The 44,562-nt window shown below is 72.9% G+C and carries 41 protein-coding genes; 24 read left to right on the top strand and 17 right to left on the bottom strand.

Going from position 1 to position 44,562, the window contains the following annotated elements; translation table 11 throughout:
- Positions 1–185: 185 nt before the first annotated feature.
- A complete protein-coding gene (locus tag ACFYM6_RS14530; RefSeq protein ID WP_387275491.1) occupies positions 186–1,031 on the top strand; it encodes a hypothetical protein in 846 nt (281 codons plus the stop codon).
- Between the two features lie 55 nt (positions 1,032–1,086).
- On the opposite strand, the gene ACFYM6_RS14535 is transcribed toward ACFYM6_RS14530, so the two are convergent.
- From ACFYM6_RS14535 to ACFYM6_RS14545, 3 genes are all read right to left on the bottom strand, one after another.
- On the bottom strand, positions 1,087–3,138 hold the full coding sequence (locus ACFYM6_RS14535) for a glycogen debranching N-terminal domain-containing protein (RefSeq protein ID WP_387275493.1): 2,052 nt from the start codon (positions 3,136–3,138) through the stop codon (positions 1,087–1,089).
- Complete coding sequence (locus ACFYM6_RS14540) at positions 3,135–3,527, bottom strand: SCP2 sterol-binding domain-containing protein (RefSeq protein WP_357443461.1); 393 nt, start codon at positions 3,525–3,527, stop codon at positions 3,135–3,137. The genes ACFYM6_RS14535 and ACFYM6_RS14540 overlap by 4 nt, the downstream gene beginning before the upstream one ends.
- Before the next feature lie 89 nt (positions 3,528–3,616).
- Positions 3,617–3,991 (bottom strand): DsrE family protein, encoded by a 375-nt coding sequence (locus tag ACFYM6_RS14545; RefSeq protein WP_073834485.1) that lies wholly within the window; start codon positions 3,989–3,991, stop codon positions 3,617–3,619.
- A gap of 12 nt (positions 3,992–4,003) precedes the next feature.
- Here ACFYM6_RS14545 and mtfM point away from each other — a divergent pair, with 12 nt between their 5' ends.
- Together mtfM and ACFYM6_RS14555 are read left to right on the top strand one after the other, a co-directional pair.
- Complete coding sequence (gene mtfM, locus ACFYM6_RS14550) at positions 4,004–4,108, top strand: small membrane protein MtfM (protein WP_387275496.1); 105 nt, start codon at positions 4,004–4,006, stop codon at positions 4,106–4,108.
- Between the two features lie 114 nt (positions 4,109–4,222).
- Positions 4,223–4,828 (top strand): FABP family protein, encoded by a 606-nt coding sequence (locus tag ACFYM6_RS14555; protein ID WP_387275498.1) that lies wholly within the window; start codon positions 4,223–4,225, stop codon positions 4,826–4,828.
- Positions 4,829–4,908: 80 nt separating this feature from the next.
- On the opposite strand, the gene ACFYM6_RS14560 is transcribed toward ACFYM6_RS14555, so the two are convergent.
- The gene (locus ACFYM6_RS14560) at positions 4,909–5,775 is read right to left on the bottom strand and encodes an aminotransferase class IV (RefSeq protein ID WP_387275500.1); all 867 of its coding nucleotides are present in this window, start codon (positions 5,773–5,775) and stop codon (positions 4,909–4,911) included.
- A 69-nt stretch (positions 5,776–5,844) separates the two neighbouring features.
- On the opposite strand from ACFYM6_RS14560, the gene ACFYM6_RS14565 reads away from it, so the two are divergent.
- The 4 genes from ACFYM6_RS14565 to ACFYM6_RS14580 all read left to right on the top strand — a co-directional run bounded on the left by ACFYM6_RS14565 (position 5,845) and on the right by ACFYM6_RS14580 (position 9,389).
- A complete protein-coding gene (locus tag ACFYM6_RS14565; protein WP_073834482.1) occupies positions 5,845–6,273 on the top strand; it encodes a Fur family transcriptional regulator in 429 nt (142 codons plus the stop codon).
- Positions 6,270–7,382, top strand: coding sequence for a YgfZ/GcvT domain-containing protein (locus ACFYM6_RS14570; protein WP_387275502.1), 1,113 nt, complete (start codon positions 6,270–6,272; stop codon positions 7,380–7,382). The genes ACFYM6_RS14565 and ACFYM6_RS14570 overlap by 4 nt, the downstream gene beginning before the upstream one ends.
- Positions 7,383–7,507: 125 nt before the next feature.
- Positions 7,508–8,335 (top strand): 3-keto-5-aminohexanoate cleavage protein, encoded by an 828-nt coding sequence (locus ACFYM6_RS14575; RefSeq protein WP_387275504.1) that lies wholly within the window; start codon positions 7,508–7,510, stop codon positions 8,333–8,335.
- A gap of 94 nt (positions 8,336–8,429) precedes the next feature.
- The gene (locus tag ACFYM6_RS14580; RefSeq protein ID WP_387275506.1) at positions 8,430–9,389 is read left to right on the top strand and encodes an asparaginase; all 960 of its coding nucleotides are present in this window, start codon (positions 8,430–8,432) and stop codon (positions 9,387–9,389) included.
- A 16-nt stretch (positions 9,390–9,405) separates the two neighbouring features.
- On the opposite strand, the gene ACFYM6_RS14585 is transcribed toward ACFYM6_RS14580, so the two are convergent.
- The gene (locus ACFYM6_RS14585; RefSeq protein ID WP_387275508.1) at positions 9,406–10,203 is read right to left on the bottom strand and encodes an alpha/beta fold hydrolase; all 798 of its coding nucleotides are present in this window, start codon (positions 10,201–10,203) and stop codon (positions 9,406–9,408) included.
- A 111-nt stretch (positions 10,204–10,314) separates the two neighbouring features.
- Between ACFYM6_RS14585 and ACFYM6_RS14590 the strand changes: the two genes are divergently transcribed.
- The 5 genes from ACFYM6_RS14590 (at position 10,315) to ACFYM6_RS14610 (ending at position 13,629) form a co-directional block, all read left to right on the top strand.
- The gene (locus ACFYM6_RS14590) at positions 10,315–10,947 is read left to right on the top strand and encodes a helix-turn-helix domain-containing protein (protein WP_387275510.1); all 633 of its coding nucleotides are present in this window, start codon (positions 10,315–10,317) and stop codon (positions 10,945–10,947) included.
- Complete coding sequence (locus ACFYM6_RS14595; protein WP_387275512.1) at positions 10,944–11,603, top strand: hypothetical protein; 660 nt, start codon at positions 10,944–10,946, stop codon at positions 11,601–11,603. Before ACFYM6_RS14590 ends, ACFYM6_RS14595 begins: the two co-directional genes overlap by 4 nt.
- Positions 11,604–11,676: 73 nt before the next feature.
- Complete coding sequence (locus tag ACFYM6_RS14600) at positions 11,677–11,997, top strand: DUF2516 family protein (RefSeq protein ID WP_073834475.1); 321 nt, start codon at positions 11,677–11,679, stop codon at positions 11,995–11,997.
- Positions 11,994–12,881, top strand: coding sequence for an alpha/beta fold hydrolase (locus tag ACFYM6_RS14605; protein WP_387275514.1), 888 nt, complete (start codon positions 11,994–11,996; stop codon positions 12,879–12,881). The genes ACFYM6_RS14600 and ACFYM6_RS14605 overlap by 4 nt, the downstream gene beginning before the upstream one ends.
- 10 nt (positions 12,882–12,891) lie before the next feature.
- Positions 12,892–13,629, top strand: coding sequence for an alanyl-tRNA editing protein (locus tag ACFYM6_RS14610; protein WP_387275516.1), 738 nt, complete (start codon positions 12,892–12,894; stop codon positions 13,627–13,629).
- Positions 13,630–13,701: 72 nt separating this feature from the next.
- Here the strand turns inward: ACFYM6_RS14610 and ACFYM6_RS14615 are convergent, their stop codons facing one another.
- Entirely contained in the window at positions 13,702–14,388 is a 687-nt protein-coding gene (locus ACFYM6_RS14615) for a DNA polymerase beta superfamily protein (protein WP_387275585.1), read from the bottom strand.
- Positions 14,389–14,465: 77 nt separating this feature from the next.
- On the opposite strand from ACFYM6_RS14615, the gene ACFYM6_RS14620 reads away from it, so the two are divergent.
- On the top strand, positions 14,466–15,380 hold the full coding sequence (locus ACFYM6_RS14620) for an SDR family oxidoreductase (RefSeq protein WP_387275518.1): 915 nt from the start codon (positions 14,466–14,468) through the stop codon (positions 15,378–15,380).
- Here ACFYM6_RS14620 and ACFYM6_RS14625 read toward each other — a convergent pair.
- Complete coding sequence (locus ACFYM6_RS14625) at positions 15,364–16,395, bottom strand: helix-turn-helix transcriptional regulator (RefSeq protein ID WP_387275520.1); 1,032 nt, start codon at positions 16,393–16,395, stop codon at positions 15,364–15,366. The two genes, ACFYM6_RS14620 and ACFYM6_RS14625, sit on opposite strands and share 17 nt — an antisense overlap.
- Before the next feature lie 64 nt (positions 16,396–16,459).
- Here ACFYM6_RS14625 and ACFYM6_RS14630 point away from each other — a divergent pair, with 64 nt between their 5' ends.
- Positions 16,460–17,245, top strand: coding sequence for an EI24 domain-containing protein (locus tag ACFYM6_RS14630; protein WP_387275522.1), 786 nt, complete (start codon positions 16,460–16,462; stop codon positions 17,243–17,245).
- A gap of 44 nt (positions 17,246–17,289) precedes the next feature.
- Here ACFYM6_RS14630 and ACFYM6_RS14635 read toward each other — a convergent pair whose 3' ends face one another.
- Positions 17,290–18,189, bottom strand: a complete 900-nt coding sequence (locus ACFYM6_RS14635; protein ID WP_387275524.1) for a GNAT family N-acetyltransferase — start codon at positions 18,187–18,189, stop codon at positions 17,290–17,292.
- 178 nt (positions 18,190–18,367) lie between these two features.
- Here ACFYM6_RS14635 and ACFYM6_RS14640 point away from each other — a divergent pair, with 178 nt between their 5' ends.
- Complete coding sequence (locus ACFYM6_RS14640; protein ID WP_387275526.1) at positions 18,368–24,019, top strand: ThuA domain-containing protein; 5,652 nt, start codon at positions 18,368–18,370, stop codon at positions 24,017–24,019.
- Positions 24,020–24,085: 66 nt separating this feature from the next.
- On the opposite strand, the gene ACFYM6_RS14645 is transcribed toward ACFYM6_RS14640, so the two are convergent.
- Positions 24,086–25,093 (bottom strand): LacI family DNA-binding transcriptional regulator, encoded by a 1,008-nt coding sequence (locus tag ACFYM6_RS14645; protein WP_387275528.1) that lies wholly within the window; start codon positions 25,091–25,093, stop codon positions 24,086–24,088.
- A 122-nt stretch (positions 25,094–25,215) separates the two neighbouring features.
- Complete coding sequence (locus tag ACFYM6_RS14650; protein WP_073834462.1) at positions 25,216–25,971, bottom strand: maleylpyruvate isomerase family mycothiol-dependent enzyme; 756 nt, start codon at positions 25,969–25,971, stop codon at positions 25,216–25,218.
- Positions 25,972–26,041: 70 nt separating this feature from the next.
- Here ACFYM6_RS14650 and ACFYM6_RS14655 point away from each other — a divergent pair, with 70 nt between their 5' ends.
- Positions 26,042–27,133 (top strand): UDP-N-acetylmuramate dehydrogenase, encoded by a 1,092-nt coding sequence (locus tag ACFYM6_RS14655; protein WP_387275530.1) that lies wholly within the window; start codon positions 26,042–26,044, stop codon positions 27,131–27,133.
- Positions 27,134–27,248: 115 nt separating this feature from the next.
- Here ACFYM6_RS14655 and ACFYM6_RS14660 read toward each other — a convergent pair whose 3' ends face one another.
- Together ACFYM6_RS14660 and ACFYM6_RS14665 are read right to left on the bottom strand one after the other, a co-directional pair.
- Positions 27,249–28,034 (bottom strand): class I SAM-dependent methyltransferase, encoded by a 786-nt coding sequence (locus ACFYM6_RS14660; RefSeq protein ID WP_387275532.1) that lies wholly within the window; start codon positions 28,032–28,034, stop codon positions 27,249–27,251.
- A 42-nt stretch (positions 28,035–28,076) separates the two neighbouring features.
- On the bottom strand, positions 28,077–28,856 hold the full coding sequence (locus tag ACFYM6_RS14665) for an SDR family NAD(P)-dependent oxidoreductase (RefSeq protein WP_387275534.1): 780 nt from the start codon (positions 28,854–28,856) through the stop codon (positions 28,077–28,079).
- 171 nt (positions 28,857–29,027) lie between these two features.
- On the opposite strand from ACFYM6_RS14665, the gene mshA reads away from it, so the two are divergent.
- The 3 genes from mshA to ACFYM6_RS14680 all read left to right on the top strand — a co-directional run bounded on the left by mshA (position 29,028) and on the right by ACFYM6_RS14680 (position 32,050).
- Positions 29,028–30,392 (top strand): D-inositol-3-phosphate glycosyltransferase, encoded by a 1,365-nt coding sequence (mshA, locus tag ACFYM6_RS14670; protein WP_387275536.1) that lies wholly within the window; start codon positions 29,028–29,030, stop codon positions 30,390–30,392.
- Between the two features lie 57 nt (positions 30,393–30,449).
- Positions 30,450–30,983, top strand: a complete 534-nt coding sequence (locus ACFYM6_RS14675) for a YbjN domain-containing protein (protein ID WP_387275537.1) — start codon at positions 30,450–30,452, stop codon at positions 30,981–30,983.
- A gap of 77 nt (positions 30,984–31,060) precedes the next feature.
- Positions 31,061–32,050 carry an SAP domain-containing protein gene (locus ACFYM6_RS14680; protein WP_387275539.1) on the top strand — a complete coding sequence of 330 codons (990 nt, stop codon included), beginning with the start codon at positions 31,061–31,063 and terminating at the stop codon, positions 32,048–32,050.
- Positions 32,051–32,434: 384 nt separating this feature from the next.
- Here the strand turns inward: ACFYM6_RS14680 and ACFYM6_RS14685 are convergent, their stop codons facing one another.
- Both ACFYM6_RS14685 and ACFYM6_RS14690 read right to left on the bottom strand, forming a co-directional pair.
- Complete coding sequence (locus tag ACFYM6_RS14685) at positions 32,435–33,697, bottom strand: MDR family MFS transporter (protein WP_387275541.1); 1,263 nt, start codon at positions 33,695–33,697, stop codon at positions 32,435–32,437.
- Positions 33,698–33,798: 101 nt separating this feature from the next.
- Positions 33,799–35,124, bottom strand: coding sequence for an MDR family MFS transporter (locus ACFYM6_RS14690; RefSeq protein WP_387275543.1), 1,326 nt, complete (start codon positions 35,122–35,124; stop codon positions 33,799–33,801).
- A 151-nt stretch (positions 35,125–35,275) separates the two neighbouring features.
- On the opposite strand from ACFYM6_RS14690, the gene ACFYM6_RS14695 reads away from it, so the two are divergent.
- The gene (locus tag ACFYM6_RS14695) at positions 35,276–36,043 is read left to right on the top strand and encodes a phosphoglyceromutase (RefSeq protein WP_357443514.1); all 768 of its coding nucleotides are present in this window, start codon (positions 35,276–35,278) and stop codon (positions 36,041–36,043) included.
- A gap of 53 nt (positions 36,044–36,096) precedes the next feature.
- Here ACFYM6_RS14695 and phoU read toward each other — a convergent pair whose 3' ends face one another.
- A complete protein-coding gene (phoU, locus tag ACFYM6_RS14700) occupies positions 36,097–36,747 on the bottom strand; it encodes a phosphate signaling complex protein PhoU (RefSeq protein WP_387275545.1) in 651 nt (216 codons plus the stop codon).
- Positions 36,748–36,978: 231 nt separating this feature from the next.
- On the opposite strand from phoU, the gene ACFYM6_RS14705 reads away from it, so the two are divergent.
- The 3 genes from ACFYM6_RS14705 to ACFYM6_RS14715 all read left to right on the top strand — a co-directional run bounded on the left by ACFYM6_RS14705 (position 36,979) and on the right by ACFYM6_RS14715 (position 40,448).
- Complete coding sequence (locus ACFYM6_RS14705; RefSeq protein ID WP_387275587.1) at positions 36,979–38,244, top strand: sensor histidine kinase; 1,266 nt, start codon at positions 36,979–36,981, stop codon at positions 38,242–38,244.
- 29 nt (positions 38,245–38,273) lie between these two features.
- Positions 38,274–38,957 (top strand): response regulator transcription factor, encoded by a 684-nt coding sequence (locus tag ACFYM6_RS14710; RefSeq protein ID WP_073834450.1) that lies wholly within the window; start codon positions 38,274–38,276, stop codon positions 38,955–38,957.
- A gap of 903 nt (positions 38,958–39,860) precedes the next feature.
- Positions 39,861–40,448 (top strand): hypothetical protein, encoded by a 588-nt coding sequence (locus tag ACFYM6_RS14715; protein WP_387275548.1) that lies wholly within the window; start codon positions 39,861–39,863, stop codon positions 40,446–40,448.
- 406 nt (positions 40,449–40,854) lie between these two features.
- On the opposite strand, the gene ACFYM6_RS14720 is transcribed toward ACFYM6_RS14715, so the two are convergent.
- Together ACFYM6_RS14720 and ACFYM6_RS14725 are read right to left on the bottom strand one after the other, a co-directional pair.
- Positions 40,855–41,529 (bottom strand): response regulator, encoded by a 675-nt coding sequence (locus ACFYM6_RS14720; RefSeq protein ID WP_387275550.1) that lies wholly within the window; start codon positions 41,527–41,529, stop codon positions 40,855–40,857.
- Positions 41,526–43,217, bottom strand: coding sequence for an ATP-binding protein (locus tag ACFYM6_RS14725; protein ID WP_387275552.1), 1,692 nt, complete (start codon positions 43,215–43,217; stop codon positions 41,526–41,528). The genes ACFYM6_RS14720 and ACFYM6_RS14725 overlap by 4 nt, the downstream gene beginning before the upstream one ends.
- Positions 43,218–43,289: 72 nt before the next feature.
- Between ACFYM6_RS14725 and ACFYM6_RS14730 the strand changes: the two genes are divergently transcribed.
- Positions 43,290–44,297, top strand: a complete 1,008-nt coding sequence (locus ACFYM6_RS14730) for a Bug family tripartite tricarboxylate transporter substrate binding protein (protein WP_387275554.1) — start codon at positions 43,290–43,292, stop codon at positions 44,295–44,297.
- The last annotated feature ends 265 nt before the right edge of the window (positions 44,298–44,562 follow it).

The following is a 44,562-nucleotide window of genomic DNA, read 5'->3' on the forward strand; positions in this document are numbered from 1 at the left end:
GCTCCTGCCCGGCCTGGCCCGCTCGGGTCGGGACTGATCGACTGCGGGTCGGCGCTGTGGTGGGGTCCGCGGCCGTGGGACACCACCAGATCGGCGATCTGGCCCCGCCAGCCCGGCCGTGCTGGGCACGTGGGAGAGCGCACGCGGGTGGCGGTGCGGTCGCCGCCGCATGACACGATGGCCCGGTGAGTGGTGCTGTCCAGGCGGGCTACGCCCCGCCGACCCGTCCCGACCAGCCGGCCCCCGGCCGGCGTCGGCTGCGTTGGCTGGTGGCCGTGGCGGTGGCGTGGGCGGTGCTGCTCGCGGGGCTGACCTGGTGGTCGGTGCGCCATGACCCGCCGACCGTGAAGGAGCAGCGCAGCCTGGGCCAGGCGATTCCGGTGGTGGCCGGCGCGGTGGGGCGCCTGGTGGCCGCCGTGGACGGCGAGGCCTGGGAGTTGACCCCGGCCCAGGTGCGCCGGGGTTGCCGGGTCACCCCGCTGGCCGACGGGACGGCACTGACCCGGGGCCTGGACGTGCTGGTCGCCGCCGGCGCCGAGCAGGCCCTGCTGGAGCGGGTGGCGCAGCGGCTGCCGGCCGACTGGCGGGCCGGGGTCCACGTCGAATCGGGCCGTCCCCGGTTGCGCGCCGACGCGGGGGAGTTCGTGGCGGTCGACGGGCGGGTGGTGGCCGACGGGCGGGTCCGGCTCTCCGCCGCGACCGGCTGCCGGCCAGCCGACACCGAGTACGCCGAACTGCTGCCTGGACAGGCCGTCGGGCCGGAGCTGACAGCGGCACTGCGGGCGCTGGGGCGCGCCGAGCCGCCGGTCCCCGAGGTGGTCATGGTGCCATGCCCCGGGGGCAAGGCCGCCCAGACGATCAGCGTGGTGGCCGGAGCCACGCCGGGGTCGCTGGCGCCGCTGCGCCCGCTCGGCGCCGCCGTGGTCGACCGTCCCGACGGGTACGCGTACCGGACCGGGCGGGTCGTCGTGCTGGCCGACGCCACCGGTGACCGGCTCCGGCTGGCCGCCTCGACCGGCTGCGCCGGCTGACCCGTCCTGTTGCGGGCCGCCCCGACCGGAGCGGGCCGCCCTGACCGCGTGGCCGTCAGTGGCCGCGGCTCTCGTCGTGCGGGCTGCGGCTGCGGCCCAGGGCGTCCACCCGGCCCCACCGGCCGGGGATGTCGAGCACCTCCACCCGGCCCATCCCCTCGGGGAGGGCGGGGTCGATGATCAGGTGCTCACCCTGCGGCTCCAGGCCGAGCATCACCCGGAGCAGCAGCAGCGGAGTACCGGAAGACCAGGCCTGCGGGCTGCACGCGGTGGGGTACTGCACCGGGTAGTCGGTGAGGTCCCGCTCGTAGCCGGCGAACGCCTCCGGGAGCCGCCCGTCGAAGTAGCGGGACGCGCTGAGCATGGCGTCGCAGATCCGGCCGGCCTCCTCCCGGAAGCCGTACCTCATCAGGCCCCACGCGATGAACGAGTTGTCGAACGGCCAGACCGTGCCGACGTGGTACCCGATCGGGTTGTACCGGCCCTGGTCGTCCGCGAGGGTACGCACCCCCCACCCGGAGAAGAGGCGCGGCCCGAGCAGGTGCCGGGCCACGGCGGCCGCCCGTGACTCGTCCACGATGCCGCTCCACAGCAGGTGGCCGATGTTGGAGGAGAGGGCGTCGACGTGCCGCCCCTCCGGGTCCAGGGCCAGCGCGTAGTACTCCTTCTCGGGGATCCAGAAGTCCCGGTTGAACCGCTCCTTGAGCGCCGCCGCCTCGCGTTCCAGCTGGTCGGCGTACGCGGGGTCGTTCCAGAACGTCCGGGCCAGCCGGGCGCCGCGCAGCTTGGCGTCGTACGCGTACCCCTGGAGTTCGCAGGTGGCCCGGGGGAACGCGGGCAGCCGGCCGTCGGCGTAGGAGACGGAGTTCCAGGAGTCCTTCCAGCACTGGTTCTGCAGGCCGGTCTCCGGGTTGCGGGTCATGTACCAGACGTATCCGGTGCCGAGCAGGTCGCCGTACGTGTCGATCCAGCTCAGCGCCGCCCGGGTCTCGTGCTCCAGTTGCCGGATCAGCGTGGTGTCCCCGGTCCACCGCTCGTACTCGTCGAGCAGGATCACGAAGAGCGCGGTGGAGTCGGCCGAGCCGTAGTACGGGGAGTGCGGCTGCTCGAGGAAGCCGGCGGTCTCCCCGTACCGCAGCTCGTGCAGGATCTTGCCGGGCTCCTCGTCCCGGAAGTCGTCCAGCCGGCTGCCCTGCAGGCCGGCCAGCATGAGGATGGTCGGTGGGACCAGCTCGGGCAGGAAGGGCAGCACCTGCAGCGAGGTGAAGATGCTGTCCCGGCCGAACAGGGTCATGAACCAGGGCAGGCCGGCGGCGAGCAGCCGTACCCCCAGCGCGATCGACTCGTACCGGAGGGCGGCCAGGTCGTTGAGGCTGCGCCGGTACGCCCCGGCCAGCGGCTGGCAGTCGCAGCCGAGTTTCGGGGCCTGCTCGATCAGCTCGTTCTGCTCGGCATGGATCGCCGCGGCGGTGCGGTGCCCGCCCAGCGGCAGGGTGGTCCGGATGTCCTCACCCCGGGCGCCGTAGATGATCGTGGTGACCTGCAGCCGGGTGGTCCACTCGCCGTGCGGACCGACCCGGATCCGGAAGGTCATGCCGCCCTCGTCGATGTCGCCCGGCGCGCTCGTGCTGATCACGGTCTCCCGGTGCAGATTCTCCCGCCGGTAGACGAGCCGAAGCTCGTTCGTCCCGGCGCCCGGGGTGGTGCGGCCCTTCTTCTGCCGCTGGTGCTTGATCTCGAAAACGTCCGCGAAGTCGGCGCCGACGTCGAGCCGGAGATTGAACTCCTGCTCCTGCCCGGCGTGGTTGAGCACGGTCAGCTCCTCCCCGAAGCTGCCGCCGATCGACCGGCTGCGGAGCACCGAGACCTTGGCGTCGAGGTAGTGCGTCGGCTCGCCGGGGACCAGGAAGAACCGGGTCCCGTACGACTGGGAGTCGTCGATGGAGAGCGGATGCAGCCGCTGGCCGTCGAGGGTGAGTACCCAGGTCGAGACGAACCGGGTGTCGAAGGAGAACAGCCCGGTGGGGAAGTCGAAGGACGGCTCGATGTCGCCGCGCTCGTCGCTGACCAGGAAGGTGTTGCCGTCCAGGATGCTGACCCGCGTCATTCCGACCGTCCGGCCTGCTCACGGACGACCTCGCGGGCCACCTCGCGGGGGTCCCGGGTGCCGGGCGGGTCGGGGAAGAACCGGCGGAAGAGGAGGAACAGCAGCACGTTGCCGCTGAGCGTGGCCTCGTTGCGGAACACCGCCGCGAGGGCCGACTCGCGTCCGTCGGCCAGTTCCTCGAACAGGTCGGCGCCGACCGTGAAGGTGGCCTCGGCCGGTCGCTGCTCCCGGCTCACCTGGGCCGATCCGGGCGCCAGCTCCACGTACCAGTGCTCGGTGCGGTTGCCGGTGGTCAGGTCGATCTGGAGAGTGCCGGCGGTGGGGCCACGCAGCACCGCCGGGGCACGCCTCGGCAGCGCCGCGAAGAACTGCTCGGTCGCCTGGCCCACATCCGAATCGTAGGCAGCAGCCGGACATGTCGGGCCAGTATCGGCTCTCCACCCAAGACGGACATTCTCCCGGGTCGGCCGGGAGGCCGTCAGTAGACCAGCGCCTGCGCGCCCTCGGCCATCGTCTCCTCGACGAAGACGGCCGCGCCGGCGATGCGTACGCCGGGGATGACATCGCCCTGGCCGATGTCCCGCCGGGCGGCGCACTGCGTGCAGGCGGTGACCTTGCCGGTGGCCAGGATCACGTGCAGCAGCTCGGCCAGCGGCGCGGAGTGCGGCAGCTCGAACTCCTGCGCCCGCCCGGGCAGCGCGAACCAGGTCGACTCCCCGGTGAGCCAGAGCGACACGTCGACCCCGGCGGCCGCCGCCGTGGCGGCGACGGTGAAGGCCTGGGCGCAGCGCTCGGGAGCGTCTGCCCCGGCGGTGGCCTTGACGACGAGAGTACGGGCCATGGCGCCCAGCATAGGATGGCCCGGATGGTTACCGAGATCGGGTTCGTCAGCCTGCTGGTCGCCGGCCTGGGCGCGCTCGCCGGGAGCCTGGTCTATCTGGCCGTGAAGATTTCGAGAGGAAAATGGTGAGCGCGAGGAGTGAGCCGGGTTTGCGAGCCCCGCAGTCGCGAACGAAGGTGGCCCCGTGAGCGCGAGGAGTGAGCCGGGTTTGCGAGCCCCGCAGTCGCGAACGGACGTGATCCGGTGAGCGCGAACACGTCGGACGACAACCCGCTTGCGCCGCCGCCGTGGCTGAACGCGCCGCCGGTCGACCCGTACCCGTACGAGGAGAGCCACGACCTGCGCGTCGGCCCGAAGCTGCACCGGAGCCTGGACGGCCTGCTGCCGTACATCGGGGTGTGGCGGGGGCGCGGCCGGGGCGGGTTCCCGACCATCGAGGACTTCGACTTCGCGCAGGAGGTCCGGATCAGCCACGACGGCCGGCCGTTCCTGTTCTACGAGTCCCGCGCCTGGATCCTGGACGAGCAGAGCCGCCCGGTCCGCCCGGCCGGCCGTGAGGTCGGCTGGTGGCGCCCGGTGATGGACGGCGACCGGGTCACCGACGAGCTGGAAGCCCTGATGACCACGCCCACCGGCGTGATGGAGCTGCACATCGGCAAGCGCAAGGGCACCCAGATCGAGTTCGTCACCGACGCGGTGGTCCGGACGGCCACCGCCAAGGAGGTCACCGCCGGTGCCCGCCTCTTCGGCATCGTCGAGGGTGCCCTGCTGTACGCCCAGGAAATGGCCGCCATGGGCCAGCCCCTGAGCCCCCACCTCTCCGCCCGCCTCCTCCGCGTAGCCGGCTGACCCACCGCTCCGTCCCGTTCTCCCGTCGATCATGAGGTTGGCGGCGGTCTCGATCTCCGATCTTGCCGCCAACCTCATGATCAACCCTGTGGATCGGCGGGGGGGAGGGGGAAGCCTAGGAGGGTCTGGAGGGTGGGGGTTGTGGGGGGGTGGGGGAGGGGGGTTTCGTCGAGGGTGCGGATCTCGGCTAGGCCGCGGAGGGACGAGGTGAGCCATACGCCGTCGGCGGTCGCCAGCTCGGCGGGGGTGACCAGGCGTTCCTCGGCGGTCAGGCCCAGTTCGGTGGCGTGGTCGAGGAGCCAGCGGGCGGTCACGCCGGGCAGCACCCCGGTGGCCGACGCCGGCACGGTGCACAGCGTCGTACCGGCCAGCCAGACCACGTTCGCGCTCGGCCCCTCCAGCACGTAGCCGTCGGTGGAGACCCAGAGCACGTCGTCCACGCCGGCCCGGGCCGCCCAGCGGCGCGCCGCGGTGCTCAGGGCGTACGAGGTGGACTTCACACCGACCGGCAGCCAGCCCAACTCGGGGCGGGACCGGGCGGCCACCCCGAGCGGCAGGGTGGCGACGGTCACCCCGTCCCGCCGGGCCCGCCGGGCCTCGGCCGGCACCTCGCCCAGCGTGGCGTACACGGTCGGCGGGCCATCGCCCTCCGGTCCCCGGGTGCAGACCAGCCGCAGCGCCCCCTCCACCTCGGCCGGCCAGCCGGCCCGGATCTCGTCGAGCAACGCGACCAGCGCGTCGGCGGGTGGGAGCGCCAGGGCGATCGCCGCCGCGCCGGCCCGCAGCCGGGCCAGGTGGGCGTCGCGCAGCCAGGGCTCCCCGCCGCGCAGGTGCATGGTCTCGAAGAGGCCGTCCCCGTGCAGCACGCCCCGGTCGTCGCCACGCAGCACCGCCTCCCCGGCCGGTACGACGCCGCGACCCAGCACGGCCACCCGCGATGCTCCCACGAGCGCCGAGGGTAGCCGCGTACCACCGCGGCGGCCGGACCGGCGCGGCGGCCGAACTATGATCGGACGGTGTCCGAATCCTCCCTCGCGGAACTGCTCCGCTCCCGTGGGCTGCGGCTGACGGCGCAGCGGCAGCTCGTCCTGCAAGCGGTCATGGACCTGGGGCACGCCACGCCGGAGCAGGTCCACACGGCGGTCCGGGAGGTGGCCGCCGGGGTCAACATCACCACCATCTATCGGACGCTCGAGCTGCTGGAGCGGCTCGGGCTGGTGACACACACCCACCTGTCCCACGGCTCGCCGACCTACCACGCGGCGGGCGAGCACCAGCACGTCCACCTGGTCTGCCGGGAGTGCGGCGCGATCGACGAGATCGAGCCCGAGCTGCTCCGCCCGCTCGCCGACCAGTTGGCCGCGCAGCGGGGGTTCCAGGTGGACATCGGGCACGTGGCGCTCTTCGGCGTCTGCGGCCAGTGCGAGGACGGGGGACGCAAATGATCGACATCGCGGGAGCGGTGGCCGCCGAGGCGATCGACGAGGAGACCCGGGAGCAGCCGGAGCCGGTGCACCGGGCGGCCGGGGTCGGCCCGGTGGCCGCCCACTACGGCGACCCGCTGCGCGAGCAGCGCACCCTGGCCACCGGCGTCGGCCTGGTCGACCGGTCACACCGGGGCGTGGTGGCGGTGCCGGGCGAGGAGCGGATCGGCTGGCTGCACACCCTGACCAGCCAGCACCTCGCCGGGCTGGGCGCCTGGCAGGGCACCGAACTGCTCGTCCTCTCCCCGCACGGGCACATCGAGCAGCACGCCATGGTCGCCGAGGACGGCGAGACCACCTGGCTGGACACCGAACCGGGGATGGCCAGCGGGCTGCTGTCGTACCTGGAGAAGATGCGGTTCTTCAGCAAGGTCGAGCCGCGCGACGCCACCGCCGACCACGCGCTGCTGTCGCTGGTCGGGCCGGAGGCCACCGGCGCGCTCGAGACCCTCGGCGTCACCGGGCTGGCCGCGCCGGACGTGGTCGCGGTGCCGGGTCCGAAGTTCCGCTCCGGTGATCTGCCAGCGCGGCCCTCCGTGGTGTACGACGTCCGGCCGCTGCCGCTCGGCGGGTGGGCCCGGCGGGTGCCGCTCGGCGTGGACCTGCTGGTGCCCCGCGACGCGATGACCCAGGTGGTGGACGAGCTGCGGGGCGCCGGCGTGCCGGTGGCCGGGCTGTGGGCGCACGAGGCGATCCGGGTGGCCGCCCGGCAGCCCCGGGCCGGGGTGGACACCGACCACCGCACCATCCCGGCCGAGGTCGACCTGATCGCGCCGGCCGTACACCTCGACAAGGGCTGCTACCGGGGGCAGGAGACGGTGGCCCGGGTGCACAACCTGGGTAGGCCGCCGCGCCGGCTCGTCCTGCTGCACCTGGACGGGGTGACCACGGACCAGCTGCCGGCCGCCGGCACTCCGGTGACCCTGGACGGCCGGACGGTCGGTTTCGTCGGCACCGCGGTGCAGCATTACGAGCTGGGCCAGATCGCCCTCGCCGTGGTGAAGCGCAACGTCGCCGACGACGCCCGACTGCTGGTCGGCGAGACGGCCGCCGCCATCGACGCGTCGTAAGCCTGCCTTACTGGGGGTCGCAAGCCGGAAATCCTTCGGTTCTATGGGTCAACAGGCACGATTCTTCCGCCCGGCCGCCTCCCGGCCATCGACCGGAGCCGGGTGGGCCGTCTAGGATCGCCAGCATGACCACTGGGACGTTGATCACGGTTGCCCCCACCGGTGCGGAGTCGGCCAAGGTGGACGTGCCGGCGCTGCCGGTGACTCTCGACGAGCTGCTGTTGACCGCCAAGGAGTGCGAGGCCCTCGGCGCCGCCGTGATCCATGTCCACATCCGCGACGACGAGGCGAAGCCCACCCTCGACCAGGGGCGGCTGCGCGAGACCGTCGGGGCGCTGCGCGAGACCACCGACCTGATCGTGCAACTCTCCTCCGGCGGTGCGGTGACCGACCCGGAGGCCGACCGGCTGGCCGTGCTGGACGCCGGCCCGGACATGGCCTCCTGCACCATGGGCACGGTCAACTTCGGTGATGACGTCTTCCTCAACCGCTGGGAGTTCATCGTCGCCCTGCACACCCGGATGCAGGAGAAGGGCATCGTCCCCGAGTACGAGATCTTCGACCTCGGCCACCTCACCGCCCTCCAGCGCCTGCTCGGCAAGTACGGCCTGCCGCACGGCGGGCACGTGCACGTCGACTTCGTGATGGGCGTGCCGGGCGGCATGCCGGGCACCACCGCGACCCTGGTCGCGGCCCAGCAGATGCTGCGCGACCTGCCGGAGGGCACCACCTTCTCGGCCACCGGGATCGGCCGCAGCACCATCCCGGTGCTGCTCGCCTCCCTCTCGGCCGGCGGTCACCTGCGGGTCGGCATGGAGGACACGGTCACCTACGCCAAGGGCCGGCCGGTCGAGTCCAACATGCAACTGGTCGCCCGGGCAGTCGGCTTCGCCCAGCTCGCCCAGCGCCCGCCGCTGACCACCACCGAGGCCCGGCAGCTCCTCGGCATGTAAGCCGCGGCAAGCCCCACACCCCTGTACGCCCGCGGTCGACGCCGCTGGTCACCCGGGTGACGGGCCCGCCGAACCCGTCGGTACCGTCCACGTCGTGGGAAAGACGTACGAGGGCGGCGTGCCGCTCGCCGAGGTGGTCCGGTCCGGGTTCGTGGAGGGCGTCCACCGTGGTTCCGCGGCGGTGCTCGACGCCGCCGGCGCGCCGGTGGCCGGGGCGGGGGACCCGACCTCGCCGATCTTCCCCCGCTCGTCCAACAAGCCGATGCAGGCGATCGGGATGCTCCGGGCCGGCCTGCCGCTGACCGAACCGGCCGACGTGGCGCTGGTCTCGGCCAGCCACGCCGGCGAGGAGTTCCATGTGGAGCGGGTCACCGCGCTGCTGCGCGGCGGCGGCCTGACCGATGAGGCGCTGCACTGCCCGCCGGACCTGCCGGTCGGCGAGGCCGCGCGGGAGGCGGTGCTGCGGGCCGGGGGCGGGCCGACGCGGACCCGGATGAACTGCTCCGGCAAGCACACCGGGATGCTGCTGACCTGCCTCGCCGCCGGCTGGCCACTGGACGGCTACTGGCGGCCCGAGCACCCGCTCCAGCAGCGGCTGACGGCCGCCGTCGAGGAGTGCACCGGGGAGAGGGTGGCGGCCGTCGGCGTGGACGGCTGCGGCGCGCCGGTGCTCGCCGTCTCGCTGGCCGGGCTGGCCCGGGCGTACCTGCGGCTGGTCTCCGCCGAGCCCGGCACCGCCGAGCGGACCGTGGCCGACGCCATGCGGGCGTACCCGGAACTGGTGGGCGGCACCCAGGCGGACGACACCCGGCTGATGCGCGGCGTACCCGGGCTGCTGGCGAAGGTCGGCGCGGAGGGCGTCATCGCGGCGGCGGTCCCTGGGATCGGCGCGGTGGCTCTCAAGATCGACGATGGCGCCGGGCGGGCCCGGATGCCGGTGCTGGTGAGCGCGCTGCGCCGGCTCGGCGTCGAGGCCCCGGTGCTGGCCGAGTACGCCGAGCTGCCGCTGCTCGGCGGCGGCCTGCCGGTCGGTGCGGTCCGCGCCGTCTGGTGACGCACGCGGCGGCGGCTCAGGGCAGGAAGTCGAGCAGGGCGGCGTTGACCGGTTCGGGGCGTTCGAGCGGCAGCAGGTGGGCGGCGTCCGGGACGTCCGGTAGGCGCACCCCCTGCGGGGCCTCGGCGGCGATCCGGTCGGCGAGCCGGCGGAGGTCCGCGAGGTCGTCCGCGCCGGTGCCGACCAGCACCGGCATGGCCAGCTCACCCAGCCGGTCGATCGCCGGCGGGTCGAGTTCGCTCACCTCGACGGCGCTGAGGGCCAGCTCGGCGGCGAGTGCCCGCCGGTCCATCTCGTCGGCGAACCGGATCAGCTCCGGATCGACGTCCTCCGGGCGGCGGGTCGGGCCGACCACCCAGAACCGCACCTCGCCGGCCGCGGTCGCGGCGAAGTCCTCGGGGTCCGCCTCGCCGACCAGCTCGTCCCAGAGCTGTTCGGTCTCCTCGGACCACTCGGTGCCGGAGACCGGGGCGCCGAACAGGGCCAGCGCGGAGACCCGGTCCGGATAGGCCAACGCGGTGTCCATCGCCACCTTGCCGCCGAACGAGCAGCCCACCAGGGCGGCCCGCGCCACGCCCAGGGCGTCCAGCAGCCCGATCACGTCGTCGTGGTGCGCGAACGGGCTCGGGGGCAGCTCGGATTCGCCGTAGCCGCGCAGGTCGGGGACGATCACCCGATGCCGGGTGGCGAGCGCGGGCAGCTGGCCCCGCCACATCCGCCGGTCGGCGATGCCGGCGTGGATCAGCACCACCGGGCTGCCGCTGCCGGCCTCGTCGTACGCGAGCATCGCATCATTCACGTCGATCTTGGACACGGGGGAACCGTACGGACCCGACAGCCGGGGCGCAACCGGCTATCTGAGACCCTGCTAACTCTGGCTAGCATTCTGCTTGCAGTAGCTAGCACCCCGCGCTAGCGTGGAGTCATGGCCACCGGTAAGGACCTACCCGACGTCGGCGGGTTCATTCGCGATCTGCGCCGCAACGCGAAGATCTCCCTGCGGCAGCTCGCCGAGCAGGCCGGCGTCAGCAATCCGTACCTCAGCCAGATCGAGCGCGGACTGCGCAAGCCGAGCGCCGAGGTGCTCCAGCAGCTCGCCAGCGCGCTGCGCGTCTCGACCCCGGCGATGTATTTGCGCGCCGGGCTGCTGGACGCCAAGGAAGGGCAGGGCGTGCTCGCGGCGATCGCCGTCGACCCCGAGCTGACCATGGCTCAGAAACAGTCCCTCACCCAGATCTATGAGACGTTCCGCCGGGAGAACGCCCGGCTCGCCGAGGCGACCGCCGCGGCGCAGGGCGCCGCCGAGCCGGCCCCGGCCACCGAGCCGACCCCATCGGCCGGCGCGCCGGGCGAGGTGCCGCCGACCGCGGCCACCATCACGCCGGCCACCGCTGGCCCCGCGACGTCGGACGGCACGCCGACCGAGGGCGTCCTCGAGTCGGTCGCCGTCACCGAGGCGGGTCCCGCGCCCGCCCCGACCGCCGCCGATCCCGAGAAGAAGACCGCCCACCGGGTGGTCCGGAAGGCCGCCGGTGCGGCCGAGGAGGAGAAGTCATGACCCAGCCGAAGACCAACCGCATTCCGGCCCCGCTCTACGCCGCCGCCGGCGCCGGCGAGCTGGCCCTCGAGCAGCTCCGCAAGCTGCCCACCGTGGTCAGCGATCTTGGCACCCGGGTCGTCGCCGAATTCGGCGGCAAGGCTGTCGTGACCGGCGTCGAGCTGCGCCAGAAGGCCACCGAGACGCTGAAGAGCGCCAACGAGACGCTGAAGACCGCAACCGCGACCGGGCTGCGGGAGAAGGCCGTCCCGACCGACCTCGACCTGGACAAGTTCCGTGAGGCCGCCGGCCGCAACGCCGCCGCCGTCCTGGCCGGTGCCCAGGAGCGGGCCCAGGCCGCGTCGGCCCGGGCCGTGGCCGCGTACGCCGAGCTGGTCGCCCGCGGTGAGCGGGTCGTCGGTGCGGGCGTGCTGGAGGCCGCGGACACGGTGAACGCCGACATCGAGGCGACCGGGGCCGCCACCACGCCGGCCGCCAAGCCGGCCGAGGTGCCGACCCCGGCCGAGGTGGCCGAGGCCGCCGAGGCCAAGCCGGCCGCCGTGAAGCGCACCCGGGCCACCAAGGCCACCGCCACCAGGGCCACCGCGGCGAAGCCGGCGACCCCGTCGGCGAAGCTGCCGAAGACCACGAAGCGGACCCGCCCCGCGGCCGAGTGAGTCGAACCGGGACCGAGACCCTGGACAGCGTCCTGTAGGACGTTTTCCGGGGTCTCGGCATAAGCTTGCCGGCATGGCCTACGCCGCGCCGATCTTCGCGTTCGAAGTCCGCTACGTGATCGAGCTGATCCTGCTCGTCTTCGCCCTGGTCATCGAGGCTGTCGCCCTGGTCCATGCGATCACCCAGCGCTCCGACGCGTTCGCCGCGATCGGCACCCTGCCCAAGGGCGGCTGGATCGCCATCCTGGCGGTCTGCCTGGTGCTCACCCTGCTCGGGGTCGGGGGTGGGGTGCTGAGCATCTTCACCCTGATCGGCATCGCGGCGGGTCTGATCTATCTGCTGGACGTCCGGGTCGGCTTGCGTGACCTGCACGACGGCCGAGGTTCCTGGTGAGGAGTTTCCGCTGGCCCCCGCCGCCGGACGGCGGTCCCCGCACCTGGGGGCCGGGACCCGGCGGGCCCCGCACCGGCCGGCCGGCGCTGCCCGAACCGGAGACCGAGCTGGTCGCCACCCCCCACGGCGTACGGCTGGAGCGGCTGGTCACCGGCGCTGGTGACCCGGTGACCGTGTTCGCCCACGGGCTCGGCAACGGGATCGCCACCACCCGCCCGTTCGGCAGCGGGGTCACCGGCCGCAAGATCTTCTTCCAGTTCCGCGGGCACGGCCGCTCCGACTCGCCGCCCGGGCCGTGGAACTACCTCGACCTGGCCCGCGACCTGCGGGCGATCGCCGACCTCGGCGGCGCCGCCCGGGCCTTCGGGGCGAGCCTGGGCGCCGGCGCGCTGTGCCGGCTGCTCGCCGAGAGCCCCGAACGCTTCGAGAAGCTGGTCTTCTTCCTCCCCGCCGTGCTGGACAGCCCGCGCGGCGAGGTGGCCCGGGCCCGGCTGACCGACCTGCTCGACGCGGTGGCGGACGGGGACGCCTCCGCCCTGGCCGACGTGGTGTCGCTGGAACTGCCGCCGGCCGTCCGCAACAGCCCGGCCGGCTGGGCGTACCTGCGGCAACGGCTGGACCAGCTGCTCCGGGACGGGCTCGCGCCGGGGCTGGCCAGCCTGCCGGACCAGGCCCCGCTGCGGACCGCCGACGCGCTCGCCGGGGTCACCGCTCCGGCGCTGGTGATCGGCTGCGCCGGCGACGACCTGCACCCGGTGACGGTCGCCGAGCAGTTGGCCGCCGCGCTCCCGCAGGCCACCCTGCACGTGTACGACCGGCCGGGCGTCCTCTGGTCGGAACGCGCCGACCTGCGGGACCGGATCTCGACGTTCCTCAACGGGTAACCTGCCCGGCATGGGCGTCACACACCACGGCCGTACGCATCGCCTCGACCTTGCCGACCCCACCCTGCGGGAGTGGACGTGCACGGTGCTGGCGGCCGATCCCGAGCAGGGCATCGTGCTGGACCGGTCGGCCTTCTATCCGGGCGGCGGTGGGCAGCCGCCGGACCACGGGGTGCTGCTCTGGCAGGGGGTGCAGACCCGGATCGTGGGCACCCGCAAGGGCGACGACCTCTGGCTCATCCCGGCCGAGGGTGACCCGCTGCCGCCGGTCGGCACCGCCGTCACCGGCGCGGTCGAGGACGTCCGGCGGACCATGCTGATGCGTACCCACTCCGGCCTGCACGTGCTCTGCGGGGTGGTCTTCCGGGACTTCGGCGCGCTCGTAACGGGTGGAAATATGGAACCTGGGGAGGCGCGGATGGATTTCAACCTCCCCGAGGTGCCGCCGGACTTCAAGTCGCGGATCGAGGAGCTGGTCAACGCCGAGGTGGCCGCCGACCGGTCGGTCGCCGTGCGGGTGCTGCCCCGGGCGGAGGCGCTGGCCCTGCCGGACATCATCCGTACCCAGTCCAATCTGATCCCGGCGGACGAGCAGGAGGTCCGGATCGTCGACATCGTCGGGCTGGACGTGCAGGCCGACGGGGGCACCCACGTCGCCTCCACCGCCCAGATCGGCAAGGTCCAGGTGGTCAAGGTGGAGAGCAAGGGCCGGGCCAACCGCCGGGTCCGCGTCCGCCTGGTGGACTGACGCGACTCCCGGCGCGTGCTGCCCGCCGGGAGCCGTGGGATCAGACGTTGGGCTGGTTGCCGCACCGCTCCGTCAGCGTGCGAGCAGCTCGGGCGGCAGGTGGGCGGCCCGGACGTCGAGCAGCCAGCGTTCCACGGTCTCCTCGTCGGGCCGATCCGGGAGCGGCGTACGGATCTGTTCGAAGTCCCGCTCGGCCGCCGTGACCAGCGCCTCCGCCTCGTCCAGCGCGCCGCCCGCGACCCGCTCGCCGAACGCCCGGAACCACTCCGGGTCGGCCAGCCGGATCTCCAGCACCCCGGTCGCGTAGAGCACCCGGCCCTGGTGCAGCAGCCGGGCCAGGTGCCGGGCGTGCTTCGCCGACCGCCGCCGGCCACCCGTTGACGAGTTTCGCCCGGCCAGCTTCCGGAACTGTTGGGTGGCGTAACCGAGGTAGGCGTCCCGGACCCGGGGGGCGCTGAGGAAGGCCGAGCGGATGGCGATCAGGCGCTCGCCGAACTCCGTCCGCGTCTCGTAGCAGTCGTCCGGCAGCCACATCAGCTCGGTGGCGGTCGGGTTGCCGCTCAACGCGAGACGACAGTATTTCGCCGCCTCGTGTTGCGTGACGTCCGGCTCGGTGGTGACCACCGATTCCCGGGGCGGGTGCAGACCGTGGAAGGCGACGGTCGGAGCGGCGAACACGCCGATTCGGTCCACGTCCGAGCCTGGTCCGGCCAGCCCGTACGCGACCGAGCCGACGATCCCGGAGAGCAGCAGGTGCATGCCGGTCATGATGGCGGATCCGGTGCACACCGGAAACCGGACTTCCGTTGTCAGGTATCGCTGCCATCGTCGTCGGCATGAGCCAACCGCTGACAGGGAACATCGCACTCGTCGCCGGGGCGACCCGGGGCGCCGGCCGGCAGATCGCCGTCCAGCTCGGTGCCGCCGGGGCGACCGTCTACGCCACCGGCCGCAGCACCCGGGAGCGCCGCTCCGAGATGGACCGGCCGGAGACCATCGAGGAGACGGCCGAGCTGGTCACGGCCGCCGGGGGCACCGGCATCGCGGTCCCCGTCGACCACCTCGACCCCGACCAGGTACGCCGCCTGGTCGACCGGATCGACGCCGAGCAGGGCCGGCTGGACGTGCTGGTCAACGACATCTGGGGCGCCGAGCCGTTCATCGCCTGGGAGACGCCGCTCTGGGAGCAGCCGCTCGATGACGGTCTGCACGCGCTCCGGCTCGCCATCGACACGCACATCATCACCAGTCACTTCGCGCTGAAGCTGCTGGTGCGCAACCCCGGCGGCCTGGTCGTGGAGGTCGGCGACGGCACCACCGAGTACAACGCGTCGAACTACCGGGTCTCGTTCTTCTACGACCTGGCGAAGACCGCGGTGAACCGGCTGGCGTTCGCCCAGGCCCATGAGCTGCGCCAGCACGGCGCAACCGCGGTCGCGCTCACCCCCGGATGGCTGCGTTCCGAGAACATGCTGGAGCTGTTCGGCGTCACCGAGGAGAACTGGCAGGACGCCCTGGAGAAGCAACCGCACTTCGCCATCTCGGAGACGCCCGCGTTCGTCGGACGCGCGGTTGCGGCCCTCGCCGCCGACCAGGACCGGGCCCGGTGGAACGGAAGGTCCGTCTCCAGCGGCGAGCTAGCCCAGGTGTACGGCTTCACCGACCTCGACGGCAGCCGTCCCGATGCCTGGCGCTATCTGGTCGAGGTGCAGGACCGGGGGAAGCCGGCCGACGTCACCGGTTACCGCTGACCGCCGGCGCGGCGGTGCCGAGCCCTGCCGACGCCGCCAGGTCCGGCTCGAGGTAGAGCGCGGCCGCGCGACGGGCCGCTTCGGCGAACCGCTCGCGCAGCTCCGGCGGGTCGAGCACCTCCACCTCTGGGCCGAGCGAGAGCAGTTGGGCGTACGCCACCTCGACGGACTCGACGGGCAGCCGGAGCACCGTCCGACCCTGCCCGTCGGGTCCCTCGGCGGCGCCGACCGCCTCGTCGTACACGAAGGGGGCGTCGGCGAGGTGCCGGAGCGCGCGCAGGCCGGCGGGGCTGAGCCGGACCTTGACCTCGGCGCGGAGCATGTCCCGCAGGAACGCCTCGGCCTGCTCCCGCCAGTACGCCCCCAGGTCGAAGCCCTCGTCCCGGTCGAAGGTCCCCCCGCCCACCTCGACGCCGACCACCCGGTCCACCCGGTACGTCCGGAACCCGTCGCCGACCCGGCCGACCAGATACCAGACCCCGCTCTTCAGCACCAGCCCGTACGGCTGGACGGTGCGGGTCACCTCCCGCTCGCCCCGGCGGTAGCGCAGCTCGACCACCCGGTCCCGCCAGACCGCCCGGGCCAGCTCGGTCAGCCATGGGGGTGGCTCGCTCTGCCGGAACCAGCCCGGCACGTCGAGGTGGAATCGCTGCCCGGTCCGGGCCGGCGCGTCGCGGAGGCTCGGCGGGAGCGCGGCGAGCACTTTCAGCTCGGCGGCGGCGACCGCGTCGGCCAGCCCCATGTCGCCGGCCGGTCCGGGCAGCCCGGCCAGGAAGAGCACCTCCGCCTCGTCCCGGGTCAGCCCGGTCAGCCGGGTCCGGTAGCCGCCCAGCAGGCGGTAGCCGCCGGCCCGGCCCCGGTCCGCGTAGACCGGCACCCCGGCGGCGGAGAGCGCCAGCACGTCCCGGTAGACGGTGCGCTCGGAGACCTCCAGCTCGCGGGCCAGTTCGGCCGCGGTCATCGTCTCCCGCGACTGCAGCAGCAGCACGAGGGAGATCAGCCGGGAGGCACGCATCCGATCATCCTGCCCGAGTTCGCGCGACCAGGGTTGCCGCAGGCGACGACTACGCTGTCCGGTCGTGGACGTACCCCGCCTCGCCGCGCCCGTGACCGGCGCCGCCACCCGCTTCCTCGCCGGCGCCGGCCTGCTGCTGCGCGGCCTCGGCCTCTACGTCCGCAGCCCCGGGCTGATGCTGCTCGGCGTCGTCCCGGCGCTCATCTCCGGCGTGCTCTTCGTCGCCGCCTTCGCCACCCTGCTGTATTTCGTGGACGACCTCGCCGCGCTGGTCACCCCGTTCGCGGACGACTGGTCGGGGGCCTGGCGGGGCCTGGTGCGGGTGATCGCCGGGCTGGCGATCGCGGGCCTCGCCGGCCTGCTCGGGGTGCTCACCTTCACCGCGGTCACCCTGGCCGTCGGCGACCCGTTCTACGAGAAGATCTCCGAGCGGGTCGAGGACCGGCTCGGCGGCACCCCGGGCGCGGTCGAGGTGCCCTTCTGGGCCTCGGTGCGCCGCAGCATCATCGACTCGCTGCGGCTGCTGGCGGTCTCCGTGCTGGTCGGCGTACCGCTCTTCGTGGCCGGCTTCATCCCGGTGGTTGGGCAGACGGTCGTCCCGGTGCTCGGCGCGGCGGTGGGTGGCTGGTTCCTCGCCCTGGAGTTGGTCGGCGCGGCCTTCTACCGCCGGGGGATGGGGTTGCCGGAGCGCCGGTCGCTGCTCAGGGCCGACCGGCCGACCACCCTGGGCTTCGGCGTGGCCGTCTTCGTGTGCTTCCTGATCCCGCTCGGCGCGGTGCTGGTCATGCCGGCCGCCGTCGCCGGCGCCACCCTGCTCGCCCGCCGGTCGCTCGGCCAGTCCGTCGAGTAGCTCTCCCCGGGCCGTGCCAGGGGGCCGTCGGGTCGCCGCCGGCCTCAGGTGAGTTCGCGTAGGCAGGACCACTGGGTGGCCACCGGCCGGTAGCCGAGCCGGGCGTTGACCGCCAGCATCGGTGCGTTCGCCCCGTCGTTCGAGGTGTATGCGACGCGGACGCCCCCGAGCGCGGCCCGGTGCAGCGCGGCCCGCTTGACCAGCCCGGCCAGGCCGCGGCCCCGGTGTCCGGGCACCGTGCCGGTGAATGCCGACCACATCCGGTCGCCGTCCCGCTTGACCAGGCTGACCGTGGCCAGCGTGCCGTCCACCTCGGCCACCGTGCTGGCGGCCAGGTCCAGCCCTGGGTTGTCCCAGACCTCGTGGTGCCAGATGTCGTAGCCCATGGCGTCTGTCGGGACGTCGCCCGGTTCGTCCAGCGACGACTCGGCGTCCACCTGGTGGATCCGGCGCGGGTCCAGTTCGGCGGCCGGGAGCAGCCGTACGCCTGGCGGCGGCTCGGGCATCGGCGGGGCCGGCTGTAGGTCGAGCGCGGAGTAGCGCAGCTCCCGGCTGGGCGTGAAGCCGTGCCGGCGGGCGAACGGCAGGGACTCGGGCTGGGACCAGGTGAGCACCCGCCGTGCGCCGATGACGCGCAGGTGACCGAGCGCGGCCTCCAGGAGCGCGGTGCCGGCACCCTGACCCCGGTGCGCCGGATGTACGTGCAGGGTGGAGATCTCTCCGACGTCCGGCTCCGAGGTCTGGCTGTTCCGGTACGCCGACGCCCAGCCGACCACCTGCCCGTCCGCCTCGGCCACCCAGGCGGTCCAGTCCTCCTCGGGCGGCGGCTGGGCGATCATGCGCCGGGTCGACTCGACGCCGCGGACCAGGTACGGGTGTACGACCGCGCGGAGGGCCACGACGCCTGGCGCGTCGTCGGGGCGGGCGGGACGGATCAAAGGCACGGGCCGACGGTAGCCGCAGCTGCCGGAACGCGCGACGGGTTAATGGCGGCCACTTTCGCCTGTAGATGGAAAAAGTCGTGCACGGTCCAGCAAAACTTTCGTCTCCTGCATCTGTCCTTTGTGTTTCGCGGCCGTTAAGGTCCCGCGTAGAAGCTGGTCGATCGGGTGAGGAGGCGCCGTGTCCCGCAAGCCGTTACGCCGTCTGTTGTCGGCAGCGCTCGGTGCGCTGCTGGCGCTGCCGATAGCCGGGAGCCTCTCGACGCCGGCCTCGGCGGCCGAACCGGGCTTCCGGGCCCTGGTCTTCTCGAAGACCGCTGGATTCCGGCATGACTCGATCCCCGCCGGGATCGCGGCGATCCAGAAGCTCGGGCAGGAGAACAACTTCGCCGTCGACGCGACCGAGGACGCCGGAGCGTTCACCGACGCGAACCTGGCCCAGTACGACGTGGTGGTCTGGCTCTCGACCACCGGCGACGTGCTCAACGCCGACCAGCAGGCGTCCTTCGAGCGGTACATCCGCCAGGGCGGCGGGTACGCCGGCGTGCACGCCGCCTCGGACACCGAGTACGAGTGGCCGTGGTACGGCAAGCTCGTCGGCGCGTACTTCAACAGCCACCCGGCCATCCAGCAGGCCACGGTCAAGGTGGACGACCACGTGCACCCGTCCACCGAGTCGCTGCCGGACCGGTGGGTCCGCACCGACGAGTGGTACAACTACCGCGCCGACCCGCGCGGCGAGGTGCACGTGCTCGCGGCCCTCGACGAGCGGACGTACGGCGCGGGAGCGGGCGCGATGGGCACGAGCCACCCGATCGCCTGGTGCCAGCAGTACGACGGCGGGCGGTCCTGGTACACCGGCGGCGGCCACACCGACGCCTCGTACCGCGAGCCGGAGTTCCTGCGGCACCTGCTCGGCGGGATCAAAACGGCCGCCGGGGCCGTGCCGGCGGACTGCGGGGCGACCGTCGACGCCAACTTCGCGCAGGTGACCCTCGCCAAGGGCGCGGACACCACGGGCGAACCGATGAACCTCGCCGTGCTGCCCGACCGGCGGGTGCTGCACACCTCCCGCGACGGCCGCGTCTTCCTCACCACGCCGCAGGGCGTGACCAGCCTCGCCGGCCGGCTCCCGGTCTACAACCACGACGAGGACGGGTTGCAGGGCATCGGGGTGGACCCCGGCTTCGCCAGCAACGGCTGGATCTACCTCTACTTCGCGCCTCCGTTGGACACCCCGGAGGGGGACGCGCCGAACGACGGCACCAGCGCGGACTTCGCCCGCTTCGACGGGGTGAACCGGCTGTCCCGGTTCAAACTGACCGGCGGCACCCTCGACCTGGCCAGTGAGCAGAAGATCCTCGAGGTGCCGGCCAACCGGGGCATCTGCTGCCACGCCGGCGGCGACATCGCCTTCGACGCGGCGGGCAACCTCTACCTCTCCACCGGCGACGACTCCAACCCGTTCGCCTCCAACGGCTACAGCCCGATCGACGAGCGGGCCAGCCGCAACCCGGCGTACGACGCGCAGCGCTCGTCGGCCAACCCGAACGACCTGCGCGGCAAGGTGCTGCGCATCAAGGTGGCCGCCGACGGCAGCTACCAGTCGCCGGCGGGCAACCTCTTCCCGGCCGGCACCGCCGGCACCCGGCCCGAGATCTACGCGATGGGCTTCCGCAACCCGTTCCGGTTCACCGTCGACCCGGAGACCGGTTGGCTCTACCTCGGCGAGTACGGCCCGGACGCCGGCGCCGCCGACCCGAACCGCGGTCCGGCCGGGATGGTGGAGTTCAACCAGATCCGCGGCCCCGGCAACTTCGGGTGGCCGTACTGCGTCGGCCCGAACGTCGCGTACAACGACTACGACTTCGCCACCGGGACCTCCGGGCCGAAGTTCGACTGCGCTGCCCCCCGCAACACCTCGCCGCACAACACCGGCAAGCAGGACCTGCCCGCCGCGCAGCCGGCGTGGATCACGTACGACGGCGCCTCGGTGCCGGAGTTCGGCGACGGCAGCGAGTCGCCGATGGGCGGCCCGGTCTACCGGTACGACCCCGACCTGAGGTCGGACACCAAGTTCCCCGAGTACTTCGACGGCACGTTCTTCGCGGCCGACTGGGGACGCGGCTGGATCAAGAACGTCGTCCTGGACGACGCCGGCCAGCCGCTCAGCATCAACCCGTTCCCCGAGCAGGTCGTGCGGCCGATGGACATCGAGTTCGGCCCGGACGGCTCCCTCTACGTCCTCGACTACGGCAGCGGCTACTTCGGTGGCGCGCCGGACTCGGCCGTCTACCGGATCGACTACGTCAAGGGCAAGCGCGCCCCGATCCCGGCGGTGAGCGCCAACCCGACCTCCGGGCCGGCCCCGCTCACCGTGGCCTTCTCCTCCGCCGGGTCCCGGGACCCCGATCCGGGCGACTCGTTCACCTACGCCTGGGACTTCACCGACGACGGCACCGTCGACTCGACCGCGCCGGACCCCACCTTCACCTACACCACGAACGGGCAGTTCACCGCCCGGCTCACCCTGACCGACCAGGCCGGTACGACCGGAACGGCGACCGTGCAGATCACGGTCGGCAACACCGCGCCGCGGGTCGAGTTCGCCGCCCCGCCTGCCGGTGGCGTGTTCCAGTTCGGTGACCGGGTGCCGTTCACCGCGCGGGTCACCGACCCGGAGGACGGCGAGATCGACTGCGGGACCGTGCAGATCGACTACGCCTTGGGCCACGACACACACAGCCACGGGCTGGTCCAGACGCACGCCTGCGAGGGGGTGCTCGACACCGTCGCCGAGGACGGCCACAGCGCCGACGCCAACCTCTACGGCGTGCTCGCGGCGACCTACACCGACCAGGGCGCAGCGGGCGTGCCGCCGCTCACCGGGCAGACCCGCCTGGTCCTCCAGCCGCGGGTCCGGCAGAGTGAGCACTTCACCGAGGCCAACGGGATCCAGGTCGTCGACGCGGGTGGCGCGCACGGCGGGAAGCGCGTCGGCTACATCGACAACGGCGACTGGATCGCGTTCGACACGTACAACCTGACCGGCATCACCGGCGTCCAGGCCCGGCTCTCCTCCGGCGGCGGGGGCGGCACCCTCGAGTTCCGGACGGACCGGCCGGACGGGCCCCTGGTCGCCAGCATGGCCGTGGCGAACACCGGCGGCTGGGACAACTACGTCAACAGCCCGGTCGTCCCGGTCACCGACCCCGGTGGCACGCACCGGCTCTACCTGGTGTTCAAGGGTTCCGGCGGCGGGCTCTTCGACGTCGACGAGTTCACCTTCCACGGCAAGGGCGTGGCGTCGAGCACCCGCCCGGAGGTGACCGCGTCGGCCGATGTCGCCCAGGCCCAGATCCCGGCGACCGTCAGGTTCACCGCCGCCGGCACCGACCGGGACGGGGACCCGCTCAGCTACGCCTGGGAGTTCGGTGACGGAGCGACGTCGACGGAGCAGAACCCGACGCACACCTACACGAAGGGGGGCATCCACACGGCGAAGGTCACCGCGCGTGATCCGTCCGGGCTGGCCGCGTCGGCCACCGTCACGGTGAACACTTATCGGGTGGCACCGCCGTGCGCAGACCCGTCCGTCGAGGTGAACCCGGACGACGAGTTCACCGGCGAGGTCATCGACCGGTGCCGGTGGTCGGTGCTGCGCGAAGACCCCGCGCGCTACCGGCTCGTCGGCGGGTCGCTGCAGATCGACGCCCTCCCGGGTGACATGTACGGCGGCGCCACCGACGCGAAGAACATCCTGCTCCAGGACGCCCCGGCCGGGGCGTGGCAGGCCGTGACGAAGGTGACCATCGACCACACGGACGCGTGGGAGCAGGCGGGACTCATCGTCCACGGCGACGACCCGAACTTCGTCAAGTTCTCGTTCATCAGGACCGACAGCGGGGTGCGCAACTTCGAGTTCATCCAGCAGCAGGGCGGGTCGCCGATCGACGGCGGCGCCGTCGACCGTTCGCCCAACCTGGCCGTGGACTTCCCGCACACGGTGTGGATGAAGATCACCAGCGACGGGCGGGCGCTGACGGCGGCGTACTCGACCGACGGTGAGCAGTGGACGACCGTCGGCCGGCCGCGGGACCTGTCCGCCGTGCCGAACCCGAAGGTGGGTGTCGCCGCCTTCAACGGCACCGGCAACCCGGCGTCGTTCGACTTCTTCCGGCTCGACGACGCGCCGCAGAACGCCTGCACGCCGACCGCTCCGGAGGCCGGCTACACCAGCCTGTTCGACGGCACCTCGGCGAGCCTGGCCAAGTGGAAGCAGGCCGGGCCGGGCGGGTTCCTGCACGCCGCCGACTGCACCCTGCTGTCGTACGGCGGGCTGGGCCTGCACTGGTATGACCAGAGCTTCCGCGACTACAGCCTGAAGCTGGACTGGAAGATGGCCGGGGACGACAACTCCGGGATCTTCGTCGGGTTCCCGAACCCAGGCAACGACCCGTGGCTGGCGGTCAACCAGGGGCACGAGATCCAGATCGACGCCACGGACGTGCCGGAGAAGACGACCGGGGCGATCTACAACTTCCAGTCGGCCGACCTGGCCGCCCGGGACGCCGCGCTCAAGCCGCCGGGGCAGTGGAACTCGTACGAGATCGTCGTCCGGGGCCAGAGCATCGTGGTCCACCTGAACGGCGTGAAGATCAACGAGTACGTCAACACCGACCCGGCCCGGATGCGGCAGCCCAGCTACGTCGGCATCCAGAACCACGGCAACGGTGACGACGTCTACTTCCGCAACATCCGGCTCAAGCAACTGCCGTCGGACACCGTCGCGCCCACCACCCGGGCGACCACCTCGCCGGCAGAGCCGGACGGTGACGCCGGCTGGTTCCGCTCCGACGTCACGGTGAGCCTGCAGGCCACCGACGACGACAGCGGCGTGGCGCGGACCGAGTACCGGACCGACGGCGGGTGGACCCGCTACAGCGGGCCGATCCCGGTGACCGGCGACGGCGAGCACACCGTCGAGTACCGCTCGGTGGACCTCGCGGGCAACGCCGAGGCGCCGCGGAAACTGGTGCTCAAGCTCGACGGGACCGCGCCCGTCTCCGCCGCGACGTTCGCCCCGCCGGGCGACTCGGGGTGGCACAACGGTGCGGTGCCGGTCACCATCACGGCCACCGACCAGACGTCCGGGGCGGCGAGGATCGAGTACTCGCTCGACGGCGGCGCCTGGACGCCGTACGCCGACTCGGTCGAGGTGCGCGGCGACGGCAACCACACCCTCCGGTACCGCGCCACGGACCGGGCGGGGAACGTCGAGACCGTGAAGTCCGCCGTACTGAAGATCGACGGCACGGCCCCGGCGGTCCTGCTCTCCGGGGTGGCGGCCGGCGCGACGTACGGCGACAGCCAGGACGTGCGGATCACCTACTCGGCGACCGACGGCACGTCGGGGGTCACCTCGCTGGCCGGCACGCTCGACGGGAAGCCGATCCTCGACGACACCCTGCTGCCGCTCTACGGGCTGTCGCTCGGCGAGCACACGCTGGCGGTGGTGGCGACCGACGCGGCGGGCAACCGGTCGACCCGGTCGATCACGTTCACCGTGACGACCTCGATCGAGGACACGGGCAACCTGGTGGACCGGTTCCGGGCCACCGGCTGGCTCTCTGCCGAAAGCGCCAGCCAGCTGCACAAGCCGTTGGACCAGGCCGGCAAGTTCGCGGCCAAGGGGCTCAACAAGCAGGCGGTGCGGGAGCTCCGGCCGTTCCGGGACCTGGCGGGTGATCCGAAGGTCGTGCCGAACGCCGAGGTGCGCGCCGTCCTGGTCCGCGACGCGGACGTGATGATCGAGCGGTTGTCCGGGAAGTAGGTCGACGAGCCGAGACGGCCGGGGCCGGGGGTGTCACACCCCCGGCCCCGGTCCGGTGTGTCCCGGCTACGCCGACTCGCGCAACACCAGTTCGGTGGGGAGCATCAGCGCCTGCTCCACGCTCTCGCCGGCCGCGATGCGCAGCAGTTGCCGGGTCATCGCCCGGCCCAGCTCCACTATCGGCTGCCGGATCGTGGTGAGCGGCGGCTCCGTGTAGGCCGCCGTCTCGATGTCGTCGAACCCGACCACCGCCACGTCGTCCGGCACCCGTCGCCCCGCCTCGCGCAGGGTCCGCAGGGCGGCGTGCGCCATCAGGTCCGACGCGGCGAACAGCGCGTCCAGGTCCGGTTGTGCGGCGAGCAGTTGTCGCGTCGCCGCGGCGCCGGATTCCCGGGTGAAGTCGCCGTACGCGACCAGCTCCGGCAGGCCGGCGGCGGCGATCGTCTTCCGGTAGCCGACCAGCCGCTCGATGCCGGCGACCATGTCCTGCGGGCCGGCGATGGTGGCGATCCGCCGCCGGCCGCCCTCGATCAGGTGCCGCACCGCCCGGGCGACCCCGCCGACGTGGTCGACGTCGACGTAGGGCACCTCGGCGCCGTCCAGCGGTCGGCCGCTGCACACCACCGGGATGCCGAGCCGGGCCAGCTTGCCGGGCAGCGGATCCTCGCCGTGCAGCGAGGCGAAGAGCACGCCGTCCACGTGCCGGCCGGTGGTGTAGCGCTCGACCCGTTCGTGGCCGGCGGGCGAGCCGGCCAGCATGAGCACGAGCTGCTTGTCGGCCGCCTCCAGCTCCTGCGCGGCTCCGCGGATGATCCCCGGGAAGACCTGGTCGTCGGAGAAGACCCGGGTGGCCGCCTCGGGCAGCACCAGCGCGATCGAGTCGGTGCGCTGGGTGACCAGGCTGCGGGCGGCGAGGTTCGGGACGTACCCGAGCTCCTCGACCGCCTGGCGGACCGCCCGCTGGATCGACTCGGCGACCGTGGTGGAGCCGTTGACCACCCGGGAGACCGTGGCCCGGGACACGCCGGCCCGTCGGGCCACCGCCTCCAGGGTCGGACGCTGGGCCGTCGTCATCCCCGTCACCCCCACCTCGTCACCGCCAGAGCGACCATACGAGATGGCCGCGCAGGTCGACCCCGCGGGCGATGCCCCGGTGCGGGCACCTTCCGCGAGCCCGGCTGCCGCCCGGGGCGGGGTCAGCCCACCCGCAGCCCGTCGAGCAGCCGGCGGTCGCCGGCCACCCCGAGGGCGTCGAGGCTGATCCGGCCCATCAGGGCCAGCAGCAGGTCGCTCGCCGTCCCGGTGACCTGCGCCCGGGCGTGGTGCTCGTCGTGGTCGAGAATGGTGGTGGTGTCCAGCAGGGCCACCCCCTCGCCGCGTAGCCGCAGGTACCACTCCTGGGCGGCGTCGGTCGCGGTCAGCTGCACCACGCCGTGCCACTGGCCGGGCTGGATCCGTCGGCCCGCCGGCAGCCAGGTGTCCAGCACCTCGCTCACGCCGTCGGCCGCGAGCTTCGCCTCGATCGGCTCACCGGCGGCGACGGCGACCTGGGCGTCCCAGCGGTGCACCGCCGTCTCGTGCGCCATCCGGCGCGGCCAGAAGCCCGCCTTCTTCGGCTGCGGCGCGAAGTTCCACGCCGGCGCCTCCGGGTCCAGCCCCTCGAACAGCCGCATGAGCTGGTCGTACTCCTGTCGGTACCACTGCGCCGGGGTGAGGTCCGCCGGCGGGGTCACCGGTTCGCGTACCGGCCTGGTGGTGGTCCCGGCGGTCACCACCGTGCGGGCCCAGCGGTAGACCCCGCAGAGGTGGTGGGCGAGGTCGGAGACCGTCCAGCCGGGGCAGGAGAGCACCGGAGTCTCCAGCGGCGCCTCCGCGACGGCAGCGGCGAAGGCGGGACCCTCCGTCCGCAACGCGCCGATCCAGAAGTCCTTCGTGCCGTGCAGTCTGCCCATCGCAATCCTCCCGGGGGTGACCCGGCCACCAGTGGGTGCCGCGGCTACCCCTCAGCCTAGGGTGAAAGGCGTGTCAGACGTCTACGCCGAACCGACGACCGGAGCCGACCCGACCGACCCGGCCACCCTGGCGAGATACACCACGCTTCGCCTCGGCGGCGCGGCCAGGCGGCTGGAGACCGCCGGCAGCGCCGAAGAAATCGTACAGAAGGTGCAGGACGCGGAGGCGCGGGACGAGCCGGTCCTCATCCTGGCCGGCGGCAGCAACGTGGTGATCGGCGACCAGGGCTTCCCCGGCACGGTGGTGCTGGTCCGCGCCCGGGGGTTCCGGGTGGTCGCCGAGGACGCCGACACGGTCACCGTACGGGTCGAGGCCGGTGAGCCCTGGGACGATCTGGTCGCCGCCACCGTGGCGCAGGGCTGGTCGGGGCTGGAGTGCCTCTCCGGCATCCCCGGCTCGGCCGGCGCCACCCCGATCCAGAACGTCGGCGCGTACGGCCAGGAGGTGGCTGAGACCATCACCGGCGTCCAGGCGTACGACCGCACCCACCACGAGGTGGTACGGATCGAGGCGGGCGACTGCGGGTTCGTGTACCGAGGCAGCATCTTCAAGTACAGCGACCGCTGGGTGGTGCTGTCGGTCGACTTCCGGCTGGCCCGCTCCCCGCTCTCCGGCCCGGTGCGCTACGCCGAGCTGGCCCGGGCACTCGGCGTCGAGGTGGGCGACCGGGTGCCGCTGGCCGACGCCCGGGCCGCCGTGCTGCGGCTGCGCGCCGGCAAGGGCATGGTGCTGGACGCGGACGATCCGGACACCTGGTCGGTGGGCTCCTTCTTCACCAACCCGGTCCTCGAACGCGAGGCGTTCGAGCTGTTCCGGGAGCGCGCCGCGGATCTCGGCGAGCCGCCGTCCTGGCCGGGCGCGGGGGACGTGGTCAAGGTCAGCGCCGCCTGGCTGATCGACAAGGCCGGCTTCGGCAAGGGGTACCCCGGCCCGGAGGGCGTGGCCATCTCCAGCAAGCACACCCTCGCTCTCACCAACCGCAGCGGCACGGCCAGCACCTCGGCCCTGGTGGCCCTGGCCCGGGAGATCCGCGACGGCGTCCACGACCGCTTCGGCGTCACGCTCCACCCCGAACCCGTCCTAATCAACTGCACCATCTGAACCACCGCCACCCCACCCCCGGCTGGCCTCGGTGATCATGAGGTTGGCGGCGACAAATCGGACACCGGGCACCGCCAACCTCATGATCAACGCGGTCGGAGGGAGGAAGGCGGGATCAGGTGGGGGAGATGTGGGGCCAGGGGAGGGTGAGTTCGCCGTGGCGCCAGCGGCGGGGGCGGTCGAGGACCGGCCAGCCCGCCTGTTTGACGGCGGTGACTGTCCTTAGCCACCGTTGGCGCGGGCCGAAGGGGGCGTAGCCGGCGGCAGCGTGCCAGGCCTCGTCCAGGGCCCGGATCAGATCGTGAATCCGCTCGCCGGGGACGTTGCGGTGGATCAGCGCCTTCGGCAGCCGCTCGGCGAGCTGGGCCGGGCTGTCCAGGGTGGTCAGCTTCGCGGCCAGGGTCAGGGTGCGGGGGCCGGTCGCGTCGAGCAGCACCCAGCTGCCCAGCCGGCCCAGCTCGTCGCAGGTCCCCTCGACCAGGAGCCCGCCCGGGGCCAGCCGCTCGGTGACCGTACGCCAGGCGTCGGCCACCTCGCTCTCGTCGTACTGGCGCAGCACGTTGAACGCCCGGACCAGGGCGGGCCGGAGCCCGGCCAGCTCGAATCCGCCCCGGGCGAAGGCCAGCCCGGGCGGGTCGGCGGCGGGCTGGGCGGCGGCCACGCGTACCGGATCGATCTCGAGGCCGACCACCCGGACGTCGGCGCGTACCCCGGTCGCGAGCCGGGCCCGCAACTCGACGGCGGTGACCGGGGTGGCGCCGTAGCCCAGGTCGACCACCAGCGGGTCGGCGGCGGCGCGCAGCGCGTCGCCGCAGGTCTCCACGATCCAGTTGTCGACCCGCCGGAGCCGGTTCGGATTGGTCGTCCCCCGGGTCACCACGCCGAGCGGGCGCTGCCGCATCAGCGCACCCTCCGTTCGCGACTGCGGGACTCGCAACCCGGCTCACTCCTCGCGCTTCACCGCGACCCGGTGCACCTTGTGCTGGGCGGCCTGGGCCAGCGGACGGACCACCAGCTGGTCGATGTTCACGTGCTGCGGGCGGGTGGCGCACCAGGCGACGCAGTCGGCCACGTCCTCGGCGACCAGCGGCTCCGCCACCCCGGCGTAGACGGCGGCGGCCCGCTCGGCGTCGCCACCGAATCGGAGCAGGCCGAACTCCTCGGTCTGCACCATGCCCGGGTCGATCTCGATCACCCGCACCGGCCGGCCGCACAGCTCCAGCCGGAGCGTACCGGTGATCGCCGTCTGCGCGTGCTTGGCGGCGGTGTAACCGCCGCCGCCCTCGTAGACGACGTGTCCCGCGGTGGAGCTGACGACCACGATGGTGCCGGCACCGGACGCCTCCAGCGCGGGCAGCAGCGCCTGGGTGACCCGGAGCGTGCCCAGCACGTTCACGTCGTACATCCACTGCCAGTCGTCGATCGAGCCGGACTCCACCGGGTCCAGGCCGCGTGCCCCGCCGGCATTGTTGACCAGCAGGGTCACCGGGCCGGGCGCGGCGGCGGCCGCCGCAGCCAGGACGGCCACCGACGCGTCCGAGGTGACGTCGCACGCCACCGCGGTGGCCGCGCCGCCGGCCGCCTCGATCTCGGCGACCAGGCCGGCCAGCCGGTCGGTACGCCGCGCGGCGGCGAGCACGTGGAAGCCCTCGGCGGCCAGCCGGCGGGCGGTGGCCGCGCCGATCCCGCTGGACGCACCGGTGACGATGGCGACAGAGGTCATCCGGTCATTGTCTCCCCGCCCCCGCCGTCATGGCGTGATGAGGTCCGTCACGCCGGGGACCACCGGCAGGCATTTCCGATGCCCGATGGGGAAGATGACATCCGGCGCGGAGGTTGACCGAAGAAGCGCCGGTCGTGCGGGACGGCATCAACCGTGACAGAGGGAGCGGACGTGGCGGAGTTGCACACCGGTGTCGGTCGTCAGCGAGGTGCCCTGCCGTGGCCGCGGCCGCGCCGCATCGCCACCGTCTCCGTACACACCTCGCCGCTGCACCAGCCCGGCACGGGCGACGCGGGCGGCATGAACGTCTACATCCTGGAGGTCGCCCGACGGCTGGCCGAGGCCGACGTCGAGGTGGAGATCTTCACCCGGGCCACCTCCGGCGACCTGCCGCCGGTGGTGGAGATGGCGCCCGGGGTGCACGTCCGGCACGTCACCGCCGGCCCGCTCGAAGGGCTGACCAAGGAGGAGCTGCCTGGGCAGCTCTGCGCCTTCACCGCCGGCGTGCTCCGCGCCGAGGCGGCCCGCCCGCCGGGCCACTACGACCTGATCCACTCGCACTACTGGCTCTCCGGGCAGGTCGGCTGGCTGGCCAAGGAGCGCTGGGGCGTGCCGCTGGTGCACACCGCGCACACCCTGGCCAAGGTCAAGAACGCACAGCTCGCCGCCGGCGACCGGCCGGAGCCGAAGGCACGGGTCATCGGCGAGGAGCAGGTGGTCGCCGAGGCCGACCGGCTGGTCGCGAACACCCGGGTGGAGGCGCGCGACCTGATCGCCCGGTACGACGCCGAGCCGGACCGGGTGGCCGTGGTGGAGCCCGGCGTCGACCTGGACCGGTTCCGCCCCGCCGCCGGGGACCGGGACGCCGCCGTGCACGCCGCCCGCCGCCGCCTCGGCCTGCCCACCACCGGGTACGTGGTGGCCTTCGTCGGCCGGATCCAGCCGCTCAAGGCCCCGGACGTGCTGATCCGGGCGGTCGCCGCGCTGCGCGAACGGGAGCCCGCGCTGGTCGACGAGCTGACCGTGGTGATCTGCGGCGGCCCCAGCGGCAGCGGTCTCGACCGGCCCACCGCGCTGATCGAGTTGGCCGGCGCGCTCGGCGTGGCCGACCGGGTGCGTTTCCTGCCGCCGCAGACCGGTGACGACCTGCCCGCCCTCTACCGGGCCGCCGACCTGGTCGCGGTGCCGTCGTACAACGAGTCGTTCGGGCTGGTCGCACTGGAGGCTCAGGCGTGCGGCACACCCGTCTTGGCCGCCGCCGTGGGCGGCCTGGTCACCGCCGTCCGCGACGGGGTCAGCGGGGTCCTCATCGACGGTCACCACCCGGTCGACTGGGCCCGTACGCTGGCCCGGCTGCTGCCGGACCGGCTGCGCCGGACCACCCTGGGCCGGGGTGCCCAGCAGCACGCCCGCAACTTCTCCTGGCATCGCACGGCCTCCGGCCTGCTCGCCGTGTACGGCGAGGCGATCACCGAGCACCGTGCGCGGCTTGCCGGCCAGCTCTCCGGCGACCCCGCCCTCTCCTGCTCCTGGTGACCGGCCCGTCCGGCCGCCGTCCGGCGGGGTCCGTGGCGTGTCCGTAGAGTGGGAGCGGTGAGCCGCCGGAGTGACGTCGCCGCGCTGATCGAGTCCGTCTGCGTCGAGCGCGAGCTGGAGTGGGAGTCCACCGGCGAAGCGTCGTACGCGGTCACCCTGCCGGGGACGCACAAGCTCAAGACGATCTGCAACCTGATCGTCGGCGAGCACGCGCTGCGGATCGAGGCGTTCGTGATGCGCCAGCCGGACGAGCGCCGCGAGGAGCTCTGGTCCTGGCTGCTCCAGCGCAACGCCCGGATGTACGGGGTGGCCTTCTCCATCGACACGGTCGGCGACATCTACCTGACCGGCCGGGTCAACCTGGCCGGGCTGGACGACGACGAGTTGGACCGGCTGCTCGGGGCCGTCCTGACGTACGCCGACGAATCCTTCGACAGCATGCTGGAGATCGGCTTCGGCACCGCGATCCGCCGGGAGTGGGAGTGGCGGGTCAAGCGGGGCGAGTCGACGGCCAATCTGGCCGCATTCGCTCACCTTTTCGCGCCGTCGACCAGTACCGGCTCGGCCGCCGGAGGTTCGGACCCGTCCTGACGGGTATGCGGCACCGCGCGGTGCGGCACTTGGGACCCACCGCGGGCCGAGGACGGAACTGTCGAGGAGCGTGTCCCATGGCTCAGCGCATCAGCTCAGGTCGCGGCACGACTGCGACCAGGACCAACCGGCAACCCGGTAACCAGACTCCGAACACGCCACGGATCTCCGAATCCGAGATTTCCCGGATGCGGGTCGACGACCTGCGTAACCAGCTCCGCCGGCGCGGGGTCTCCGGGATCTCCGCCCTGCGCAAGCCGGAACTGGTGAAGACGCTGGCAAAGACCCTGCGGGCGGAGAGCCGGGGCGGTGGCGCGGCACGTCGGCCGACCGGGCCGGCCGGGCGCGCCGCCGCCACGAAGAAGGCGGCCGCCAAGAAGGCACCAGCGAAGCGGACCGCCGCGGCCAAGGCGGCGCCTGCCGCGAAGGTCACCGGTGCGCGGGCGAAGAAGGCCGCCCCCGCCAAGCGGGCCGCGGCGAAGAAGGCACCCGCCGCCAAGCGGGCGGCTCCCGCGAAGAAGGCACCCGCCGCGAAGCGGGCGGCTCCCGCGAAGAGGGCGGCGGCGAAGAAGGCGCCTGCTGCGAAGCGGGCGGCTCCTGCGAAGAAGGCGGCGGCGTCCCGGGCGCGCGGCGCGACGACGGCCGCCGGTGCGGGTCGGCCGACGGCGGTCTCCACCGGTGGTACGGCGGCGACGCCGGTCCGGACCGGCCGGTCGTCAGCCCGTTCGGTGCGGTCGTCCCAGCAGATCACCTCACTGCAGGATCGTCCGGAGCGTCCCGGCCGGAGCCTGGTTACCGCCAACCACGAGGTGATCCAGCGCTGGGCGCGGGACCGTGGCGCCAAGCCGGCCACCATTGCCGGCACCGAGCGGGAGGGCCGGCCGGGCGTGCTGACGTTCAACATCCCGGGTTACCGGGAGAGCAGCCGGATCCGGGAGATCACCTGGGACGACTGGTTCCGGACCTTCGACCTGCGCGGCCTGAACCTGATCTACCAGGAGCAGATGCGGGACGGCCGGCAGAGCAACTTCTTCCGCACTGAGAATCCCAACCGGGAGGACGCCTGAGGTTTGCGGGAATGGCTGACGGGAAACCGCTGTTGGCCAACACATAGCCCGGAGCAAGGACGGCCGGATTTCCGACACGGGTGCTGTGACGGGCAAGACAGCGATCTGAGTTGAATCCGGAATCCGGGCGAACTAACTTTATTGCACCGCGCCACGCTTGTAATCGTTCGGGGGAGCGGCGGATCGAACAGATCCGCGCAGGCGAGGCGCGAGGGATCGGGTGGAGCACACCGTTGGGGGACGGTGCCACCCGTGGAACCGGCGGCGCGAGCGGGCGACGCTTACGGGGGTGAGTGTCGCCCGCCGCCGCCGGGCTTACGGTGCGAGCGCCCACCACGACGGGGGTCGTGGTGGGCGCTCGACGCCGTCCGGAGCCGGACCGCCTCAGCGGCCGCCGGCCAGCGCTTCGGCCCGGTCCGCCGGCGCCGCCCGCAGCGCGGCGACCCGGCGTTCCCGGGGCGGGCCGGCGAGCAGGTGACCAACCGCCGCCACCAGGCCCAGCCCGCCCACCACAAGCCAGTGCCGCTCGCCGAGGTGCTGCAGACTGAGCCCGCCCAGCGCCGGCGCCACGAAGGACGCCGCCGGGAAGGTCAGGTAGAACACCGACTGGTAGCGGGCGCGCAGCTCCGGAGGCGCGAGATCCGCGTTGATCTGCGCGTTCGGGGGTGCGGCGAGCATCTGCCCGACCGTCCACACCACCGCCGCGCCGAGATAGAACGGCAGGTGGTCGGCGACGGCGAGCCAACCGAAGCCGAGCGCCATCAGCCCGGTGGAGACCGCGAGCACGGTGGACTTCCGGAACGGCTCGATCAGCCGGGGCACGAAGAGTTGGCCCACCACGATGAGTGCGCCGCCGACCGCCACCACCACGCCGTACGCCGAGGGGCCCAGCCCGTCGGCCCGCATGGCCAGCGGCATGATCGTCGAGGTCTGCATGGTGAGCACGGCCAGCAGGAAGGTCAGCGCGACGAAGACGAGGAAGGTCCGGTCGGTCAGCGCGGTGTGCAGCCCCGGCCGCCGCGACCGGCCCGCCACGACGCGGGGGGCCGCCGCCCGGCGGGCCAGCGTCTCGCGGACCTTCAGGGCGACGACGGCCGCGCCGGCCAGCGTCGCGGCGGCGTCGACCAGGAAGAGCGCGAGGAAGCTCGCCTCGGCGAGCACGCCGGCCAGCAGCGAGGCCACCGCCATGCCGAGGTTGAACGCCCAGAACTGGAGGTTGAACGCTCGCGAGCGTCGTTCCTCGGGCACCACGTCGACGATGGCCGCCACGAAGGCCGGGCCGGGCATCGAGTGCGCCACCCCGACCAGCGCGGCGAGCACCCCGATCACCGCCAACTCCCGGCTGAACGCCAGGGCCAGCATCAGCCCGGCGGCGCCCAGGTGGCCGGCGAGCAGGGTGGACCGGCGACCCCACCGGTCGGCCAGCACTCCGCCGAGCAGCGTGCCGACCGCCCCGCCGGCCCCGTACGCCCCGACCACGAGCCCGGCGAGGGACTCGGAGGCGCCTCGCGCGGCGGTCAGGTAGAGCGACAGGAAGAGCATCGCGAAGGCGCCGGCCCGGTTGATCAGCAGGCCGGACCAGAGGTACCAGAAGGTGGCGGGGAGCCCGCCGGCCGTGTCGTCCCACCAGCGCCGCAGGCCGCGCACGCGTCCTCCATGAAGGTTTGTTAACCGGTCCGCCTCAGACCGTAGGGAGCCGGCCCCGGCCGCGCCAGGGTGGCCCTGATCACCACCCGGACGGGCGTACCTCAGGAACCGGCCCGGACCGGCTCGGTGGGAGCGGTGGCTGCGGCCTCGGCCACCTCCGGGGCCGGTGACCGGACCACGGTGACCGGCCGGACCGGCGTGGCGGAGGTCCGGAGCTGGACCGCGCGCCGTTCCCGGGCGGGGCCGGAGATGAGGTGGGCCACCGCCGTCACACCGCCGATCGCGGCGCAGCCGACCCAGAGCGCGGTGTTGCCGGCGTGCTCCCGGACCAGGCCGCCGAGGATCGGGGCGGTCGCCCCGGCCAACTGCCAGGAGAGCGAGAAGACGCCCTGGTAGCGGCCGCGCAGCGCGGCGGGGGAGAGCTCGGCGATGAGGGTGGCGTTGGACGGCGAGTTGAGCATCTCGCCGACGGTCCAGATCAGCACGGTGAGCCCGTAGAACCAGACGGCGTCGGCGAACGCGGTGAGGCCGAAGCCGACACCCGTCACCACCGAGGCGAGCGCCAGCACGTGCGAGCGGCTCCGGCCCTTGATCAGTCGGGGTACGAAGAGTTGGCCGACCACGATCAGCACCCCGTTGAGCGCGATCACCGAGCCGTACGTGGCGGGGCTCAGGCCCGAGTCGCCCATGGCGATCGGCAGCATCGAGATGTGCTGGAGGAAGACCAGCGCGGCGAACAGGTTGAGCGCCACGAACCCGAGGAAGACCCGGTCGGTGAGGATGGTCCGCAGGGCACCGGCGGGGACCGCGGGTCCCTTGGCGACCGGGCCGGTCGGGGTCGTCCGGGTCTCCCCGACCCGGATGAAGATGATCAGAGCGGTGACCACTGTGGTCGCCGCGTCGATCAGGAACAGCAGCAGGTAGCCGGCCTGGGCGGCGACGCCGGCGAGCACCGCGGCGCAGGCGAAGCCGAGGTTGATCGCCCAGTAGTTCAGCGAGAAGGCGCGCAGTCGGTCCTTCTCCGGCACCACGTCGACCATCATGGCGCCGAACGCCGGGCGGGCCGCCTCGGCGAACAGGCCCAGCAGCAGCGCGCCCAGGGCCACCGACCAGAGCGGCCGGGCCAGGCCGAGCCCGACCATCATGACGGCCGCGCCGAGGTGCGCGGTGAGCAGGGTGGGGCGGCGGCCCCACCGGTCGGTGAGGGTGCCGCCGATCGTGGTGCCGACCGCGCCGCCGACGCCCCACAGGCCGATCACGAGGCCGGCCTGGGAGGCCGAGAAGCCGCGCTCACGGGTGAGGTAGATGGCCAGGAAGACCAGGACGAACGAGCCGAGCCGATTGATCAGCGTGCCGGTCCAGAGGTACCAGAAGGACCTCGGCAGCCCGCCCGTGGTGTCCCGGAACCAGCCCTGCACCGTCCGCATTCCGACGCCCCCGTTTTGGTAATGACTGACGAATCCTCAGCGCCTTACAACCTAGTCTCGGGCCGGAACGCCGGTCATCAGCTTTTCCACGTGGTGGTCGTCACGACCGGTCCCCGCGTGTCCGCCGACGAGGTACGGCAGGATGATCCGCATGACTGCGAGCGAGGGGCCCACCGTCGGGACGCTGGTCCTGCTGCGGCACGGCGAGAGCGACTGGAACGCCAAGAACCTCTTCACCGGCTGGGTCGACGTCGACCTGACGGCCAAGGGCGAGAGTGAGGCGCGGCGCGGCGGCGAGCTGCTCCGCGAGCACAGCCTGCTGCCGGACGTGGTGCACACGAGCGTGCTGCGCCGCGCGATCCGCACCGCCGAACTGGCGCTGGACGCGGCCGACCGGCACTGGATCGCGGTGCGCCGGTCGTGGCGGCTCAACGAGCGGCACTACGGCGCCCTGCAGGGCAAGAACAAGAAGCAGACCCTGGACGAGTACGGCGAGGAGCAGTTCATGCTCTGGCGCCGGTCGTACGACACGCCGCCGCCGCCGATCGACGACAACGACCAGTGGTCCCAGGTCGGCGACTCCCGGTACGCGCTGCTGCCGACCGAGCTGATGCCGCGGACGGAGTGCCTGAAGGACGTCGTCGAGCGGATGCTGCCCTACTGGTACGACTCGATCGTGCCGGACATCCTGGCCGGCCGTACGGTGCTGGTCGCGGCACACGGCAACTCGCTGCGCGCCCTGGTCAAGCACCTCGACCAGATCTCCGACGAGGCGATCGCCAAGCTGAACATCCCGACCGGCATCCCGCTGCGCTACGACCTCGACCCGCAGCTGCGCCCGCAGACGCTGGGCGGGACGTACCTGGACCCGGCGGCGGCCAAGGAGGCCGCCGCCGCGGTCGCCAACCAGGGCCGCTGACCGGACGACGAAGGGGCCCCGGGTGACCGGGGCCCCTTCGGTCGCGTCCGGGCTCAGCTCGCCGAGGCGGCCTCGCCGGTGATCAGGTAGATCACGTGCTCGCCGACGTTCACCGCGTGGTCGGCGAAACGCTCGTAGAAGCGGCCCAGCAGGGTGGCGTCGATCGCGGTCTCCACCCCGTACGGCCAGTCGTCGCCCAGCAGCACGCCGAAGAGGCTCTTGTGCAGGTCGTCCATGGCGTCGTCGTCGCTGTCCAGCTCGGCCGCGAGCGCGGCGTCGGGCCGGGCCAGCAGCGTGGCGATCTTCTCGGCCATCCGGTCGGCGATGGCGGCCATGTCGGTGAAGACCGGGCGCAGCTCGGCCGGCACCGCCGGGGAGGGGTGCCGGCGCAGCGCCGTCTTGGCCACGTGGTCGGCCAGGTCGCCCATCCGCTCCAGGTCGGCCGCCACGTGCAGGGCCGTGATCATCGCCCGCAGGTCGGAGGCGACCGGCGCCTGCCGGGCCAGCAGGTCGCAGACCCGCTCCTCCACGTGCCGGTAGAGGTCGTCGATCTCGGCGTCCCGCGCGACCACCGTCTCGGACGCCGCGCGGTCGGCGGTGAGCAGGCCCCTGGTGGCCTGGCGCAGAGCGGCGCGCACCCCCTCCGCCATGTCCACCAGCAGTTGGCTGACAATCTGCAGGTCGGCCCGGAACTCGTCGCGCATCGTCACTTCCTGAGGTCGGTGGCCGCGGGCGGCCGGGGCCGGCCGCGTACGGCGTGAGCAGGTGCGCGACCCACGGTAGGCCGGGGGCGCCGGCGCCAAGGTGAACCCGGGTGAACGACGCGGGGCCCGTGAGTGAACTTTCCCGGAAGTGAGAGTGGTTCGTCCCATTCCGCCCGATCACCAGGTGAACATTGACCCTACGATCGCCGGGTGGATTGGGCGGTGGCGGCCGTGGTGGCCGTGGCTCTGGTGGCCGGACTGGTCGCCGGGCTGCTGCTGTCCGGACGCGTCCGGCAGTGGCGGCGCCGATCGGCGTCATCGGGGAGCGAGCGCTCCCGTTGGCAGGCAGGGAGGCCCGCGATTCCCGACAAGCAGCAGGGTGGGCTCTCCGGGCTCGGCCGGAAGACGATCGACTCGCTCCGTGCCGGCGTGGTGGTGCTCGACCCGGACGACCAGCCGGTGCTGGTGAACCCGGCCGCGCGGGCGATGGGCCTGCTCCGCACCGGCGGGACGCCTGGCACCATGGTGGCGCACCCGCTGATCCGTACCCTCGCCGGGCAGGTCCGCCGCACCGGCGTGCGCCGCGAGATCGAGCTGGACCTGCCGCGCGGTCGCGACAGCGCGGGCGACAACCCGCTCGGCGTGCACCTGCGCGCGATGGGGCTCGGCGCCGGCTACATCTCCGTCGAGGCGGCCGACGTCACCGAGTCGCACCGGCTGGCCCGGGTCCGGCGGGACTTCGTGGCCAACGTGAGCCACGAGCTGAAGACCCCGATCGGGGCCCTCCAACTCCTCGCCGAGGCGCTGGTCGACGCCACCGAGCCGGCCGGTGAGGGCACGGCCGACCTGTCCGAGGACATGATCGCCGCCCGGCGGTTCGCCGAGCGGATCCAGCACGAGTCGACCCGGCTGGGCCGGCTCGTCCAGGAACTGCTGGAGCTGACCCGGCTCCAGGGCGCCGAGCCGCAACCCGCGCCGGAGCCGGTCTCCGTGGACTGGGTGATCGCCGAGGTGATCGACCGGACCCGGACCGGTGCCACGGCCCGCCACGTGGAGATCGTCGTCGATGGGCAACGCGGTCTGACCGTGTACGGTAGCGACAGCCAGCTCGCCACCGCGTTGGCGAACCTGGTGGAGAACGCGATCAACTACTCGGGCGAGGACACCACGGTCCGGGTGACCGCGCGGGCCACCGACGAGTACGTCGAGATCGCCGTGGCCGACCAGGGCATCGGCATCGCCCCGAACGAGGTCGACCGGATCTTCGAGCGGTTCTACCGGGCCGACCAGGCGCGCTCCCGGGCCACCGGTGGCACCGGCCTGGGCCTGGCCATCGTCAAACACATCGCCAGCAACCATGGCGGTCGGGTGGACGTGTCGAGCACTCTTGGTGGAGGGTCGACGTTCACCCTCCGGCTGCCCGCGCGCCCCCCGGACGACCTGGAGGCGACACTCTCGTCCGCTGGGATCGAGGCCGGCCCGGCCGAGCTCCGGTAGGCCTGACCGACAGGAAAGGAAACACCCCGTTGAGCCGCGTACTGGTGGTCGAGGACGAGGAATCGTTCTCCGACGCCCTGTCCTACATGCTGCGCAAGGAGGGCTTCGAGGTGTCCGTCGCCGCGACGGGCACCTCCGCCCTCACCGAGTTCGACCGGACCGGCGCCGACATCGTGCTGCTCGACCTGATGCTGCCGGAGATGTCGGGCACCGAGGTCTGCCGGCAGCTCCGTCAGCGCTCGCACGTCCCGATCATCATGGTCACCGCCCGGGACAGTGAGATCGACAAGGTGGTCGGCCTGGAGATCGGGGCCGACGACTACGTGACCAAGCCGTACTCGCCGCGCGAGCTGGTGGCCCGGATCCGGGCGGTGCTGCGCCGGCAGAGCGCGGAGGCGACCGAGTCGGGTGCGCCGACGCTGGCCGCCGGCCCGGTCCGGATGGACATCGAGCGGCACGTGGTGACCGTCGACGGCGGCCCCGTGCAGCTGCCGCTCAAGGAGTTCGAGCTGCTGGAGCTGCTGCTGCGCAACGCGGGCCGGGTGCTCACCCGTGGGCAGCTGATCGACCGGGTCTGGGGCGCCGACTACGTGGGCGACACCAAGACGCTGGACGTGCACGTCAAACGGCTGCGCTCGAAGATCGAGCCGGAGCCCTCGGCGCCGCGCTACATCGTCACCGTCCGGGGCCTGGGCTACAAGTTCGAGCCGTGATCGTCCGCCTTTGGTGATGGTCTCCGGGCATGCGGTGTCGTCTTTGGTTGCGGTTTCGGGTGTGGCCCGCCGTGCCCGGCTCCGGGCGGTCAGGCTTGATCCCTGCGCCGGTCCCGGCGGGCCACACCCGCGTCGTGGTCCGGCGCCCGTTCGGATGTGCGGCCTGCGTGGTTCGCGTCCGGTGTACGTCGTGGCATTCGCCGTCCGGATCGTGTGGGCTGCGCAGTTCGTGCCTCTGGCGCGGGCTGACTCCCCGTGGTTGGTTGGCCTTGGCTGGCCTGTCCTCGGTTCGCCGCGTGTGCTCCGGGGCGCAGTTTCGCCGAAAGTGGGGCCTCGCGGCGTTCTGAGGGGCCACTTTCCCCGAACGTGTCGCCTCCGTGGTGGGGCAGGGCCCGGTGATCGACTTCGTGTGCGGTATGTGGTGGTGTCGTGGGTGATGGATACCGCCGTTGGCGGGATCTGGAGTGGATCAACGGAGGGCGTCGGCCACTTGGCCGGGGTTGTGGTGGGTGGTGTCCGGTTTGCGGGTGACGGCCGGCGTCCTGGGCCCGGAATTTCGGGCGGCCGGGGGTCGTTGAACACGGGTGCACGGCCGAGGAAGGCACCCCGCGAGCCGGGGTCGCCCGGGTGGGCCCAGGTCGGAATGACGATGGGCCGCCGGTCGTTGTACATGAACCCCGCGATCGACGAAGCCGCCCTGTGTGGTGGGGTGGTCGGGCCCGGAATGATGGCGGGCCGCCGGTCGTTGGATATGGTCCCGGCGCCGCGCAGGAGGCGAACCCCTAGCCCCGCGAGCTGCTGGTCGAAAGACTTTCCCCCCTTTCTTTGAGCGCCTGACGGTGCTTGCGCACGCTGTCCGACCCCCATCGGTGTGTGCGCCAACCCCCGAATGGAGCTTTGATCATGAACACGATCCTGCGTAAGAGCATTCTTGGCGTTGCTGGTCTGGCCTTCACCGGCGGTGTGTTCGCCGGCCCCATCGCCGCCCACGCCGACGCCCCGGCCACCACTGCCAAGCCCGTGACGGCCGTGCAGGCCGACAAGCCGGACATGGGCAAGCTGATCCCGCATGGTGTGCAGGGCGCCCAGTCGAAGATCACCCTGAACGACGAGCAGACCGCCAACGCGAAGGCGATCATCGCCGCCACGAAGAAGGCCGGCCTGCCGGAGCGGGCCGCGGTGATCTCGATCGCCACGAGCCTGCAGGAGTCGAAGCTGGAGAACCTGGGCCACCTCGGCGACGCCAACGACCATGACTCGCTGGGCCTGTTCCAGCAGCGCCCCTCCAGTGGTTGGGGCACCCCGGAGCAGATCACCAACCCGGAGTACGCCACCCTGGCGTTCGAGAAGGGTCTGAAGCAGATCGACGGTTGGCAGGACATGCCGCTGACCAAGGCCGCCCAAACGGTGCAGGTGTCGGCCTACCCGGACGCCTACGCCCAGTGGGAACAGCAGGCCGCCGACCTCGTCGCCCAGCACTGGAACAGCTGACCCAAACAGCCGAGCACCACAGCTGACAACCGAAGAACGTGAACACGCCGCTGGCTGGCACCCAAGACGGGTGCCGGCCAGCGGTATCTCTGCATGCTGTTGTCTCCAGACCTTGGACAGCCGTCAGCAGCAGAACCGAACACGGCCCAAGATCAGCAGCTCACTGCGTTACGTACCAAAGGAAGACCGCAACGCACAGGCGGCGAAGGCACACGACGGGGCTGGGGGCGACCGTGACCGGCGGAGGGATCAAGCCTGACCGCCCGGAGCCGGGCACGGTCGCCCCCAGCCCCCGAGCGGAGAGCAGGGATCAAGCGTGACCGCCCGGAGCCGGTCACCCTCGCCCCCAGCCACAACGGGAACATAGGGCCGCCCCAGCCGTCAACCGCAGCCCGCAGCGGCCGGCTCAGGCCACCCAGGCGTAGCGGCGTTCAGGCCGGCCGGCCGCGCCGTACTTCAGGGTCACCTCGGCCCGTCCGGTCCCGCAGAAGTGCTCCAGGTAGCGACGGGCGCTGACCCGGGAGATGCCGACCCGGTCGGCGCACTCGCTGGCGGAGAGGGTCCCGGTGTGCCCGCGGAGGGCGCGTTCCACCAGCTCGGCGGTTTCCGGGCTGAGTCCGCGCGGCAGCGCCGGAGTGGTGGCCGTCGAGCCGCTGCGGGAGAGTACCCGGTCGACGTCGGCCTGGTCGGCGACCACCGCCGTACGCAGGGCGGCGCGGCGGGCGGCGTACTGCGCCAGCCGGGTGCGCAGCTCGTCGAAGCCGAACGGCTTGAGCAAGTAGTTGACCGCGCCGTAGCGGACGGCCCGGCGTACCGCCTCGGCCTCGCGGGCGGCGCTGATCACCAGGACGTCGCAGTCGTGCCGGGCGGCCCGGATCCGGGTCACCACGTCGAGGCCGAACATGTCGGGCAGGTAGAGGTCGAGCAGGACCAGGTCCGGCCGGAGTTCCTCGACCGCCGCCACCGCCTGCTCGCCGGTGCTGGCGGTGCCGACCACCCGGAAGCCGTCGATCCGTTCGACGAACCCGCGGTGGATCCGGGCCACCATGAAGTCGTCGTCGACGACGAGCACGTCGATCATCGCGCCTCCTCCAGCATGCTGGCCAGCACCGACATCCGCGCGGTGAACATGGCGCCCTCGGCGGTGTTCGTCACCGCCACCTCGCCGCCGCGGCGGTGGCACACCAGGCGGGTGAGCGCCAGGCCGATGCCCCGCTCGCCGCTGTGGGCCGCCTTGGTGGTGAAGCCGTGGGTGAAGACCTCCTGCGCCAGTTCCGGCGCGACGCCGGGGCCGGAGTCGCGGACGACGATCTCCACCGAGGAGGCGTCCTGCCGCAGCTCGACCTCCACCCAGGCGGGCTGTTCCGCCGGGTCGCCGGCCGCCTCCCGGCCGCCTGCCACCGCCTCGACCGCGTTGTCCACCAGGTTGCCGAGCACCGTGGCGACGTCCGCCGACAGTTCCGCCGGCAGCCGGTCCAGCCCGGTCTGCTCGGAGATCCGCAGCTCCACCCGGCGTTCCGCGGCCACCGCCGACTTCGCCATGAGCAGCGCCGCGATCGCCGTGTCGTGGATCCGGCTGGTGACCGTCAGGTCGAGTGACGCCCGGTGCCGGCTCAGCGCGTCCACGTACCGGACCACCTCGTCGTGCTCGCCGATCTGGATCAGCCCGGAGATGGTGTGCAACTGGTTGGCGAACTCGTGGGTCTGCGCCCGCAGCAGCTCGGTGGTGCTGCGGAACGAGCCGAGCTCCTGCTCCAGCCGGGCCAGCTCGGTACGGTCCCGCAGCGTGGTGACCGAGCCCAGCCGGCGGCCGTCCTTGCGGACCGTCATCCGGTTCATCACCAGCACCCGGCCGCGCCGGACCACCACCTGGTCCCGGGCGTCCGGGCCGCTGCCGGGCCCGGCCAGCACGTCCCGAAGCCGGCCGTTGATGCGCAGCTCGCGGAGGCTGCGGCCGAGGCACTCCTCGGGCAGGTCGAGCAGCCGCCGGCCCACCGCGTTCACCAGGGTGACGCGCTGCTGCGGGTCCAGCGCGATCACCCCCTCGGCGATGCCGTGCAGCAGCGCCTCCCGGTGCTCGGCCAGCCCGGCGATCTCCCGGGGCTCCAGGCCGAGGGTCTGCCGCTTGATCCGCCGGGCCAGCAGCCACGACCCGATCACCCCGAGCCCGCAGGCGATGCCCAGGTAGGTGAGCAGGTACGAGGAGGCGCCGACCAGTCGTTCCGACCAGCTCGGCGACTTCTCACCGACGACCACCACGCCCAGGTACCGGCCGAGGTTCTTCTTCGTCACCGGGTCGTCGCCGAGTACCGGCACCTGCGCCACCAGCTCCTGCGGCCCGTCGACCGCCAGCTCCCCGAACCAGCTCCGGCCCTGCGCGACCCGGGGGTCGCCGAGCACCACGGGGCTGCCGACCAGCGTCGGGTCCGTCGAGCTGACCACCCGGCCCCGCTCGTTGGCCACGGTCACGTGGGTCACTCCGGACCGGATCAGCGTGTTCTGCAGCAGCGGTGCGATCGCCTCGGCGGGCGCCGGCTGGGTGAGCTGGTCGCGCAGCAGCGGGCTGCCGGCGAGCTCCTCGCCGAGCGCGGCGACCCGGCGTCCCTCGACCCGGTTGAAGGTGGCCGCGGACTGGGCCAGCGAGACAGCAGCCACCGCCACCAGCACCACGACGATGATCGCGAGCTGGAGGACGAGCAGTTGCCCGGCGAGCGTACGACGCCGGGACGTGACCGCGACCACAAAGACCTCAACTTCCGCTGGTGACACAACGCAGACAGCTTGCCTGCTCGGAGGCCACCATCTTGCCGCCGGACTCATTCGAAACGGAAGAGAAACATGATGGCAACTAGGAGAAACGTGCTGGTCATGGGCGTGGCCGCCGCTACGGCGCTCGCCCTGGGGGCCTGCGGTGCCACCGCCGACAAGGGTGGGGCCGGTGCCGCCGACGACGGCAAGCCGGTCACCGGGCTGCGGATCATGGTCCCGAACACCCCCGGTGGCGGATACGACACCACGGCCCGTACCGCCGCGAAGGTGATGGAGGACGCCAAGATCGCCACCGGCGTGCAGGTGTTCAACCTGCCCGGCGCGGGCGGCACGGTCGGCCTCCAGCGGACCGTGAACGAGAAGGGCAACGGCAAGCTCGCCATGCAGATGGGGCTGGGCGTGGTCGGTGCCTCGTACACCTCGAAGTCGGCGGCGACGCTGACCCAGACCACGCCGCTGGCGAAGATGATCGAGGAGGCCGGCGCCATCGTGGTGCCGAAGGACTCCCCGTACAAGACCATCAACGACCTGGTCACGGCGTGGAAGGCCAACCCGAAGGGCATCGCCGTCGGCGGCGGCTCCTCGCCCGGTGGCCCGGACCACCTGCTGCCCATGCAGCTCGCCAAGACCGTCGGCATCGACCCCCGCCAGGTCAACTTCGTCTCGTACGACGGCGGCGGCGAGCTGCTGCCGGCCGTGCTCGGTGGCAAGGTGGCCTTCGGCGCCAGCGGCTTCGGCGAGTTCCTCGACCAGGTCGAGGCCGGCCAGATCCGGGTCCTCGCGGTGACCAGCGAGGCCCCGATCGAGGCGCTCAAGGACGTGCCGACCCTGAAGTCCTCCGGCATCGACCTGGTCTTCACCAACTGGCGGGGCATCGTCGCGCCGCCCGGCATCAGCGACGCCGACAAGAAGGTCTGGATCGACGTGCTGACCAAGATGCACGACTCGGAGGAGTGGAAGGCCGAGCTGAAGAAGCGTGGCTGGACCGACGCGTTCATCACCGGTGACGAGTTCGGCACCTTCCTGACCGAGCAGGACAAGGCCGTGGCCGACGTGCTCAAGCAGCTCGGGCTGGCATGACCGGCATGACGACGCGACCGGACCGGGGCGGCGACCCGCCGTCCCGGCCGGCCGTACCCATCGTGCCGGACCAGGCGGCGCCGCCGGACCGGGAGACGGGCGCGCTGCCCCCCGCGCCCGTCCCGGTCGCGGAGCCGCCGGGGGGGGGGGGGCGGGCGGCCCCCCCCCCCCCCCCCGGCGCCCCCGCCCCCCCCCCCCCCCCCCGCCGCCCCCGCGCGGGGGGGGGGGGCGCCCCCCCCCCCCCCCCCCCGGCCCCCCCGCCCCG

Source organism: Micromonospora sp. NPDC006431 (assembly GCF_042870725.1).
Classification (GTDB): Bacteria; Actinomycetota; Actinomycetes; order Mycobacteriales; family Micromonosporaceae; genus Micromonospora.

Bases quoted from the DNA above. Each gene is read 5' to 3' on its own strand.
- ACFYM6_RS14545 (WP_073834485.1), bottom strand. From the start codon at position 3,991: ATGCTGGGCGCCATGGCCCGTACTCTCGTCGTCAAGGCCACCGCCGGG.
- ACFYM6_RS14625 (WP_387275520.1), bottom strand. From the start codon at position 16,395: ATGCGTGCCTCCCGGCTGATCTCCCTCGTGCTGCTGCTGCAGTCGCGG.
- ACFYM6_RS14720 (WP_387275550.1), bottom strand. From the start codon at position 41,529: ATGATCGACGTGCTCGTCGTCGACGACGACTTCATGGTGGCCCGGATC.
- ACFYM6_RS14600 (WP_073834475.1), top strand. From the start codon at position 11,677: ATGGCCTACGCCGCGCCGATCTTCGCGTTCGAAGTCCGCTACGTGATC.
- mtfM (WP_387275496.1), top strand. From the start codon at position 4,004: ATGGTTACCGAGATCGGGTTCGTCAGCCTGCTGGTCGCCGGCCTGGGC.
- ACFYM6_RS14715 (WP_387275548.1), top strand. From the start codon at position 39,861: ATGAACACGATCCTGCGTAAGAGCATTCTTGGCGTTGCTGGTCTGGCC.
- ACFYM6_RS14610 (WP_387275516.1), top strand. From the start codon at position 12,892: ATGGGCGTCACACACCACGGCCGTACGCATCGCCTCGACCTTGCCGAC.
- ACFYM6_RS14595 (WP_387275512.1), top strand. From the start codon at position 10,944: ATGACCCAGCCGAAGACCAACCGCATTCCGGCCCCGCTCTACGCCGCC.
- ACFYM6_RS14535 (WP_387275493.1), bottom strand. From the start codon at position 3,138: ATGACGCGGGTCAGCATCCTGGACGGCAACACCTTCCTGGTCAGCGAC.
- ACFYM6_RS14690 (WP_387275543.1), bottom strand. From the start codon at position 35,124: ATGCGGACGGTGCAGGGCTGGTTCCGGGACACCACGGGCGGGCTGCCG.
- ACFYM6_RS14695 (WP_357443514.1), top strand. From the start codon at position 35,276: ATGACTGCGAGCGAGGGGCCCACCGTCGGGACGCTGGTCCTGCTGCGG.
- phoU (WP_387275545.1), bottom strand. From the start codon at position 36,747: ATGCGCGACGAGTTCCGGGCCGACCTGCAGATTGTCAGCCAACTGCTG.
- ACFYM6_RS14570 (WP_387275502.1), top strand. From the start codon at position 6,270: ATGATCGACATCGCGGGAGCGGTGGCCGCCGAGGCGATCGACGAGGAG.
- ACFYM6_RS14660 (WP_387275532.1), bottom strand. From the start codon at position 28,034: ATGCGGCAGCGCCCGCTCGGCGTGGTGACCCGGGGGACGACCAATCCG.
- ACFYM6_RS14575 (WP_387275504.1), top strand. From the start codon at position 7,508: ATGACCACTGGGACGTTGATCACGGTTGCCCCCACCGGTGCGGAGTCG.
- ACFYM6_RS14730 (WP_387275554.1), top strand. From the start codon at position 43,290: ATGGCAACTAGGAGAAACGTGCTGGTCATGGGCGTGGCCGCCGCTACG.
- ACFYM6_RS14665 (WP_387275534.1), bottom strand. From the start codon at position 28,856: ATGACCTCTGTCGCCATCGTCACCGGTGCGTCCAGCGGGATCGGCGCG.
- ACFYM6_RS14650 (WP_073834462.1), bottom strand. From the start codon at position 25,971: ATGGGCAGACTGCACGGCACGAAGGACTTCTGGATCGGCGCGTTGCGG.
- ACFYM6_RS14590 (WP_387275510.1), top strand. From the start codon at position 10,315: ATGGCCACCGGTAAGGACCTACCCGACGTCGGCGGGTTCATTCGCGAT.
- ACFYM6_RS14680 (WP_387275539.1), top strand. From the start codon at position 31,061: ATGGCTCAGCGCATCAGCTCAGGTCGCGGCACGACTGCGACCAGGACC.
- ACFYM6_RS14615 (WP_387275585.1), bottom strand. From the start codon at position 14,388: ATGCACCTGCTGCTCTCCGGGATCGTCGGCTCGGTCGCGTACGGGCTG.
- ACFYM6_RS14645 (WP_387275528.1), bottom strand. From the start codon at position 25,093: ATGACGACGGCCCAGCGTCCGACCCTGGAGGCGGTGGCCCGACGGGCC.
- ACFYM6_RS14620 (WP_387275518.1), top strand. From the start codon at position 14,466: ATGAGCCAACCGCTGACAGGGAACATCGCACTCGTCGCCGGGGCGACC.